54 protein-coding genes and 3 pseudogenes (1 of these 57 running past the window's edge) are annotated in these 56,687 nt (G+C 57.9%); 31 read left to right on the plus strand and 26 right to left on the minus strand.

The genetic code is table 11. From position 1 onward, the window contains the following. Positions 1-253: 253 nt before the first annotated feature. The 5 genes from ACP7BO_RS22750 to queD form a co-directional block, all read right to left on the minus strand. Complete coding sequence (locus tag ACP7BO_RS22750; RefSeq protein WP_005747123.1) at positions 254-772, minus strand: GNAT family N-acetyltransferase; 519 nt, start codon at positions 770-772, stop codon at positions 254-256. Positions 773-828: 56 nt separating this feature from the next. After that, a complete protein-coding gene (tnpC, locus tag ACP7BO_RS22755; protein WP_426212853.1) occupies positions 829-2,397 on the minus strand; it encodes an IS66 family transposase in 1,569 nt (522 codons plus the stop codon). A gap of 61 nt (positions 2,398-2,458) precedes the next feature. After that, positions 2,459-2,794: an IS66 family insertion sequence element accessory protein TnpB gene (gene tnpB / locus ACP7BO_RS22760; protein ID WP_005747121.1), complete on the minus strand. Its 336-nt coding sequence runs from the start codon at positions 2,792-2,794 to the stop codon at positions 2,459-2,461. Further along, complete coding sequence (gene tnpA, locus ACP7BO_RS22765) at positions 2,791-3,159, minus strand: IS66-like element accessory protein TnpA (protein WP_235684475.1); 369 nt, start codon at positions 3,157-3,159, stop codon at positions 2,791-2,793. Before tnpA ends, tnpB begins: the two co-directional genes overlap by 4 nt. 168 nt (positions 3,160-3,327) lie before the next feature. Continuing rightward, on the minus strand, positions 3,328-3,684 hold the full coding sequence (gene queD / locus ACP7BO_RS22770; RefSeq protein ID WP_048382918.1) for a 6-carboxytetrahydropterin synthase QueD: 357 nt from the start codon (positions 3,682-3,684) through the stop codon (positions 3,328-3,330). A gap of 208 nt (positions 3,685-3,892) precedes the next feature. Between queD and ACP7BO_RS22775 the strand changes: the two genes are divergently transcribed. From ACP7BO_RS22775 to ACP7BO_RS22785, 3 genes are read left to right on the plus strand one after another with little or no spacing between them, the layout of a single operon-like run. Further along, the gene (locus ACP7BO_RS22775; protein ID WP_060694084.1) at positions 3,893-4,207 is read left to right on the plus strand and encodes a PepSY domain-containing protein; all 315 of its coding nucleotides are present in this window, start codon (positions 3,893-3,895) and stop codon (positions 4,205-4,207) included. Further along, positions 4,207-4,875: a response regulator transcription factor gene (locus ACP7BO_RS22780; RefSeq protein WP_397454397.1), complete on the plus strand. Its 669-nt coding sequence runs from the start codon at positions 4,207-4,209 to the stop codon at positions 4,873-4,875. Before ACP7BO_RS22775 ends, ACP7BO_RS22780 begins: the two co-directional genes overlap by 1 nt. Next, positions 4,872-6,191, plus strand: coding sequence for a sensor histidine kinase (locus ACP7BO_RS22785; RefSeq protein WP_426212854.1), 1,320 nt, complete (start codon positions 4,872-4,874; stop codon positions 6,189-6,191). Before ACP7BO_RS22780 ends, ACP7BO_RS22785 begins: the two co-directional genes overlap by 4 nt. Before the next feature lie 43 nt (positions 6,192-6,234). On the opposite strand, the gene ACP7BO_RS22790 is transcribed toward ACP7BO_RS22785, so the two are convergent. Together ACP7BO_RS22790 and ACP7BO_RS22795 are read right to left on the minus strand one after the other, a co-directional pair. After that, positions 6,235-6,990, minus strand: coding sequence for a methyl-accepting chemotaxis protein (locus tag ACP7BO_RS22790; RefSeq protein ID WP_426212885.1), 756 nt, complete (start codon positions 6,988-6,990; stop codon positions 6,235-6,237). A 102-nt stretch (positions 6,991-7,092) separates the two neighbouring features. Continuing rightward, a pseudogene (locus tag ACP7BO_RS22795) lies at positions 7,093-8,382 on the minus strand (HAMP domain-containing protein); the annotation flags it as partial. A 293-nt stretch (positions 8,383-8,675) separates the two neighbouring features. Here ACP7BO_RS22795 and ACP7BO_RS22800 point away from each other — a divergent pair. Then, a complete protein-coding gene (locus ACP7BO_RS22800) occupies positions 8,676-9,995 on the plus strand; it encodes a Na+/H+ antiporter family protein (protein WP_060696954.1) in 1,320 nt (439 codons plus the stop codon). Between the two features lie 12 nt (positions 9,996-10,007). Here ACP7BO_RS22800 and ACP7BO_RS22805 read toward each other — a convergent pair whose 3' ends face one another. Both ACP7BO_RS22805 and ACP7BO_RS22810 read right to left on the minus strand, forming a co-directional pair. Next, positions 10,008-10,868 (minus strand): pirin family protein, encoded by an 861-nt coding sequence (locus tag ACP7BO_RS22805; RefSeq protein ID WP_426212855.1) that lies wholly within the window; start codon positions 10,866-10,868, stop codon positions 10,008-10,010. A 62-nt stretch (positions 10,869-10,930) separates the two neighbouring features. Further along, positions 10,931-11,347 carry an OsmC family protein gene (locus tag ACP7BO_RS22810; protein ID WP_003441577.1) on the minus strand — a complete coding sequence of 139 codons (417 nt, stop codon included), beginning with the start codon at positions 11,345-11,347 and terminating at the stop codon, positions 10,931-10,933. A gap of 158 nt (positions 11,348-11,505) precedes the next feature. On the opposite strand from ACP7BO_RS22810, the gene ACP7BO_RS22815 reads away from it, so the two are divergent. Beyond that, on the plus strand, positions 11,506-12,489 hold the full coding sequence (locus ACP7BO_RS22815; RefSeq protein WP_397457288.1) for an amidohydrolase family protein: 984 nt from the start codon (positions 11,506-11,508) through the stop codon (positions 12,487-12,489). A gap of 65 nt (positions 12,490-12,554) precedes the next feature. Here the strand turns inward: ACP7BO_RS22815 and fabB are convergent, their stop codons facing one another. The 4 genes and pseudogenes from fabB to ACP7BO_RS22835 form a co-directional block, all read right to left on the minus strand. Then, positions 12,555-13,775, minus strand: coding sequence for a beta-ketoacyl-ACP synthase I (gene fabB, locus ACP7BO_RS22820; RefSeq protein ID WP_060694074.1), 1,221 nt, complete (start codon positions 13,773-13,775; stop codon positions 12,555-12,557). An 11-nt stretch (positions 13,776-13,786) separates the two neighbouring features. After that, positions 13,787-14,302 (minus strand): 3-hydroxyacyl-[acyl-carrier-protein] dehydratase FabA, encoded by a 516-nt coding sequence (gene fabA / locus ACP7BO_RS22825; RefSeq protein ID WP_060694072.1) that lies wholly within the window; start codon positions 14,300-14,302, stop codon positions 13,787-13,789. A 379-nt stretch (positions 14,303-14,681) separates the two neighbouring features. After that, positions 14,682-16,145, minus strand: a pseudogene (locus tag ACP7BO_RS22830) (response regulator); the annotation flags it as partial. 71 nt (positions 16,146-16,216) lie between these two features. After that, positions 16,217-16,580, minus strand: a pseudogene (locus tag ACP7BO_RS22835) (hybrid sensor histidine kinase/response regulator); the annotation flags it as partial. Positions 16,581-16,843: 263 nt separating this feature from the next. Here ACP7BO_RS22835 and ACP7BO_RS22840 point away from each other — a divergent pair. The 8 genes from ACP7BO_RS22840 (at position 16,844) to ACP7BO_RS22875 (ending at position 23,102) form a co-directional block, all read left to right on the plus strand. Further along, positions 16,844-17,869, plus strand: coding sequence for an NAD(P)H-dependent glycerol-3-phosphate dehydrogenase (locus ACP7BO_RS22840; protein WP_060694069.1), 1,026 nt, complete (start codon positions 16,844-16,846; stop codon positions 17,867-17,869). An 18-nt stretch (positions 17,870-17,887) separates the two neighbouring features. After that, entirely contained in the window at positions 17,888-18,220 is a 333-nt protein-coding gene (locus ACP7BO_RS22845) for a DUF4389 domain-containing protein (RefSeq protein WP_426212856.1), read from the plus strand. Beyond that, positions 18,217-18,666 carry a phosphohistidine phosphatase SixA gene (gene sixA / locus ACP7BO_RS22850; protein ID WP_397454391.1) on the plus strand — a complete coding sequence of 150 codons (450 nt, stop codon included), beginning with the start codon at positions 18,217-18,219 and terminating at the stop codon, positions 18,664-18,666. Before ACP7BO_RS22845 ends, sixA begins: the two co-directional genes overlap by 4 nt. A gap of 76 nt (positions 18,667-18,742) precedes the next feature. Beyond that, positions 18,743-19,186 carry a hotdog fold thioesterase gene (locus ACP7BO_RS22855; RefSeq protein ID WP_426212857.1) on the plus strand — a complete coding sequence of 148 codons (444 nt, stop codon included), beginning with the start codon at positions 18,743-18,745 and terminating at the stop codon, positions 19,184-19,186. Positions 19,187-19,298: 112 nt separating this feature from the next. After that, entirely contained in the window at positions 19,299-20,102 is an 804-nt protein-coding gene (locus ACP7BO_RS22860) for an alpha/beta fold hydrolase (protein WP_426212858.1), read from the plus strand. A 57-nt stretch (positions 20,103-20,159) separates the two neighbouring features. Further along, positions 20,160-21,014 carry an alpha/beta hydrolase gene (locus ACP7BO_RS22865; RefSeq protein WP_426212859.1) on the plus strand — a complete coding sequence of 285 codons (855 nt, stop codon included), beginning with the start codon at positions 20,160-20,162 and terminating at the stop codon, positions 21,012-21,014. Positions 21,015-21,159: 145 nt separating this feature from the next. Beyond that, positions 21,160-21,978: a DUF4892 domain-containing protein gene (locus ACP7BO_RS22870; protein WP_397454388.1), complete on the plus strand. Its 819-nt coding sequence runs from the start codon at positions 21,160-21,162 to the stop codon at positions 21,976-21,978. A 74-nt stretch (positions 21,979-22,052) separates the two neighbouring features. Then, entirely contained in the window at positions 22,053-23,102 is a 1,050-nt protein-coding gene (locus tag ACP7BO_RS22875) for an AI-2E family transporter (RefSeq protein WP_060694055.1), read from the plus strand. Here ACP7BO_RS22875 and ACP7BO_RS22880 read toward each other — a convergent pair. The 3 genes from ACP7BO_RS22880 to ACP7BO_RS22890 all read right to left on the minus strand — a co-directional run bounded on the left by ACP7BO_RS22880 (position 23,099) and on the right by ACP7BO_RS22890 (position 24,849). Continuing rightward, positions 23,099-23,569 (minus strand): RNA methyltransferase, encoded by a 471-nt coding sequence (locus ACP7BO_RS22880; RefSeq protein WP_060696952.1) that lies wholly within the window; start codon positions 23,567-23,569, stop codon positions 23,099-23,101. The two genes, ACP7BO_RS22875 and ACP7BO_RS22880, sit on opposite strands and share 4 nt — an antisense overlap. Before the next feature lie 166 nt (positions 23,570-23,735). Beyond that, positions 23,736-24,110, minus strand: coding sequence for a YajD family HNH nuclease (locus ACP7BO_RS22885; RefSeq protein WP_003441620.1), 375 nt, complete (start codon positions 24,108-24,110; stop codon positions 23,736-23,738). A 52-nt stretch (positions 24,111-24,162) separates the two neighbouring features. Then, a complete protein-coding gene (locus ACP7BO_RS22890; protein WP_010656469.1) occupies positions 24,163-24,849 on the minus strand; it encodes a spermidine synthase in 687 nt (228 codons plus the stop codon). 82 nt (positions 24,850-24,931) lie between these two features. Here ACP7BO_RS22890 and ACP7BO_RS22895 point away from each other — a divergent pair, with 82 nt between their 5' ends. After that, positions 24,932-25,228 carry a hypothetical protein gene (locus ACP7BO_RS22895; RefSeq protein ID WP_397454387.1) on the plus strand — a complete coding sequence of 99 codons (297 nt, stop codon included), beginning with the start codon at positions 24,932-24,934 and terminating at the stop codon, positions 25,226-25,228. Between the two features lie 47 nt (positions 25,229-25,275). On the opposite strand, the gene ACP7BO_RS22900 is transcribed toward ACP7BO_RS22895, so the two are convergent. Continuing rightward, complete coding sequence (locus ACP7BO_RS22900) at positions 25,276-27,321, minus strand: S9 family peptidase (protein WP_426212860.1); 2,046 nt, start codon at positions 27,319-27,321, stop codon at positions 25,276-25,278. A 100-nt stretch (positions 27,322-27,421) separates the two neighbouring features. On the opposite strand from ACP7BO_RS22900, the gene ACP7BO_RS22905 reads away from it, so the two are divergent. The 6 genes from ACP7BO_RS22905 (at position 27,422) to ACP7BO_RS22930 (ending at position 31,806) form a co-directional block, all read left to right on the plus strand. After that, complete coding sequence (locus ACP7BO_RS22905; protein WP_060696951.1) at positions 27,422-27,916, plus strand: hypothetical protein; 495 nt, start codon at positions 27,422-27,424, stop codon at positions 27,914-27,916. Between the two features lie 36 nt (positions 27,917-27,952). Beyond that, positions 27,953-28,729, plus strand: coding sequence for a class II glutamine amidotransferase (locus ACP7BO_RS22910; RefSeq protein ID WP_073509285.1), 777 nt, complete (start codon positions 27,953-27,955; stop codon positions 28,727-28,729). A 12-nt stretch (positions 28,730-28,741) separates the two neighbouring features. Beyond that, the gene (locus ACP7BO_RS22915; protein WP_060694049.1) at positions 28,742-29,275 is read left to right on the plus strand and encodes a DUF2937 family protein; all 534 of its coding nucleotides are present in this window, start codon (positions 28,742-28,744) and stop codon (positions 29,273-29,275) included. A 160-nt stretch (positions 29,276-29,435) separates the two neighbouring features. Beyond that, positions 29,436-30,188 (plus strand): 5-oxoprolinase subunit PxpA, encoded by a 753-nt coding sequence (locus ACP7BO_RS22920; protein ID WP_426212861.1) that lies wholly within the window; start codon positions 29,436-29,438, stop codon positions 30,186-30,188. Beyond that, entirely contained in the window at positions 30,185-30,889 is a 705-nt protein-coding gene (gene pxpB / locus ACP7BO_RS22925; protein ID WP_426212862.1) for a 5-oxoprolinase subunit PxpB, read from the plus strand. Before ACP7BO_RS22920 ends, pxpB begins: the two co-directional genes overlap by 4 nt. Beyond that, entirely contained in the window at positions 30,886-31,806 is a 921-nt protein-coding gene (locus ACP7BO_RS22930; protein ID WP_426212863.1) for a biotin-dependent carboxyltransferase family protein, read from the plus strand. The genes pxpB and ACP7BO_RS22930 overlap by 4 nt, the downstream gene beginning before the upstream one ends. Positions 31,807-31,907: 101 nt before the next feature. Here the strand turns inward: ACP7BO_RS22930 and ACP7BO_RS22935 are convergent, their stop codons facing one another. From ACP7BO_RS22935 to ACP7BO_RS22945, 3 genes are all read right to left on the minus strand, one after another. Further along, entirely contained in the window at positions 31,908-33,086 is a 1,179-nt protein-coding gene (locus ACP7BO_RS22935; protein WP_060694040.1) for a vWA domain-containing protein, read from the minus strand. Positions 33,087-33,107: 21 nt separating this feature from the next. Continuing rightward, on the minus strand, positions 33,108-33,953 hold the full coding sequence (locus tag ACP7BO_RS22940) for an AAA family ATPase (protein WP_060694038.1): 846 nt from the start codon (positions 33,951-33,953) through the stop codon (positions 33,108-33,110). Between the two features lie 143 nt (positions 33,954-34,096). After that, positions 34,097-35,173 carry a DUF748 domain-containing protein gene (locus ACP7BO_RS22945; protein WP_426212864.1) on the minus strand — a complete coding sequence of 359 codons (1,077 nt, stop codon included), beginning with the start codon at positions 35,171-35,173 and terminating at the stop codon, positions 34,097-34,099. 121 nt (positions 35,174-35,294) lie between these two features. On the opposite strand from ACP7BO_RS22945, the gene cysK reads away from it, so the two are divergent. From cysK to ACP7BO_RS22960, 3 genes are all read left to right on the plus strand, one after another. Further along, a complete protein-coding gene (gene cysK, locus ACP7BO_RS22950) occupies positions 35,295-36,269 on the plus strand; it encodes a cysteine synthase A (protein WP_060694035.1) in 975 nt (324 codons plus the stop codon). Positions 36,270-36,536: 267 nt separating this feature from the next. Beyond that, positions 36,537-37,475, plus strand: coding sequence for an aspartyl/asparaginyl beta-hydroxylase domain-containing protein (locus tag ACP7BO_RS22955; RefSeq protein ID WP_003441646.1), 939 nt, complete (start codon positions 36,537-36,539; stop codon positions 37,473-37,475). Positions 37,476-37,808: 333 nt separating this feature from the next. After that, the gene (locus ACP7BO_RS22960) at positions 37,809-38,672 is read left to right on the plus strand and encodes a DMT family transporter (RefSeq protein ID WP_426212865.1); all 864 of its coding nucleotides are present in this window, start codon (positions 37,809-37,811) and stop codon (positions 38,670-38,672) included. A 107-nt stretch (positions 38,673-38,779) separates the two neighbouring features. On the opposite strand, the gene ACP7BO_RS22965 is transcribed toward ACP7BO_RS22960, so the two are convergent. Further along, a complete protein-coding gene (locus ACP7BO_RS22965; protein ID WP_397454379.1) occupies positions 38,780-39,682 on the minus strand; it encodes a DMT family transporter in 903 nt (300 codons plus the stop codon). Positions 39,683-40,169: 487 nt separating this feature from the next. Between ACP7BO_RS22965 and ACP7BO_RS22970 the strand changes: the two genes are divergently transcribed. The 7 genes from ACP7BO_RS22970 to ACP7BO_RS23000 all read left to right on the plus strand — a co-directional run bounded on the left by ACP7BO_RS22970 (position 40,170) and on the right by ACP7BO_RS23000 (position 49,610). Continuing rightward, complete coding sequence (locus ACP7BO_RS22970; RefSeq protein ID WP_426212866.1) at positions 40,170-40,877, plus strand: hypothetical protein; 708 nt, start codon at positions 40,170-40,172, stop codon at positions 40,875-40,877. 34 nt (positions 40,878-40,911) lie between these two features. Continuing rightward, the gene (locus ACP7BO_RS22975; RefSeq protein WP_426212867.1) at positions 40,912-42,117 is read left to right on the plus strand and encodes a cysteine desulfurase family protein; all 1,206 of its coding nucleotides are present in this window, start codon (positions 40,912-40,914) and stop codon (positions 42,115-42,117) included. Between the two features lie 3 nt (positions 42,118-42,120). After that, entirely contained in the window at positions 42,121-43,302 is a 1,182-nt protein-coding gene (locus ACP7BO_RS22980; protein ID WP_397454376.1) for an MFS transporter, read from the plus strand. A gap of 180 nt (positions 43,303-43,482) precedes the next feature. Beyond that, positions 43,483-47,397 (plus strand): ATP-dependent RNA helicase HrpA, encoded by a 3,915-nt coding sequence (gene hrpA / locus ACP7BO_RS22985; RefSeq protein ID WP_397454375.1) that lies wholly within the window; start codon positions 43,483-43,485, stop codon positions 47,395-47,397. A 176-nt stretch (positions 47,398-47,573) separates the two neighbouring features. Continuing rightward, positions 47,574-48,695 carry a beta-ketoacyl-ACP synthase III gene (locus ACP7BO_RS22990; RefSeq protein WP_397454374.1) on the plus strand — a complete coding sequence of 374 codons (1,122 nt, stop codon included), beginning with the start codon at positions 47,574-47,576 and terminating at the stop codon, positions 48,693-48,695. A gap of 79 nt (positions 48,696-48,774) precedes the next feature. After that, on the plus strand, positions 48,775-49,383 hold the full coding sequence (locus ACP7BO_RS22995; RefSeq protein ID WP_426212868.1) for an RNA polymerase sigma factor: 609 nt from the start codon (positions 48,775-48,777) through the stop codon (positions 49,381-49,383). After that, the gene (locus ACP7BO_RS23000; RefSeq protein ID WP_426212869.1) at positions 49,377-49,610 is read left to right on the plus strand and encodes a zf-HC2 domain-containing protein; all 234 of its coding nucleotides are present in this window, start codon (positions 49,377-49,379) and stop codon (positions 49,608-49,610) included. The genes ACP7BO_RS22995 and ACP7BO_RS23000 overlap by 7 nt, the downstream gene beginning before the upstream one ends. Before the next feature lie 68 nt (positions 49,611-49,678). Here ACP7BO_RS23000 and ACP7BO_RS23005 read toward each other — a convergent pair whose 3' ends face one another. Continuing rightward, positions 49,679-50,971 (minus strand): putative porin, encoded by a 1,293-nt coding sequence (locus tag ACP7BO_RS23005; RefSeq protein WP_426212870.1) that lies wholly within the window; start codon positions 50,969-50,971, stop codon positions 49,679-49,681. 348 nt (positions 50,972-51,319) lie between these two features. Between ACP7BO_RS23005 and ACP7BO_RS23010 the strand changes: the two genes are divergently transcribed. After that, entirely contained in the window at positions 51,320-52,444 is a 1,125-nt protein-coding gene (locus ACP7BO_RS23010; protein WP_426212871.1) for a GNAT family N-acetyltransferase, read from the plus strand. Between the two features lie 18 nt (positions 52,445-52,462). On the opposite strand, the gene aqpZ is transcribed toward ACP7BO_RS23010, so the two are convergent. From aqpZ to ACP7BO_RS23030, 4 genes are all read right to left on the minus strand, one after another. Next, complete coding sequence (gene aqpZ / locus ACP7BO_RS23015; protein ID WP_426212872.1) at positions 52,463-53,164, minus strand: aquaporin Z; 702 nt, start codon at positions 53,162-53,164, stop codon at positions 52,463-52,465. A 201-nt stretch (positions 53,165-53,365) separates the two neighbouring features. Then, entirely contained in the window at positions 53,366-55,198 is a 1,833-nt protein-coding gene (locus ACP7BO_RS23020; protein ID WP_397454370.1) for an ABC transporter ATP-binding protein, read from the minus strand. A 119-nt stretch (positions 55,199-55,317) separates the two neighbouring features. Next, positions 55,318-55,887: a peptidylprolyl isomerase gene (locus ACP7BO_RS23025; RefSeq protein ID WP_426212873.1), complete on the minus strand. Its 570-nt coding sequence runs from the start codon at positions 55,885-55,887 to the stop codon at positions 55,318-55,320. A 162-nt stretch (positions 55,888-56,049) separates the two neighbouring features. Next, positions 56,050-56,687, minus strand: partial view of a LysR family transcriptional regulator gene (locus ACP7BO_RS23030; protein WP_060694003.1) — the 3' portion only. The gene runs 286 nt beyond the window's last position; 638 of the gene's 924 nt are visible here — the last part of the coding sequence; its start codon lies off the right edge, out of view; its stop codon occupies positions 56,050-56,052.

Genomic DNA, 56,687 nt, shown 5'->3' on the forward strand with positions numbered 1-56,687 from the left:
GTTTCCCCATGTGAGAGTAGGTCATCGTCAAGATTAAATTCCAAACCCCCTGTCTGCTCACGCAGACAGGGGGTTTGTTTTTGTGGCGAGAAAAGTTGCAGACAGCGATACGCTGCAACAACTCTTGCGGTGCTGCAGTCGCCGTAAATCCTGAATGCGCAACTTACGCTGTGATGTATCCATCAGCTATTGCCAAAGATCGTGAGAAAGGTCACATGATCGTATCCGTCCGGGTATCCCACCTTGCGCGACCTCAGAGGATCAGGGGCAGCCGATACCTCACCTCTACCAGTGCTGCGCCTCCCCTTTCGAGATTGCGCTCACTCCCCGTTTCCTCAATACATCCTACGCTGCGATAAAATCGGATAGCTCGCTCATTTCCGGTCAAGACCCAAAGGGTTAAACGCTGATAACCCTGCTCTATCAAATGCTGCAACCCGGCCTGCCACAAAGCAAAGCCGACTCCAGTTTTCCATTGTTCGGCAAGAACGTAGAGCGCCATGACCTCAGCTAAATTTTCTGCGGCTATATCCTCATCTCGGCATACCCCGACCGATATCCAGCCGACCACCTCGTTGTTCAGCTCCGCGACGAATACGTTCGATTCGCCCGACTCAATCGAGCGAATCCAATAGGATTCCCGCTGTGGCAGCGAAGCGCCCAATGACAGCAAGTATTCCGCAGGCATCAAGTCGCGATACGCGTCTTGCCAACTGCTGATATGGACTTGCGCAATGGCTTTTGCGTCCGATGGTAATCCTTTCCGAATCATAGGTGCTCCTTTTCAGATTCTCGACGTTTTGCGTCAGGGTATCACCCCTTCCGTTACTACACCGTATGCCACTTATGCGGAAGTAGTTCCTCGATTCCACTCGCCTTCTGCGTCGGCAGGCGCGTGAGAACATCCTTCAGGTAGGCGTACGGATCATGTCCATTGAGCCGCGCCGATTGGATCAGGCTCATGATCGCCGCCGCCCGTTTTCCGCTTCGTAACGACCCTGCGAAGAGCCAATTCTTACGTCCAAGAGCCCATGGTCGGATCTGGTTCTCTGCCCAATTATTGTCAATGGGTACAGCACCGTCATCTAGGTAGCGCGACAGCGCTGCCCAGCGTTTCAGGCTGTAATCGAATGCTTTGCTGATGGCCGAACCTTCGGGCACGAGGTCACGCTGGGCGCTCATCCAGGCGTGCAGCATGGTCATCACCGGTACAGCTTTTTCTTGCCGTATTCGGCGCCTTAAATCTGGCTCCAGGTCGCGGACTTCACTTTCGATTTCGTACAGCAACTGGATATAGCGCAGAGCTTGCTCGGCGAGCGTGCTTTTATTCGTAGCGTGCAGTTCGAAGAACTTACGCCGTGCATGAGCCATGCAGCCGATCTCGGTCACGCCGAGTTCAAAGCTGGCCTTGTAGCCGCCAAAATCGTCGCAGACCAGCTTGCCCTTCCAGTCATTCAAGAAGTTGCGAGCATGTTCTCCGGCGCGGCTGGGGCTGAAGTCATAAACCACCGCCGCCAAGTCCGAGAACTGGCTGGTGGCGTAGGCCCAAACATAGGAGCGGTGGGTTTTCTTTGTTCCTGGTATGAGCATCTGCCCCGGTGTTTCATCTGCGTGGATGACTTGTTGCCCAAGCACTATTTCGCGCAGCGCATCGACCAGCGGCTGCAACTGAACGCCGGTCACGCCAACCCATTGAGCCAGGGTTGAACGTGGAATCGCCAGGCCCGCTCGACCGAAGATCGATTCCTGACGGTAAAGCGGCAGATGGTCAGCAAACTTGGCGATCATGACGTGTGCGAGCAGGCCCGAAGTCGGGATGCCCTTATCAATGACCTGCGCCGGAACCGGTGCCTGGATCAGCGTTTCGCAGTGATCGCAGACCCACTTGCCACGGACATGGCGTTCGACGGTGAAAACGCCGGGCATGTAGTCCAGCTTCTCGCTGACGTCCTCACCAATGCGCTTGAGGGCGCAGCCGCATGGACAGTTAGTATTGTCCGGTTCGTGATGGATCAGTGTGCGTGGAAACTCAGCCGGTAATGCAGTGCGCTTGGGTTTCTGCTTTTTCTCGGTCGCCGCTGGCACTATCTGCAAGGCTAGAAGCTCTGCTTCAATCGCTGCGATATCGGTATCGAACAGGTCATCGAGCAAACTGGCCTGCTCAGGATTCATCTGCTCGCTGCGCTTGGCAAACTTCAAACGCTTGAGCTGGGCGATCTCGTGGGTCAGCTTCTCGATCACTGTCTGGTCGCGGTTGATCTTCTTGCCCATCGTCTTAACCGTCTTGCCCAGCGTGTCGACCTGGTGGTCGAGCGTTTCGACACGCTGCATCAACTGCGCCGCCAAGGCGCGCAGTTGTTCAGGGGGAAGGTGATCGAGATTGGGTAGCGACGTCATGGGGCCGATTTTGCCAGAGCAGGCAATTCGCGACGATAGACCGATAGGCTAATGGCAGCCGTTAAAGCAGTGTGATCGAGCCTCCAGAACCTGCGCGTTGCCATGGCAGCCCCAGCACCAAGGCTTGAAGTTGCTCGGCATCCAGTTCCATCTCAGAACCATGACGAATGCCAGGCCAGTGGAACTTGCCTTGGTTCAACCGGCGCACCACCAGCCATATTCCGAAGCCGTCATGCACCAGCACTTTCATGCGATTGGCGCGGCGGTTGGCGAACAGATAAGCGCAGTGCGGTTGCGCCGCACCGAACACCGCGATCACCTTGGCTAGCGCCGTTTCGGTGCCTGCGCGCATGTCCATCGGTTCGGTGGCGAGCCAGATCGAGTCGATGCGAATCATCGCAAAAGGTCTCGAAGAAAAGTCGCACAGGCGGCAGCACTTTCATTTGGCCAGTTCACTTTGATGGTGCCGCGCGGGTGCTGTATTTCAACGCAGATATTCGATGATGCTGAATGGGAGTTTGCCCCGGCCAGCGGCATGGCTAACGGAATAAATGCAGGTGGGAGCGCCGGGCTTTTCTTCGCTTGCAGCCGAATCCATTTGTGGACGAGGTTTGCGTTGAGGCTATGGCCGAGCGCGACGCTGGCAATCGAAGCGCCGGGCTGTGCACACTCTTGAATGACCTGAGCCTTGAAGGACTTGGAATAGGAACGGCGTGTTGGCTGCATGAAATACCCGCTTAAAAGGCTAGAACTGGTGTCCACTTAAAATTCAAGTGCACACCATGTCTTGGCTTTGCGGGGCTGGGTAGATGACTTGGCCGGACGCATACACATGATCTTCGTGTAACGGCGTCAAGTCATTCAGGGCTATTTGCAGAATTCAAAACATAAAAAAACCACCCATACAGGTGGTTTTTTTATGCAAATAATTTAGTCGCCGTAATAAATACAGCCACTGGTGCAGGTTTCATGAATTCGAATCGCGGAGAGTTCAGGGAGCAAAGGTTTCAGCTGTTGCCAAATCCACTTGGCCAATACTTCACTGGTCGGATTTTCCAAACCAGGAATGTCATTCAAATAGTTATGATCAAGTTGCTCGTAAAGCGGCTTGAAAATCGCTTTTATTTCCGAAAAGTCGCGAATCCAGCCAGTCGCGGGGTCAATATCACCGCTCAGATGGATCGCGACCTTGAACGAGTGACCATGCAAACGGCCGCATTTATGCCCTTGCGGGACGTAAGGCAGGCGGTGCGCAGATTCGAAGGTAAACTCTTTGAAAATTTCCACAGTGTCTATAGCTCTTGAAGAGGTGGCTATCGCCTAGGCGATAAATGCAGGCCGGCAGTTTAACAGTTAACACTGCACGAGCGAGTATAGCGCTGTGCTACCTGTCGACTGAGGTCGCCAATTCAGTTTGAGTTAAGCCGGCAGCGCTATGGTTTGCGCTTTTAAAGTGGGAAAAAATCACACCCCAGGGAGGCCGTTGAGGCTAGTGATGATAGTAAATGTGCGAGTTGGTAGGGTTGTCGTGCTGATGCTGTGTACGTTTTGCTCTTTGGCCCTTGCGCGGGACTTGGGGCAAAACGAAGCATTACGCTTACGTGAGCAAGGCATAATCCTGCCCTTGGAACAACTTCTTCAAAGCGCTCTGCAGCGCCATCCAGGGGCTAAGTTGCTGGAGGTAGAGCTGGAAGAACATGATGATATTTATATTTATGAGGTTGAGTTGTTAACCCTGAGTGGCGTTGTACGTGAGATCAAGCTCAATGCCAGTAATGGCGAATTGCTCAAAGATAAGGTTGATGATTAATGCGCTTGTTGCTGGTTGAAGATCATGTTCCCTTGGCCGATGAGCTGATGGCAGGCTTAACTCGCCTGGGCTATGCAGTAGATTGGCTCGCTGACGGTCGTGATGCCCTGCATCAGGGGCAAAGCGAGCCGTATGACCTGATCATCCTTGACCTGGGGTTGCCCGGACTGCCCGGTATTGATGTACTCAAACAATGGCGGACTTCAGGCCTGACCACGCCGGTACTGATCTTGACTGCCCGCAGCTCCTGGTCGGAGCGCATTGATGGGTTGAAGGCGGGTGCCGATGACTATGTAACCAAGCCTTTTCATCCAGAGGAGTTGCAACTGCGAGTGCAGGCGCTATTACGACGCTCCCATGGCCAGTCGAATCAACCGCTATTGAAATCCGCGGGGCTGCATCTGGACGAGTCACGGCAATGTGTCATCAACGAGGGGGCAGAGGTGCAGCTCACCGCCGCAGAGTTCCGTCTTTTACGTTACTTCATGCTGCACCCTCAACAGATCCTTTCAAAAAGCCATCTGGCCGAGCATCTCTATGATGGCGAGACCGAGCGCGACTCCAATGTGCTGGAAGTTCATGTGAACCACCTGCGACGTAAGCTCGGGCGCACAGTGATCGAAACTCGCCGTGGGCAGGGCTATATCTTTGGCACGGGTATCCAGTGAAATCCATTCAGAGGCGTTTGAGTCTGGGTTTGATCAGCGTTTTGTTGATTGCCGGTCTGGTGGTTGGCCAGGTCAGTCTCTGGCTGTTTGAAAATGGCCTTCAGCGCTATCTGGAGTCGGGGTTACAAAACGACAGCGAGAATCTTTTACTTGCCTTGAGTCGGGGGCCTCAAGGTCTGCAGCTGGATGAGCGCAGATTATCGCCCGCTTACCATCGACCTTTTTCAGGGCACTACTTCGATATCCAGTTCGGTGATATTCACTGGCGCTCGCGCTCGCTATGGGATGCTCAACTGCCGCAACCCGGCCAGCCTGGGCTGGATGCTGACTTGCAGCCAGGTCCCGAGGGGCAGATGTTGTTGGTCTTGCGCAGTGACTACCAGCGTTTCGGTCAGGCTGTTTCGATCACCGTGGCTCAGGATTACACACCGATACGCGAAAGCTTTCAGCAGGTTCGACGGATCGGCTTGGGGGTTGGTGTGTTAGCTCTTACGGTCATCTTTCTGCTTCAGCGGCTCACTGTTCGTCGGGCGTTGCGTCCGCTCGAAACTGCCCGCAAGCAAATCGCACAGTTACAGTCCGGGCAGCGCTCGAAACTTGATGCTCTGGTTCCCCTTGAGCTCGAGCCTTTGGTTACCCAGATAAACCACCTGTTGGCTCACACCGAAGACAACCTCAAGCGTTCGCGTAATGCCTTGGGCAACCTGGGGCATGCGTTAAAAACCCCGTTGGCTGTTTTATTCAGTCTGGCCAAAGATCGCCGGCTCGATGCTTACCCCCAGATACAGGAAACCCTGCGTGACCAGTTGGAGTACATGCAGCAGCGAATGAGCCGGGAGCTTAACCGTGCCCGCCTGGCAGGCGACACCTTGCCGGGTGCTCAGTTTGATGTGGATGCCGAACTGCCAGGGTTGATGGCGACCCTTGGCATGATTCATGGCGAACACCTGGAGTTAAGACTCAATACCACTCCCGGATTGCACATGCCCTGGGACCGTGAGGACATGCTCGAATTGCTCGGCAATCTATTGGATAACGCCTGTAAATGGGCAGACGACCAAGTACAACTGAGCATCCACCAGACCACGAGCGGGTTTGAGATTGAAGTCCAGGATGATGGGCCGGGTATACCCGAGGCCGAGCGCGATCAGGTATTCAGTCGTGGTACCCGACTGGACGAGCAAACCAGTGGTCATGGTTTGGGCCTGGGTATAGTGCGGGATATCGTGGATGTCTGGGGCGGGGATATGCAGCTTGAGACAGGGGCGTTGGGCGGGTTGTCGGTGGTCATCAAACTGCCCGGTCGCAGGAGCTGAAATAACGGCGGCCCCGGGCCGCCGTCGGTCATATCACGGCAGCTCAGACGCGGAACTGATCCATCAATTTTTGTTGCTGATTGGCCAGCGAGTTCAGTGACTGGCTTACCCGTGCAGATTCATTGGCTTGCCCGGACAATGATTCCGTTACATCGCGGATGCTGGCCACGTTGCTGTTGATCTCTTCAGCCACCGCACTCTGTTCTTCCGCAGCACTGGCAATCTGCAGGTTCATGTCGGTGATAACCGTCACGGCATTACCTATTTGCTGCAAGGCCGTTACCGCCTGCCCGACCTGCTCGACACTGCCCTGGGCCTGGCGATGGCTGTTGCTCATGGAGTTAACGACCTCCTGGGTGCCGATTTGCAGTTGTTCAATGACCTGCCGGGTTTCTTCGACCGATTCCTGAGTCCGCCGCGCCAGATTGCGCACTTCGTCAGCTACCACGGCAAAACCGCGACCGGCTTCGCCTGCTCGCGCTGCCTCAATTGCAGCATTCAGGGCGAGTAAATTGGTCTGTTCGGCAATCGCACGAATGACCTCCAGAACAGAGCCGATTTTTTCGCTATTGGCTGCCAACCCTTCAACTTGTGTCATGGCTACGCTCATGTCGGCAGCCAGATGGTCGATGCTGGCAGTTGTGCGATCAATGATAGTCAGCCCCTGACGTGTCGCCTGGTCGGCATCGCGTGCGGCCTGAGCCGCCTGCGCTGCGCTGCGTGCTACATCTTGTGCCGTAGCGCTCATTTCATGGGAAGCTGTGGCCGCCTGATCGACCTGGCGGTACTGCTGTTCCATGCCGGCACTGGTCTGGGTGGCGATAGCCGCCGACTGATCGGCTGTATTGCGGGCATCCTGTACCGAATGTTTGACCTCGGCGATGATCGGCTGAAGCTTGTCCAGGAAGCGGTTGAACCAGCCCGCCAATTGCCCCAGTTCATCTTTTTTGTCATAGGCCAGGCGCCGGGTCAGATCGCCTTCACCGCTGGCGATGTCCTCAAGCATGCGCGCCACGCCGAGAATCGGTCGTGTCACACTGCGGGCCATCAACCAGACCAGCAGCAGGCCGATGATCGCTGCGAGTGACCCCAGGCCCAGTTCAATCAGGGCTCCTGCGTTATTACGCTCGTCCAGTTCTGCTTGCAGTGCCTGGGCCGGTCCGATCAATACCTTTTCAGGTACGTCGAGCAATACCCCCCATGGCTTGCTGCCGGGAATCGGCATGAAGGGTGTCAGAACCTTTAACCGCTGGTGACCATGAATGCTTTGTGGCTGGCCGCCGCTGGTCATTAATTGGCTCAGTTGAGTGCCATCGTCAACGTCGACCTGATCCAGGCGTTGGCCAAGTTTCCCTGCGTCGGCGCTGAAGCCGGCCAGTATGCCGGCAGAGCTGACAATGCTGACACTGGTCTGTCCGTCATAAAGCTTCTGGCTGGCTTGCAAGCTCATGCTTTGCAAACTGTTGAGGTTGATATCAACGGAGAGCGAGGCGATGACCTTGCCATTGACCATCAGTGGGAAAACGATGCTGGTCAGCAATACGTCTTGCCCATCGATCTTGTAAAAGTAAGGTTCAATAATGCACGGCTGGAGCGTCGTGCGAGGGCAGGTAAACCACGAGTTATTAGCCTGGCCCCTGGGTCCGGTACTGGTGTCGGCAATGTCGGTTTCGGGCAGAGCCATCGATGTCAGCTTGCCCGGAGTCGGTTGCGACCAGTAAAGGGCGAAGCGGCCCTTGTCATTACTGCCAAGCTCTTGTTGATGGTCGAACAGTTGGTCCTTGCCATCCAGCGCGTTGGCTTCAAACACCAGGGATAGCCCGAGCAGATCAGGATTGGCCTGCAGAGCCGCTTTAACCTGGCGAGTCAGATCTTCACGCAGGTCGAAGGCATCCAGAAAACGTTTTTCCGATTGCTCACGTAAAAACAGGACTTGTCGTGCGAACCCGTTGCCGTATTGATAGGCATCCATAAACTGACGACTGATGGCCAGCGCCTGGGCTTCACCCTGAGCCTCGATCCGGGCCTGGGCAGATTCATTAAGCATTTTCGTACTTGAGGCCTCTACCAGGTCGGCGGTGTGGTCCATGCGGTAGAGGGAAAGCCCCACCAGAAGAACTACGACTCCCAGCAGGCAAAGCCCGGCGAGGAGGGTGATTTTCCATTGGATGGAAAGCTGTCTGAGCGACATGGAGACATCCTGAGTAGAGGCTTTGTCTGTTAGCGGCCAGCAGGTAGTTTTCTTGATGGGTAAATCAGAATTTTCAGGGTTCGTTCTCAAACGCGTACAACGATTGAACCCTGGCGGACGATGGCATCCGCGGGCCTTTGCCACGTGCTTTGACAAGCCGTCGATGCTGCTGCAAAGTGTGCGCCCCCAAATAAGTACTCCCTTTCAGATCCGGCGACTGGAACAGCAGTCTTTTGCCCGAAATTTTCCGCTTTACGGTGTTTTATCGTGCAGCGCGCTATGAGGTTGTAATGATGAATGCAGTAATTGCCGCGGTCGGCATCATGCTGGTGCTCAGTCTGTCCCGTGTGCATGTGGTGATCGCCCTGATAACGGGGGCCGTCGTCGGCGGCCTGGTGGGCGGGCTGGGTATCGAAGCAACGCTCGATGCGTTTAACAGCGGGTTGGGTGGTGGCGCTCAGGTCGCCTTGTCCTACGCAATGCTGGGTGCCTTCGCGGTCGCCATCGCCAAGTCCGGGCTGGCCCATGCACTGGCCGACAAAGCCCTGCTCATGGTCAATAAACAGCAGGCTGTCGGGGGTAATCGGCTCAAGTGGTTACTGATTGGCTTGTTGCTGGTGGTCGCGATCTCCTCGCAGAACATCCTGCCGATTCATATCGCCTTCATCCCTCTGCTGGTTCCGCCCCTGTTGTACGTGCTGACCAAGCTGAAAATTGACCGGCGCTTGATTGCTTGTGTCATGACCTTTGGCTTGATCACGCCGTATATGTTTTTGCCGGTGGGTTTCGGAAATATCTTCCTCAATCAGATTCTGCTCGCCAACGTGAGCAAGAGCGGTGTGGATGTCAGTCAGGTCAATGTTACTCATGCGATGGCCATACCCGCACTGGGAATGCTGGTCGGTCTGTTGGTGGCGGTGTTTATCAGCTACCGCAAAAAGCGTGAGTATGATCTGGCCAGGATCGAGCAGATCGAGCAGGTTGCCATCAGCTACAACCCGCGGACATTGCTGGTAGCCGGAGTTGCGATCGCGGCCGCATTTATCATTCAGTTGTGGCTGGGCTCCATGATCATTGGTGCGCTGGCCGGCTTTCTGATTTTTTCGGCGTCGGGGATTGTGCGCTGGCGTGAGACCGATGACCTGTTCACCGAAGGCATGAAGATGATGGCCATGATTGGCTTCATCCTGATTGCCGCTTCGGGTTTTGCTGAAGTGATGAAAGCCACCGGCGAAGTGAAATCACTGGTTGAAGCCTCAGCCAGCTGGATCAATCACAGCAAGGGGGTCGGGGCGCTGCTGATGCTGCTGGTCGGGTTGCTGGTGACCATGGGCATTGGTTCATCGTTTTCGACAGTGCCGATTTTGGCGGCGATTTTCGTGCCGCTGTGTGTACAGCTTGGTTTCAGTCCGATGGCCATCGTATGTATCGTCGGCACCGCCGGGGCCCTGGGTGATGCGGGTTCGCCTGCGTCGGATTCCACCCTTGGTCCGACGTCGGGGTTGAACGTTGACGGCCAGCATCACCATATCTGGGACACCGTGGTCCCCACTTTCCTGCATTACAACCTGCCACTGCTGGCCTTTGGCTGGGTCGCTGCAATGGTTCTGTAAGGGGGCTGGTCCCTAAGGCAATTCGATACGACCGGTTTCTGCGGGAACGGTCGGCCAGTCTCCGGCAGCCCAGCGGGCCCTGGCCTGCTCGATAAGCGCCGGATCACTGGCAACAAAGTTCCAGTTCATGCGCCGGGGTCCATCCAGCGGCGCGCCACCGAACAACACGGCATGGCAGTCACTGTCGGCGCATAAAGTCAGTTCTTCTGCGGGCGGCAAAAGCACCAGGCAATGGCGTTCAATTGCCTGGCCTTGCAGTTGCGCCTCGCCTTCCAGCAAATACAGCGCGCGTTCCTGGTGTTCGGCCGGGATAAGCAGGGTGGTGGCTGTCTGCATATGTACTTCAGCATATAAGGTTGGCGACAGTACTGGCACCGGGGAGGCCAAGCAAAAGCCTGTACCGGCAATCAGGCGAATCCTTACCCCCAGATTGTCGCTGACCGGCAAGCTATCGGCGCGGTGGTGGCTGTAGTGCCCCGGGCCTTGCTCATCGGCTTTGGGAGACGCCAGCCACACTTGCAGACCATGCAGGGTTGATCCCTGCGCCAGAAGCGAGGAGGGCGTACGTTCGATGTGGGCAATGGCAGCGCCCGCGGTCATCCAGCTGACTTCACCGGGGCCTACCTGTTGGTCAGAGCCCAGACTGTCTTTGTGCTGCAGCTGCCCTTCGAACAGATAGGTCAGCGTAGACAGGCCAATATGCGGATGCTGTCTGATATTCATCCCGTGGCCGGGCGGATAGTGAGTGCGCAGCATATGGTCGAAAAATACAAAGGGACCGACACTGCGGCATTTCGCTGAGGGCAGGGGGCGAAGGATGGGCTGTCCTTCGACGTCCTCGGCGCGGGGCCGAATCACGGTAAGTGTGTGCATTGTCCGGTCCCTGCTTTGGAAAGCGTTGAGCATAACCCAACGCCATATTTTCTCCCCGTGCGTTACTGGCTGAATGCGCCTTCAGACAAATGGGTCTCGATGGTGACGTCTGCGGTGGTCATCAGCTTATGGATCGGGCACTTGTCGGCTACGCGGTGCAGTTCCTGGCGCTGGGCATCGGTGAGCACACCTTTGAGCGTCAGTTTGACGTGCAGTGCATATTTGCCGAGTTGCTCTTCACTGGCGTCGTGTTTGATCTCGACCGTGACGCCTGTCAGCGGGATGTCTTTCTTTTGCGCGTAGAGCTTTAAGGTCAGCGCCTTGCAGGCCCCCAGGGCGGCATCGAAATAATCATGGGGCGAGGGGGCAGAGCTTTCACCGCCCATGGCTTTGGGCAAATCGGTGAACACTTCGTGATCGTCGATTTTAATGCTGTGACGAAAACCCTCGTGGGACTCGGTATTAACGGTAACAGTCATGGCAAACCTCTGAGTGGCAGTGATAAAGGTCCTGATATTTATAGAGCATGCCGGGCGTCAGGCGTTCCCTTTGATCGCATGCTGAACCCTTGAGCTGGCGGGCAGGTCTATTGGAGCCCCTAGAGAGGAGAATCAGGTTGCGAATCAATCGTTACGTTCTGGCCTGGGCCCTGGCGACTTCCAGCCTGTGGGTACAGGCCCGCGACTATGCCTACAGTGATGCGCACTTGCATTACGTCGACTTCTTCCAGGAAACAGCGGGAATGGACACGTTGCTTCAGGCAATGGCCAGTAACCGGATTGAGCACGTGATGATCTCCGGGATTCCCGTGGCCAAAAAATGGCATGAAGACGAGCCCAAACGTCCGCGCTACTACGCCGGTGATGATGCGGATGCCTATTGGTACAGCGCGACCGATGTGTGGGTGGCCGCGGCGGTCAACGCCCTGACTCCTGAGCAGCGGGAGCACTTTCATCCGTTTCTGTCAGGGTTTAATCCCAATGACAAGAATTCGGCGGCGCATATTCAGCGCATGCTCGATCTGAATCCTGGGTTGTGGCAGGGCATTGGCGAGGTGTTTACCCGCCACGATGATCTGACAGCGCTGATCTCCGGGGATACGCCGCGCGCCAACAATGAAGCGCTGCACAACGTTTACACCTTGGCGGGTGAGCATGACCTGCCGGTCTTGCTGCATTCCAATATCACTTCAAAGCGCGAGAAGAATCCGTTGTATCTGTCTGAGCTTGAAGAGCCGTTGGGCAAGCATCCCAAAACCCGCTTTATTTGGGCCCATGCCGGTACCAGCGCCGAAATTCATCGGCATCAGACGCAAATGCCATTTCTTTTGCCAACACTTGAGAGGCTACTGGCCACTTATCCGAACCTCTACATAGACCTGTCCTGGAGCATGCTCACGCCGTACTTGCTGGATGGGCAGGGCACGGCAAGGCCTGAATGGGTTGCGCTTGTAGAGCGCTTCCCGGACCGCTTCATGCTGGGGTCGGATGTGGTAGGGCGTTTCGACAAATTGGGTGAGGAAATGCGTAGCTTCGATCCGTTTCTGGATGCATTGCCGCAAAGTGTTGCGCACAAGGTTGCCAGGGACAATTTCTTGTCGGTGTTGCCGAAAAAGCGCTAAGCGTTATTCCGGACAAAAAAATGCCCCGAACCAGTCGGGGCATTTTTATCTCGCGAGCGGAAGGCTTATTTGCCTGTCCAGCGCTTCAGAACCAGAGTGGCGTTTGTGCCACCGAAACCGAAGCTGTTGCTCATCACATTGTTCAGCGTGACGTTCTCGCGGGTCTGGGTCAGGATCGGCATGTCGGCAACTACCGGGTCCAGTTCTTCGATGTTGGCAGAACCGGCAATGAAGTTGCCTTCCATCATCAGCAAGCAGTAGATCGCTTCGTGAACGCCTGCGGCGCCCAGAGAGTGACCCGACAGGCTTTTGGTGGAGCTGATGGCTGGCGCCTTGTCACCGAACACCGCGCGAACACCTTCCATTTCCTTGGCGTCGCCTACCGGAGTAGAGGTGCCATGGGTATTGAGGTAATCGATCGGGCCGTCAACGGTAGACATTGCCATCTGCATGCAGCGGATGGCGCCTTCGCCGCTTGGAGCAACCATGTCGTAGCCGTCGGAAGTCGCGCCGTAGCCGACGATTTCGGCGTAGATCTTGGCGCCGCGGGCCAGGGCGTGTTCCAGCTCTTCAACCACGACCATGCCGCCGCCACCTGCAATAACAAAACCGTCACGATTTTTGTCATAGGCACGGGACGCTTTCTCGGGCGTGTCGTTGTATTGAGTGGACAGGGCGCCCATGGCGTCGAACAGGAACGACTGGCTCCAATGTTCTTCTTCACCGCCGCCGGCGAATACGATGTCCTGCTTGCCCAGCTGGATTTGCTCTACTGCGGTACCGATGCAGTGGGCGCTGGTCGCGCAGGCAGAAGAGATCGAGTAGTTCACGCCCTTGATCTTGAACGGGGTGGCCAGACAGGCGGAAACGGTGCTGCCCATGGTCCGCGTAACACGGTACGGGCCAACACGCTTGACGCCTTTTTCGCGCAGGATGTCCAGCGCTTCCATCTGGTTCAAGGTCGACGCGCCGCCGGAGCCGGCAATCAGGCCGGTACGCGGGTTGGAGACTTGCTCCTCGGTCAGGCCTGAATCGGTAATGGCATCTTTCATGGCCAGGTAGGCGTAAGCCGCTGCGTGGCCGACGAAGCGATAGATCTTGCGATCGATCAGCTCTTCAAGAGGCAGGTCGATGGAGCCGGAAACCTGGCTACGCAGACCCATTTCGGCATATTCCGGGTTGAATCGGATGCCAGGGCGACTTGCACGCAGGTTAGCGGAGACGGTCTCTTTGTCATTGCCCAAGCACGAAACAATGCCCAGACCAGTGATAACGACGCGGCGCATGCGGATAACCCTTAGAAGTTTTCAGTGGAAGTAAAAACGCCGACCCGAAGGCCTTCGGCGGTGTAAATCTCGCGACCGTCAACGCTGACGGAACCATCGGCAATGGCCAGGTTCAGCTTGCCGCGCAGGACACGTTTGATCTGAATGTTGTAAGTAATCTTCTTGGCGGTCGGCAAGACCTGGCCGAAGAATTTAACTTCGCCCGAACCCAGGGCGCGGCCGCGGCCGGGCAAACCTTGCCAGCCCAGGAAAAAGCCGACCAGCTGCCACATGGCATCAAGGCCCAGGCAGCCCGGCATCACCGGGTCGCCTTCAAAGTGACAGGCAAAGAACCACAGGTCCGGATTGATATCCAGCTCGGCGACCAATTCACCTTTGCCGTACTTGCCACCCTCTTCAGTGATATGCGTGATGCGATCCACCATCAGCATATTAGGGGCGGGCAGTTGCGCGTTACCTGGGCCGAATAGCTCGCCGCGGCTACAGCGCAGCAAATCTTCCCGAGTAAAGGCGTTTTGTTTGGTCATGCGAGCTCCTCAATAATCCCATGCGGCAGGGTGGGGCAAATCTTCCCGACCAACCGAAACGTTCGAGTTCCAGTTCGCCAGCCTACACATAGACTATTGCGTTGTAGTGAAAGTCACAGCACAAAGGGCAAGAATGTACACTTGTGCACTGAAAATTTAAATCAGGCCGGTTCAGGGGCCCATTCGGGTGCCTAAGACTGCCGCACTTTTGCGTTTAACGCCAGTCGCAGGTGGTTCTACAAGGCCTGTTTACGTTTCGCAGGACCACTATGTTGTCCTGCTAACTGCAGGACAAGGCGTGAGCCGAGCGCTTTGGTCGCTCCAGACGAGCCGTCAGGCAATGTGGCCCCACTAAATCTGCACCGGCTCTGGTTGCAGGTTACTGCACCCAGCGCTGCAGAATTTGTTCCAGGTCAGCCCGTTTGAACGGTTTGGCGAGGTAATCGTTCATTCCGGCTTGCAGGCAGTTTTCCCGATCACCCTGCAGGGCGTTGGCTGTCAGGGCAATGATGGGCACTGTGGCGCACCCTGGCAGCTTGCGGATTTGCCGGGTAGCTTCATAGCCATCAATGATTGGCAGTCGACAGTCCATCAAAATAGCCGCGTAGTTCTCAGTATTGGCGTGGTGAATTGCCTGTGCACCGTCACTGACTGCGCTGACCTCATACCCCAGGTTCCTCAAAACCGCCTCAATCACCGTCTGATTGACCCGGTTATCTTCTACCAGCAGGACTTTACGGCCCTTGGCAGGCATTGGCTCAGTCGCCGACTCGGGTCTCTGTTTGTTTGCCGTGAGCTGGTGCAGCTCCAGAGGGATCTGCAGTGTAAACACCGAGCCCCGGGTTTCCTCGCTTTTGGCATGCAGCGTGCCGCCCATGCGCTCGGCCAGCGTCCGGGCAATGGGCAGGCCCAGCCCGGTGCCGCCATAACGACGTGAAATAGAGCTGTCGGCTTGCTGGAAGGCATTGAACATCGAGTCCAGTTTATCGGTGCTGATCCCGATACCGCTGTCGCTTACCGTGCAGGTGAACCAGATCAGTTCATGGTCCAGGGGCTGCCAAAGCGGCTCGATGCTGATTTGTCCCTGCTCGGTAAACTTCAGGGCATTGCCGATCAAATTGACCAGAATCTGCCGTATGCGGGTCGGATCTCCGAGCACGTGCAGGTCCTGCAGGCCCGCCGGAATTGTCAGCTGCAAGCTCAACCCGCGTTGCCCGGCACTGTGCTGGAAAGCTTGAGCGCAGTTACTCACCAGGTCGGCCAGATTGAAGGGGATGTGTTCGAGTTCAAGTATCGAGCGTTCAATTCTCGAGAAGTCGAGGATGTCGTTGATCACCTTCAGCAAGTGTTCGGTAGATTCTGAAGCCAGAGCTGCATACTCGGTCTGCTCCTCAGTCATCTCAGTGGTTTCCAGCAACTGCAGCATCCCCAGTACGCCATTCATCGGGGTGCGTAGCTCATGGCTCATCATCGCCAGGAAATCAGTTTTTGCGCGATTGGCCTGTTCCGCCTCTTCACGGGTCTGAATCAATTGCGCGATGGTTGTTTCCTGTTCGCGACTGGCCTTTTCAAGGCCGTCGGCCAAGTTGTTGATATGGCGGGCCAGGCTGCCCAGTTCGCTATCGTCGACCACTGGCAAAGGCATTTTGTAATCGCCTTGCTGAATGGCTTTGACTGCATTGCTCATATCGATGATGGGTTTGGACAAGTTGGTCGCCAGACGGCGGGCCAGCAGGTACGTAAAGCCCAGTGCAAAGAGCGCCAGAATCAATGCCTTGAGCAGGATTTCTTGCTGGCGCTTGTTGAAGGCCTCATTGGACATACCGACCACTACCCGGCCGGTATCGCTTTGTGCCGGCAGTGTTGCCTGGCGGTTACTCGTCGCCAGGTAATTACCGGAGCTGTTTCCCGGCATGCGAACCGGTGCCTGGAATACCTCGGCATGTGATTCCCGGTCCGTGCCGGTAAGCGGTTGCCCGGCATGAAACAACATCTTGTTAGCAGAATCCTGCACTTGTACAAATTGCACATGTGGCGTGTTGAGTGAGGTTTTTATCAGGGTGTCCAGCACTTCGGTGTTGCCGGATAAAATTCCGTATTCGGAAGCGGGTGCCAATTGGTTGGCAATCAATTGGCCGGTGTGATTCAGCTCCTGGCGCAAGTCCTGGATGCGAATAAATGTAAAAAAGCTGATTAACAGCAACGTCAGCAGCAATGCCGGCCCCAGACTCATCATCTGCGTGCGGGTCCGTATGTTCCAGCGGCTGCGAACGCTCATGGGGGCGGTGCTCCATCAGTCATGCCCTTGATACTTGAGGTATAGCCCATCTGTGCTGCCACTCCTGACTCAGGTCGCCATTCTTGTGCGCAGCTAATGGCGCCTTTGAGTATGCGTATCAGGCGGCATGGTAACTGAGCTGTTCCGCTTTTCCAGTCGCAGCCAGCTATTTCCATGCAATCAATCGTTCAAGGTCTCGCCTTGAAGCATGTGCTCCGTATAATGCCGGCATTGCCACTGCTATATAGATGACGGGATTGCATATGACTGAACAGCACGCTATTGCGGTCTTGGGAGGCGGAAGTTTTGGCACTGCCGTGGCCAACTTGCTGGCAGAAAACGGTCATCGTGTGCGCCAGTGGATGCGCGACCCCGAACAGGCCGAGGCGATACGCCTCAATCGAGAGAACCCGCGCTACCTTAAAGGCATCAAGATTCACCCCCTGGTGGAGCCGGTCACTGATTTGCAGGCAACGCTCGACGGCTGTGAACTGTGTTTTGTGGCATTGCCTTCCAGCGCCCTGCGCAATGTGCTCGCAGAGCATGCCGAACGACTGAGCGGTAAAATGCTGGTCAGCCTGACCAAAGGCATTGAAGCCCACAGCTTCAAGTTGATGAGTGAGATTCTTGAGGAAATCGCTCCCCAGGCCCGGATAGGCGTGTTGTCCGGCCCCAATCTGGCCCGTGAGGTCGCCGAGCATGCATTGACCGCGACGGTGGTCGCCAGTGCCGACGAAGAACTTTGCACTCGCGTACAGGCTGCTTTGCACGGGCGCACATTTCGGGTCTACGCCAGTGCCGACCGGTTTGGTGTGGAGTTGGGCGGGGCGTTGAAAAACGTATACGCCATCATTGCCGGCATGGCTGTGGCGCTGGGTATGGGCGAAAACACCAAGAGCATGCTGATTACACGTGCGCTGGCAGAAATGACCCGTTTTGCAGTTAGCCAGGGCGCCAATCCCATGACCTTTCTCGGATTGGCTGGCGTAGGCGATTTGATCGTCACCTGCTCATCGCCCAAAAGCCGTAACTATCAGGTCGGTTATGCCCTTGGGCAAGGCTTGAGCCTGGAAGAGGCCGTCACCCGTCTGGGCGAAGTAGCCGAAGGCGTGAATACGCTCAAGGTGCTCAAGGTCAAGGCGCAAGAGTTGAATGTTTACATGCCGTTGGTTGCAGGCTTGCATGCCATTCTGTTTGAAGGCCGCACCCTCAATCAGGTGATTGAGTTGCTGATGCGCGCAGAGCCCAAAACCGATGTCGACTTTATCTCCACCAGCGGTTTCAACTGAGCAAGACAGGAGCAGCACATGAGCGATAGAAAAACTTCACCCCAGTACGAATCCATTGTTTTGCGCGTGCTCTGGATGCTGGTTTTCTTTCTGGTCTGGCAAGTCGCGCAATTTGTACTTGGCGCATTGGTGTTGGTGCAACTGATCTACCGTCTGATCTACGGTGCACCCAATAGCGGGCTGATGAATTTTGGCGATAGCCTTAGCCTTTATCTCGCTCAAATCGGACGCTTTGGCACCTTTCACACGGAGCAAAAGCCCTGGCCGTTCGCCGATTGGCCAGCGCCTCGCCCGCCAGAAGGCGAAGCAGCTTATGTGGCACCGACTAACGGCGCAGAGACCAAACCATGAAAGTCTGGATCTTGCGCCATGGCGAAGCCCAGCCCCACGCAAGACGTGATGCCGAGCGCGAGCTGACTGCCCACGGTCGTGAACAGGTGCTGCACAGCGCTGCCCGGTTGATCGGCCAGCCCCTGGACAGCATTTTGGTAAGCCCGTACGTCCGGGCTCAGCAAACCGCTGAGTCAGTGCGCAAGGTTCTAGGTTTTACCCCCGAACTCGTCACCGTGCCGTGGCTGACACCCGAAAGCGACCCCAGGCATGCCCTGAGCCAACTTCCCGATGGCGGCAATGTGCTGCTGGTCACCCATCAACCTTTTGTGGGTGATCTGATCAGCTTGCTGCTGCATGGCCACATGCGCCAGCCGCAGCCAATGCAGACGGCCAGCCTGGCGGAGCTCGAAGGCGAGTGGCCGCTGGCGGGCAGCATGACGTTGTGCAATGTGTGGCATCCCTGAGTACAAAACAAAAATCTGCATGGGGCTGGGCTACTGCAAACCGGCCACCAATGCTCTCTGACCCAAGGAATGAACCATGATCTCGTGGACCACCACGCCGGACCTGGAAAAGCTCAACGCCCTGCGCAAAAACACCATTTGCGACGTGCTGGATATTACGTTCGACGCTTTCGACGACGAGTCGATCACGGCGAGCATGGTGGTGGATCATCGTACCCATCAACCCTTCGGCTTGTTGCATGGCGGCGCCTCGGTGGTGCTGGCCGAGACTCTGGGCTCAATGGCCAGTTTCCTGTGTGTCGACACTACAAAGTTTTATTGCGTCGGTCTTGAGGTCAACGCCAACCACTTGCGCGCCGTACGCAGCGGCCGGGTCACTGCCGTGGCTCGCCCGGTTCATATGGGCCGTACCACCCATGTGTGGGATATCCGCCTGACGGACGACAGCGGCAAGTCCAGCTGTATTTCCCGCCTGACCATCGCCGTTGTCCCCTTGGGTGAGTCGCCGCCTGCACGCTGATCAGGTGCCCGGACAATGGCCGTAGTGGCGTCACTCATGGCGCATACGGTCATTGATATGAGTATTTTTCCTGCTGACAATAAGACGCACTCTTCACTTATGGACGCCTTGTATGTCTCGGCAGATCTTTTTCGCCCATGCCAACGGCTTCCCTTCGGCTACCTATGGCAAGTTGTTTGATGCGCTCACCCCGGACTTCAATGTGGCGTGCCTGGCGCAGCACGGCCATGACCCGCGTTTTCCGGTGGATAACAACTGGCACAACCTGGTAGATGAGCTGATCTTCCACCTGCAGCAGCAATCCGGACCGGTGCTGGGCGTTGGCCATTCATTGGGCGGGATGTTGCACCTACAGGCGGCAATCCGTTGTCCGCACTTGTACAAAGGCGTGGTCATGCTTGATTCGCCGATGCTGACGCTCACCGACCGGTGGGTGATTCGCGCTGCCAAGCGTTTTGGCCTGATTGACCGCCTGACTCCGGCAGGCCGTACATTGGGGAGGCGTGAAGAGTTCGACGATCGCGAGGCTGCCCGTGCTTACTTTTCCGGCAAGTCGCTGTTTCGCAGTTTTGACCCTGACTGTTTCGAAGCGTATCTGCAGCACGGCTTGCAGGCTGTCGACGATCGCCTGCGCCTGAGCTTCGACCCGGCGACCGAGATCAATATCTATCGCGGCGTGCCTGACACCAGTCCCGGGCGGGCCTTTCAATTGCAAGTACCGCTGACTGTCGTGCGGGGGCGCGACAGTCGTGTAGTCATGAGCCACCATGCCAGGGCCGTGGCGCGTATGCCCAACGGTGAGTCGCTGAGCGTGCCGGGCGGGCATATGTTTCCGCTGGAGCAGCCGCAAGACACCGCCCTCTTGCTCAGACAGATTTTTGCCCGCTGGGAGTCCGGGGCTGTTGCCGTTTCATAGAGCCCCGCGACGCAGCCGTAACAACCCTTACCCTCCTGCCTTTGAAGAGCATGCCCCATGAGTCCTGTGGTTGAAGAAGTTCGTCTGAGCCTGCCGCATATTGAACTGGCAGCGCACATGTCTGGCCCGGAACACGGGCTGCCCGTGATTGCCCTGCATGGCTGGCTGGACAATGCCAACAGCTTTGCCCGGCTGGCGCCAAAACTGAAGGGCTTGCGCATTGCCGCGCTGGACTTTGCCGGGCATGGCCATTCAGATCATCGTCCGCGCGGGGCAGGGTATGCGCTGGCGGATTACGCCTTTGATGTGCTGCGGGTGGCCGAGCAGCTGGGCTGGGAGCGTTTCGCTCTGTTGGGGCACTCGCTGGGGGCGATCGTTTCGGTGATGATCGCCGGTTCATGTCCCGGGCGTGTTACGCACCTGGCGCTGATTGACGGGATCATGCCGCGCAGCGGCCCGGTAGAGGATACGGCTGAGCACATGGGGCAAGCCCTGCAAGCGCAGCTTGATCTGGAGCACAAGCGCAAGTCGGTGCATCCGACACTTGAACGGGCCATCAATGCGCGGATGAAGGGCCTGGTGGCGGTGAGTCGAGAGGCTGCAGAGTTACTCGCCCAGCGCGGTCTGATGCCCGTACCCGGTGGTTATAGCTGGCGTAGCGACAGTCGCCTGACGTTACCGTCGCCATTGCGTCTGACCGACGAGCAAGCCATGTCCTTCGTCCAGCGGGTGAATTGTCCGGCGACCCTGGTGGTGGCAGAGCAGGGCATGCTTGCCAGTCATTCCGAGTTGCTGGATCAACTACCCTTCAACCTGGAACGGTTACCGGGTGGCCATCATTTGCACCTGAATGACGAGGCGGGGGCAACCCTTGTTGCAGACTGTTTCAATCGGTTCTTCGCCGTTCCTTGACTTGCGGCGGCCAACTGCCGAGGCTTGGCGGGATGAAACGGGAGACAACCATGATGGATATCTACACCGCTGCGACCCCGAAAGGCCATCCGGTCTCTATCGCGAGGATGCTGAGCCACGCCTTGCGTCTGTGCGAACCACGCCGATGAAGCTGGCCAATCGTTTTTTCCTGGCTGTGGGCCTTGGCTGCCTGAGCCCGCTCCTGTGGGCTGGAGATGTGCCCGGCAGTCACGATCTGCAAGATGTGCCAAGGCTGGCAGACGCGCAAATTGTTGATTACACCGTGCAACCTGACATCGAGCGCATCTACCCGCTGGGTTCTATCCGAAAAATCAGTGGCCGTCTTCGCTTCGAAGGTCAGGTCAATGCCCGTGGGCAGACAACCGCCATCACCTATGAACTGCCGGCTGAACATACTGCCAATGAAGCATTCACGGCCGCCCGTGAAGCCTTGCAGGCCAAGGGCGCCGAGTTACTGTTCTGGTGTCAGGCCCGTGACTGTGGGGAAAGCAGCCTGTGGGCCAATGAGGTTTTTGGCAATTCCAAGCTGGTAGGCTCCGATGAGCAACAATCCTATCTGTTGCTGCGCCGTGCGGCTCCCGAGCAGAACCAGCTCGTCGCGCTTTACAGCATTAATCGCGGGTCGCGCAAAGCCTACCTGCATGTCGAGCAACTTGAGTCGATCGCCGATCTGGGCGAGTTGCTGCCCACTTCGGCCACCTTGCAGCGTCAGCTCAAAAGCACGGGCACGCTGGACTTCCCCAAACTCACCGCAGAACCCGATGCACCGTGGCTCACGTTGATCTCCCGGGCGCTGAATCTCGACACCACCTCCAGAGTCAGCCTGACCGGCAATCAGGCGCAAGCCTGGCGCGATGCCCTGATCAAGAACGGGGTGCGGGCGGCCCGGATTGAGCTTGGCGACAGCCAGACTCAAGGCCTGCATATCGAGTTGCTGCGTTAAATATGTGCAAGCGGCGACTACACTCCTGGTAGTCGTCGTCCCTCATCCAACCCTGAATCTTCTGCGGAACACACATGCTCAATAACGATCGCCTGCTAGTGCAGATTCTGCTTCTGGTGTTGTTCGGTGCCAGTCTGTGGGTGATGGCCCCTTTTTGGTCGGCCCTGTTCTGGGGGGCAGTGCTGGCGTTTGCCAGCTGGCCCCTGATGCGCCTGCTGACACGGGCACTCAAGGGCCGTGAATCGCTGGCCGCGGGGATCCTGACCCTGGGCTGGATGTTGCTGGTAGCGGTACCGCTGGTGTGGTTGGGGTTCAACCTGGCAGACCACGTGCGTGACGCGACGGCCCTGATCAAGGATGTTCAGCTCGAAGGCTTGCCCGAGGCCCCGGCCTGGTTAGCCGGTATTCCGCTGGTCGGTGAGCGTTTGGTGGGTATCTGGAACACCATTGATGAGCAGGGCGCCGCCATGCTGCTGGCGGTAAAACCGTATCTGGGGCAGGTGGGGAACTGGCTTCTGGCCCGAAGCGCGCAAATTGGCGGCGGCATTCTGGAGCTGACGCTGAGTATTGTATTTGTGTTCTTTTTCTACCGTGACGGCCCGCGGCTGGCGAGCTTTGTGCACCGTCTGCTGGAGCGATTGATTGGCGATCGCGCCGATTACTATCAGGAGTTGGTGGCGGGGACTGTTCAGCGGGTAGTGAACGGCGTGATAGGCACCGCGGCTGCTCAGGCGCTGCTGGCCTTGATAGGGTTTTTGATTGCCGGGGTGCCGGGTGCACTGGTATTGGGCCTGGCAACCTTCCTGCTCAGTCTTATCCCGATGGGACCGCCGCTAATCTGGATTCCAGCCACCGCCTGGCTGGCCTGGAAGGGTGACTACGGGATGGCGATCTTCCTGGGTATCTGGGGCACGCTGGTCATCAGCGGTGTCGATAACGTGCTCAAGCCTTACCTGATCAGCCGGGGTGGCAACCTGCCACTGGTGATTGTTTTGCTTGGTGTGTTTGGCGGGTTGATCGCATTTGGTTTTATCGGCCTGTTTATCGGCCCGACATTGCTCGCTATTGCCTACAGCCTGCTGGTTGACTGGAGTGCCAGCCAGCAAAGCAAGAGCAAGGCTTAACCGAACTTTGGCCCGGAGCGTGTGTTATTGCCCTTGGCCAAACGATCGTAAAGCACCACATTGACCGTGGCTGCGAGGTTCATGCAGCCATTGGTCGGGATGTAAATCACATCTTCGCACCACTCCAGCACGTCTTTACCGAGCGAGCCGTCTTCCGGGCCAAAGATATAGATCGCCCGATCCGGGTGTGTGTACTCAGGCAAAGAGCGGGCGCCCTCGACCATCTCGACAGCGACGGGAATGCAGCCCAGCGGGATGATTTTTTTCAGGTCGTCGATACCGATCAGAGGAATGTCCTGATGGACTTTCTTGGTATCGGTGATGAAGTCACGCGCGCGTTCATAGCGCTTTCCGGTATAGAACACCGACGCCACGCTATAGCAACCAGCCGCACGCATCACCGAGCCGACGTTTTCCGGTGATTTGGGGTTATACAAACCAATGCAGCTGTACCGTTTGTTTGCCACGTGCCGTTGCCCTTCAGAAAAAAGACGCGAGTATACCGGCATTGCCTGTCGATCGGGTTGTGCCGTGGCCTCTTGTGGGAGCTGGCTTGCCAGCGATGCAATCGCCCCGGTTTTGACTGTCATTCCGGGTCGAAGCCATCGCTGGCAAGCCAGCTCCACCCATGTACTACTCGTCTTTCTTCATCAACCCGGCCAGCGCGGCAAACGGGTTATGGGTTGCCTTGGCGATCTTCGGGCTGCTGGTGGAGCTTTCCGAGAAGTACTGCTGGTCGGTATAACGCGAGTGCTCGTTATCGTGGCAGTACAGGCATAGCAGCTCCCAGTTGGAGCCGTCTTGCGGATTGTTGTCGTGGTTGTGGTCACGGTGGTGGACGGTCAGTTCGCTCAGGCGCTTGCCGGCGAATTCACGGGCGCAGCGGCCACACACGTGGGGATACATTTTCAGGGCTTTGTCGCGATAGCCCATCTCGCGGTCACGCTGGGCATCGGCCAGGATGCGGTCCAGCTTGGCAGTGTGGGACGGTGGGTTGGCCGAACTCATGGGTTCACCTTTTAGGACGAATGACGGTTATGTCGTGAAGTTTAGCTGTGGATCAGCCTTTGATTTTTTCAGCAATCCAAATGGTATGCCGGGTGCCCTTGTTGCCGTGGGCGAATACCTGGACTTCTTCGGCTTTGAAACCGGCTTTGCGCAACTTGTCCGAAAACTGTTTGTCAGCGCTGGCCGACCAGACTGCCAGTACGCCTTTTGGTCGAAGGGCCTTGGCGCAGGCACTCAATCCACCTGCCGAGTACAGCCAGCTGTTGGCTTTTTGGGTCAGGCCTTCGGGGCCGTTGTCGACGTCGAGCATGATCGCATCAAAGCCGTTGGGCTCGGCTTGCAGCACCTTGGCTACGTCTTCCATACGGATGACGGTGCGAGGGTCCTGCAAAGGGTTGCCCGATTTCTCACCCAGAGGGCCGCGGTTCCATTCCACGACCCCAGGCACCAGCTCGGCCACTACCACTTCGGCGGTCTTGCCCAAATGCTTGAGGGCCGAAGCCAGGGTGAAGCCCATGCCCAGGCCACCGATCAAGACCCGCGATTGCGGGCGCCCGGCGACTTTGCGGCAAGGGATTTCGGCCAGTGCATCTTCGGAGCCGTGCATGCGGGTGTTCATCAACTGGCCGCCGTCACCGCCCTGAATTTTGATCACGAAGTCTTCGCCGTACTCGAACAGGCACAAGGCACCGCCGTTTTCAGGGATCGGGGTGGTGTCGAGCAGAACAAAACGTTTCATGGAAATCTCATAGAAGGGGACAAAAACAACTGGTTACGAGTAGCCTGAGGGCAGACAAGCCGGTCTGGCAACGGAGTGATTGATGAAACGCACTATTCTAACGGTCATTGTGTGGAGCGCGCTCTCGATAAGTGCGGCCCATGCAGCTGAAACGACCATCGTCCCGAGCGCACCTGTGACGCCTGCACCGGGTTCACCGGGTACCGCTACGCCAACCCCGTATCCTCAGATCACTCCACGCGCCGTGCCCAAGCCCGTCAGCGGCAGTGGCAGCCTGATTGCGCTGCCGCCTATCGACCTGCCGCAGCCGCCGCCCAAGGATCAGCCGCTACCGGGGCTTGAGCCTAAAGACCCGAAATCCAAACCCCCGGCAGACTGATCACCCTATTTTTGTGGGAGCTGGCAAACCAGCCCCCATGGGCTCTTTTAGATCCCCAGCACCTTGAACACAAACGCATACTCCAGTGCTACGTCGCGCAGGCCTTGATAGCGCCCGCTCATGCCGCCATGGCCAGCCTCCAGTTCGGTCTTGAGCAGCAGCAGATTGTCGTCGGTTTTGGTGGCGCGCAGTTTGGCCACCCATTTGGCGGCTTCCCAGTACTGCACGCGGCTGTCGTTGTAGCCGGCAATCACCAGCATCGCCGGGTATGCCTGTGCCGTGACGTTTTCATACGGCGCATAGGCTTTGATGCGTGCATACACCTCGGGTTCTTGCGGATTACCCCATTCGTCGTACTCGGTCACCGTCAGCGGCAGTTCGGGGTCGAGCATGGTGTTGAGCACGTCGACAAACGGTACTTCGGCAATGGCTGCCTTGAACAGATCCGGTCGCTGATTGAGCACTGCGCCAATCAACAGGCCGCCAGCGCTGCCGCCGCTGATAACCAGCTGGTCCGAGCGGGTCAGGCCCTTGTCGATCAAGTGCTCGGCACAGGCGATAAAGTCGCTGAAAGTGTTGTGCTTGTTTTCCTGTTTGCCGGCCCGATACCAGGCTTCGCCCAGTTCGCCGCCGCCGCGTACGTGGGCAATGGCAAAGGCAACCCCGCGCTCGAGCAGACTCAGGCGGGCATGGGAAAACCATGGGTCGAGACTTTCGCCATAGGCGCCATAGCCATATAGATAAAGCGGCACAGGTTTGCCCAGCGCATTACGTTTGACCACCAGGCTGATCGGCACTTGAGTGCCGTCCGGTGCCGTGGCCCACAAGCGCTGGCTTACATAGTCATCGGCATTGAACGGCCCCAGTACCGGAGTTTCCTTGAGAACGCTTTGTTCGCCCGTGGCCAGGGTGAGCTGGCGCACTTGCGCAGGGCGATTGAGTGACTCATAGCGCAGGCGGACATGCTGGCTGTCAAACTCCAGACTGTCTTGCACATACAGGCTGTAGGCCGCATCCGGCAATTGCACGCGATAAGCCGGCAAACCCCGTGGGCGAACTTCGATGATTGGCAGTCCGCCTTCGCGCAGGCTCAGGCACAGGGCGTGGGCATTGAGGCTCAAGCCTTCCAGCATCACGCCAGGGTTATGCGCGATCAGCAGTTGCCACTCATTACGCGTCGGCACATCGCCCAGCGCGTAATAGAGAGCAAAGTTGATGCCGTCCTGATTGGTACGGATAAACCAGGCCCATTGCTCTTCGTAAAGACCATGGTCAACGCTGTAGTCGTGCCCCTCAACCCGCGGCGCCAGGCAGTTGAAAGCCTGTTGCGGGTGATCGGCATCCAGTACCCAGCTTTCGCTGGTGGTTTTGCTGTTAAGCAGCAGGATCAGCTGGCGTTCGGAGCTTGAGCGATAGCAATGCAGGAAAAATCGCCCGTCCGGCTCATGAAACACTTCGTGCGCAGCGGTTTCGCCCAAGGTGTGGCGCCACAGCTTGTGCGGGCGATGGGTCTCGTCCAGCTCTGCGAAAAACAGGGTCTGGCTGTCATTGGCCCAGGTCATGCTGCCATCGCAATCGGCAAACGGCAGCTCGGTCACGGCGCCGCTGCTTAACTCCTTGATGAACAGCTGGTAGGTTTCTTCGCCGCTGGTGTCCAGGCTGTAGGCCAGACGTTGATGGTCGGGGCTGATACTGAAAGCGCCCAGGGAAATAAAGCCGCCGTCGGCGAGGGCGTTCGGGTCCAGCAACAACTGCTCGGCGCTTTCGTCGATCTGCTGGCTGCCGTCGATCGGACGCGGGCAGCGGTAGTGGCGCGCGTACTCGTCGCCGGCGATGGTGCGTGTGTAATACAGATACGGACCCCAGGGGGAGGGGAGCGACAGATCAGTCTCGCGAATTCGGCCCTTGATCTCTTGAAACAACGTCTCACGCAGTTGCGCCTGATCGGCCAATTGCGCTTCCTGATAGCTGTTTTCAGCTTTCAGGTAGTCCAAAACCTCTTTGCTATCGCGATTTTGTAACCACGAATAGGGGTCTGGACCCTGGATCTTATGTGCGATAGGGGCGCTGTTTGCGTAGGCTGATTCAGTCATTGAGTGTTCTCTGAAACCTGCAGGAAAAGAAGTGACGCTGACGGCGGTGCAGCCGCATTGCCTAAAAGCCGTTATCATAGCGCCTCATTGCCTGCCGACCATGGATACCATGACCGAGAACGACTATCTGATCGCCTGGGGCCTTTACGCCTTTGCCGCTTTGGGCTGCCTGCTCGTATGGTGGCGCCTGACCCGCTTTATGTGGCGCTGGTTGCGTGAACCTTTGCGCGTACTGATGGCAGTGCTGCTGTTGAGCCCGACCATTATTGACCCGGTGAAAGAAAAATTTGCCCCTGCAGTGGCCATCACTGCCCTGGACCTCGCGTTCAAAGTAGGCAATAACGCCTGGCGTGCCGTCTCGGACCTGTTGATGTACGCCATCTTCGCGCTCTGCCTGTATGCGGTTTTTGTGCTGATTCGCTGGCCCATCGAACGTTCGCGCAAGGCTCGCAATGCGCAAGCCGCCGCAAACGAACAAGCGCGCCACAAAGATCCTGAAGACGACCAGCCTTTCGGCCCGGCTGGCGATGATCGCTATGTGCGCCCGGCAGCGCCGCGTGCTGCGGGCCCGTCGCGGGTTGAACCACGGCTGTAATCCTTTTCCGTTGAGCTTGAATGCGAGAGTGCGAGCGTGTGTGAATTATTGGGCATGAGCGCCAACGTCCCGACCGATATTGTGTTCAGCTTCACCGGCCTGATGCAGCGGGGCGGGCGTACCGGACCGCATCGCGATGGCTGGGGCATTGCCTTCTATGAAGGCCGTGGCCTGCGTCTGTTTCAGGACCCGGCTGCCAGTTGCGACTCCGAAGTCGCCTTGCTGGTGCAGCGTTATCCAATCAAAAGCGAAGTGGTGATTGGCCATATCCGCCAGGCCAACGTCGGCAAGGTCTGCCTGTCCAATACCCATCCGTTCGTCCGTGAGCTGTGGGGGCGCAACTGGTGCTTCGCGCACAACGGCCAGTTGGCTGACTTCTCCCCGAGTACCAGCTTTTACCGTCCCGTTGGCGACACTGACAGCGAAGCCGCATTTTGTGATGTGCTTAACCGGGTTCGCCAGGCCTTCCCCGAGCCGGTTGACGTGGAAACGATCCTGCCTGTGTTGGTCGCCGCGTGCGCCGAATTTCGCAGCAAAGGGGTGTTCAACTGCCTGCTCAGCGATGGTGACTGGCTGTTCTGCTACTGCTCGACCAAGCTGGCGCAGATCACGCGCCGGGCCCCGTTTGGACCGGCACGCCTGAAGGATGTCGACGTGATCGTGGACTTTCAGTCAGAAACCACGCCCAACGATGTGGTGACGGTGATCGCCACGGAACCGCTGACTGAAAACGAAACCTGGACGCGTTACGAGCCGGGCCAATGGAGCTTGTGGCGACGCGGCGAATGCGTCAGCCAGGGCACAACCGAATAAGGATGCGCCTGCATGTTTTTGAGCTATTTGCGGTTGGTGCTGTTTACGTTGGGCTTGTTGATCGGCGTGCAAGTGCCGGGCTTTATCAATGATTACGCCAACCGCGTCGAAGCTCACCTGATCGAGGCGCAGACCGGGCTGGCGGGTTTTCAAAACACCGCCAACCAGTTTTTCAAAGGCGATCTGCAAGCGCTGGTTGCGCATTATCAGGCCAGTGACGACCCGGTATTTCGCAGCGATGCCAGCAGCCTGAGCACGTTGCTCAACCGCCAGCGCCTGCTCGACGATCAGTTCCAGGCCATGCAGGGCCCGTGGTACATGCGCGCCCTGCAAGTCGCCTACGCAGCCGACCCGGCAATTCGTCAGGAAACCATCGACACTTACACCTATCAGATACTGCTCTCGCCGACGGCCATTGGCTGGGCAATGGCGGGTGCACTGCTGTTTTCCTTCATCATCGAAGGTTTCTTGCGGCTCGTGGACTGGGTCGTTCTGGGAGGCAAGCGCCAGCGCGAACGTATTGCCCGCCGAGAGCGTAATAGCTGACCCCGACATACGCCTGTAGCACACAGGTTGGCCCGGAAGAAATTTAAGCAAACAACTTTTTCTTATCCCTGAGTCCGGCTTTTATTAGTTGGACGAACGGCATGCTGCTGTCCAAAAATGCCCTACACCTAAACTATAAGAAGACCACAGGAGCATCGCCGTGAGCCGCCTGTTATTGAATTGCGATATTGGTGAGAGTTTTGGCAGCTGGACCATGGGCCTGGATGCCGAGGTCATGCCGTTTATTGATTGCGCCAACATTGCCTGCGGTTTTCACGCAGGGGATCCGGGGATCATGCGCAAAACCGTGGGTCTGGCATTGGCCCATGACGTGAAAATCGGCGCCCACCCCGCGTATCAAGACCTCGCCGGCTTTGGTCGACGCTCCATGGCCTATTCGGCGCAAGAGCTGCAAGACCTGTTGCACTATCAGATAGGCGCTCTGGACGGCATCTGTCGCGCCCAGGGCACGCGGGTCAGCTACGTCAAACCCCACGGGGCGATGTACAACGACATGATGGCCAACCCTGCACAGTTGCGGGCGGTGGTGCAGGCCGTGGCCGCTTACGACCCGGGCTTGCCGCTGATGTTGATGGCCACCCGCGATAACAGCGCAGCGCAAGCCATCGGTGAGGAGTTTGGCGTAACCCTGTGGTTCGAGGCCTTTGCCGACCGCGCCTACGACAGCGCCGGACATCTGGTTTCGCGGCAACTGCCGGGGGCCGTGCATCACGACGCCGACGTCATCGTGCAACAGGCCCTGACCATCGCTGCAGGCCAGGCCTTGCTGGCCAGTGACGGCAGTGCCTTGCATCTGCACGCCAATACCTTGTGCGTGCATGGCGACAACGCCGGTTCGGTCGCCGCCGTACAGCGCATTCGCCAGGCCCTGAGTCAGCAGGCACAGGGATGAAGCCACGGATTGAAGTGGTGGCCATCGACTGCCTGATGCTGCGTCTGTTCGATGAAATTGCAGAAACCAATATGCCGTGGATGCTGGCTGCCAGCGAGCGTCTGCGCACCTGCTTTGCCGGCTATCTGGTCGACCTAGTGCCGTCCTACACCACCTTGATGGTGCATTACGACGGGCTGGCGTTGACTCCGTCCCATGCCCGCGAGCGGATCGCCCAGGCGTTGACGGATCTGCGCCCGGAAACCCGGAGCCTGGGCCAGTCTCACGTAGTGCCCGTGTGGTACGACCCGAGTGTGGGGCCGGAGCTCGCCTTGCTGGCCAAGCGCACCGGCTGGACGGTGAGCGAAGTCATTCGTCGCCACAGTGAGCATCAATATCAGGTGTTCGCGCTGGGTTTTGCCCCGGGTTTTGCCTTTATGGGGCTGGTCGATGAAGCCCTGGCCGCGCCGCGTCTGGATACCCCGCGCAAACGTGTCGCCACCGGCAGCGTCGGGATTGCCGAGCGCCAGACCGCGGCCTATCCCGCGCAGTCGCCCGGCGGTTGGAACCTCATCGGCCGTACCCCGAGCGCATTGTTTGATCGCGAACGTGATGGTTACAGCCTCATGCAGCCTGGCGACACGGTGCAGTTCGCTCCTGTTTCCCACGCCGAATTTATCCGTTTAGGCGGTGATGACACGCCCCAGGAGGCCTTGGCATGAGCCGTTTACTGATTGAGGCCAGCAATCCGTTTTGCCTGCTGCAGGATGCCGGTCGTTTCGGTGTGCGGCACCTGGGTGTGACCCAGGGCGGGGCCGCAGACTGGATGTCCATGGCCTGGGCCAATTGGCTGCTGGGCAATTCGCCAGACGCAGCAGTCATCGAAATCACCCTTGGCGGCTTATCCGTTCTCGCGCAGGACGATTGCACGCTGGCTCTGGCCGGCGCGGATCTGGGGGCTGCGATTGACGGTCAAGGGTTGAAGCCCTGGCGCAGTTTCTTACTGAAAAAAGGCCAGACCCTGACCTTCACTCAGCCGCTGAACGGTGCCCGCACCTATCTGGCCGCCCCGGCAGGCTTTATCGCCCCTCAAGTGCTGGGCAGTTGCTCCACCGTGGTTCGTGAGCAGCTCGGCGGCCCCGATGGCTTTGGCCGGGCGCTGGCGGCAGGCGATGAGCTGAGTTATGGCGGGGCTGCGCAGCCGTTGCGTGAACTGCCGTCCCGGTACCTGCCCGAGTTCAGTCCCAAGCCGTTGCTGGATGTGGTGCTGGGTGCCCAAATGGGTGCTTTCAGTGGTCAAAGCACCTTTGACGCCTTCAATAACCCATGGACCCTGGACACTCGCGCCGACCGCATGGGCATCCGCCTGCTGGGCCCTGCGCTGGTCTACCAGGGGGCGCCGATGATTTCCGAAGGTATCCCGCAGGGGGCGATTCAGGTTCCGCCGGATGGTCAGCCGATTGTATTGCTCAATGACCGTCAGACCATTGGCGGATACCCGCGCCTGGGCGCCTTGACCCCGCTGGCGCTGGCGCGTCTGGCCCAGTGTTTGCCGGGGGAGGTGGTGTACATGCGCCCGGCCACCCAAGATGCGGCGCAACGTCAGCACGTGGCGTTTATGCAACGGTTTACCGAATAACAACGCACTCCGCAGGAGCGAACTTGCTCACGAGTTCTTCAGCGCAATTGAAGTGCCCGCGAGCAAGCTCGCTCTTGCACCTGCACCTGCAGGGCTCATGATTATTTCGCCAGAAACCGCATCCCTTCTTCCAGCCCGTCCAGCGTCAACGGGTACATCCGGTCTTCGATAAGGTCACGTACGATTCCGGTCGAAGCGGTGTAGTTCCACGTGTCTTTGGGGTACGGATTAATCCAGATTAGTTTTTTGTATTTCTCCATGAAACGTTGCATCCACTTGTAGCCCGGCTCTTCGTTCCAGTGTTCGACACTGCCTCCGGCATGGGTGATTTCATAGGGCCCCATCGCCGCGTCGCCAATAAAGATCACTTTGTAATCGGCGCCGTATTTGTTCAGCAGATCCTGAGTGGAAATACGTTCGACCTGTCGGCGCTGGTTGTTCTTCCAGACCGACTCATAGATGAAGTTATGGAAGTAGAAATACTCCAGATGCTTGAACTCGGTTTTACAGGCCGAGAACAACTCTTCGCAGATCTTTACGTGAGAATCCATCGAGCCGCCAATATCAAACAGCAACAGCAGCTTGATGTTGTTACGCCGCTCCGGGCGCATCTGAATGTTCAGCAGGCCGGCATCGCGGGCGGTGTGATCGATGGTGCCATCGATATCCAGCTCTTCTGCCGCACCCTGACGGGCAAACTTGCGCAGGCGGCGTAGTGCAACTTTGATATTGCGCGTGCCCAGTTCAACCTGATCGTCGAGATTCTTGTACTCGCGCTGCTCCCAGACCTTGGCAGCCTTGCCCTGGCGCGCGCCGGCATCGCCCACCCGGATGCCCTCGGGGTGATAGCCGCCTGAGCCGAACGGGCTGGTACCGCCGGTACCGATCCATTTGTTGCCACCGGCATGGCGCTCCTTCTGCTCTTCAAGACGCTGCTTGAACGCTTCAATCAGCTTGTCGAGGCCGCCCAGCGACTGCAACTGTGCCCGGTCTTCGTCGCTCAGTGAGCGCTCGAATTCCTTGCGCAGCCAGTCTTCGGGAATCAAGGCCTCAAGGTGCTCATTGAGGTTTTGCAGGCCATTGAAGTAGGCGCCGAAGGCGCGGTCGAACTTGTCGAAATGGCGCTCGTCCTTCACCAGAATTGTGCGCGCCAGATAGTAAAACTCGTCCATGTCGGCGAAGGTCACGTGGTTTTTCAGCGCGTTGATCAGGTCCAGCAACTCGCGCACTGAAACCGGCACCTTGGCCGCCCGCATTTCATTGAACAGATTAAGCAGCATGCTTATCGCCTTCTGGAAAAATCAGCGATTACCGCGACGGCTCATGAACGCCAGACGCTCCAGCAATTGCACGTCCTGTTCGTTCTTCACCAGGGCGCCGGCCAGTGGCGGGATGGCTTTGGTCGGATCGCGCTCGCGCAGTACGGCTTCGCCAATGTTGTCGGCCATCAGCAGCTTCAGCCAGTCCACCAGCTCGGACGTCGAGGGTTTTTTCTTCAGGCCGGGCACTTTGCGCACGTCGAAAAATACGTCTAGCGCTTCACTGACCAGTTCTTTCTTGATGTCGGGAAAGTGCACGTCGACGATTTTTTGCAGCGTGGTGCGATCCGGGAAGCTGATGTAGTGGAAAAAGCAGCGGCGCAGGAAGGCGTCCGGCAGTTCTTTTTCGTTGTTGGAGGTAATGATGATGATCGGGCGCACTTTGGCCTTGATGGTTTCGTCGGTCTCGTAAACGTAGAACTCCATCTTGTCGAGCTCTTGCAGCAGGTCGTTCGGGAACTCGATGTCGGCCTTGTCGATTTCGTCGATCAGCAAAATAACCCGCTCTTGAGCTTCGAAGGCTTCCCACAATTTGCCCTTCTTCAGGTAATTGCGCACATCGTGGACTTTATCGACCCCCAGTTGTGAATCACGCAGGCGGCTGACCGCGTCGTATTCGTACAGGCCCTGATGGGCCTTGGTGGTGGACTTGATGTGCCAGGTGATCAGCTTGCAGCCAAAGGATTCTGCCAGTTGCTCGGCGAGCATGGTCTTGCCTGTGCCAGGTTCACCTTTGACCAGCAGCGGGCGCTCCAGGGTGATGGCCGCGTTGACCGCCAGTTTCAGGTCATCGGTGGCCACGTAGGCGCGGGTGCCTTCAAACTTCATCTGCAATTCCTCAAAGCATGACCCGGGCCCTGCAAGGGCAGGGCGGGAGAACAAAAAAGTATGTCTGACTATAACGCGAGCTTCTGCAGGCTGTGAATGTTCAGCGCCCATTCAGATAATGAACGGGCCGTCACTATCTGACTTCAGTCGGCTTCAGGTGCAGGCTGTTCGTAACGGGCGTTAAAGGCCTGAATAAAGCCATTGCGCAGAATCTGCACAAAGGCCTGAAACACACTGATGTCCTGGCGGTGGATGCTGCCTTTGAGTTCCACGCGGGTTGCAAACTGGTTTTTGTTCTGGTTCTTCAACACCGTCTCGGTCCCCCCGACAATCGCTTCCCAGATCGAACGAAAAATCCCTTTGTCCTTGTTCTCTACATCCTGTTGCCAGTTGAACACCTCAACATTGCGCAGCAGTGGCTTGATATATCCGTTGAGCTGACCTTTCTTGGCCTGGGCCTCGATCACCAGATCACCATTGCCGGCGTTGAAATCGAATTTGCCGTAGGCCGAAGCAAAACTGTTGAAGCGCTTTAATTCGATTTTGGTGGCGCGCAGACGAAACTCGAAATCCTCGAAGTTGCTCAGCGGGTCGAACGTGGCACTCACCTCCATCGGCGCCTGGCCCAGTAATAGCGCCTTGCCTTCGAGGCGTGCATCGCGTTCGCCTTTGAGGTCCACCACATTGGTCAGGTTATAGATGCTGGCATTTACCCGGGTGGCGCCAAGGTTTACCGGGGGCTTGGAGTTAAAGTTGCGAAAGGTGATTTCTCCGTCCTCAATTCGTACTTCGTTGAGGGTGATAGGCAGCAGTTTGCGTAATTGCTCGCGCCAGTCGGTTCCCTCACCGGTCTGGGAGGCTGACTTATTGGGACCGCCATCGACAAAGTTGATTTGCGGCCGGACAAACAGAGCCTCGGCCACCACCGCGTGGTCATACCAGAGCGAGTGCCAGCTGACTGAAAGGTCGAGGGCAGGCACGTTGACAAATGGTACTGGCACCTTGCCGGAGACCTTGACGATTTCCAGCCCGTTGATGCGGTACGCGCCACGCCACAAGGCCAGGTCCACATCGTGCACACTGCCCCGATAGTCGCCCATGTGGGCCAATTTATCGTTCAGGTAATTGCGCACCATGTCGGGCAGGGCAATGCGTATGCCCACCATCACCAAAACCAATACGGCCACCGCCAACAGCGACCCTCTATATCGTGCTTTCATGCTATTGCCTCCACTTGTACAAAATGGACTGCAACGCACACCAGACGTTCGCATGACTGGACGCCCGAGAACACGAGGCCTACCCTTGGGACCTTCCCAAAAGGTGAATAAGGACCCCGCCATGAGCCGCATTTTTGTAGATAACGCGCACTCCATCGGTAACACGCCTCTGGTGCAAATCAACAGCATTGCGCCCCGCGGCGTGACTATCCTGGCCAAGATTGAAGGGCGTAACCCGGGCTATTCGGTGAAGTGCCGGATCGGCGCCAACATGATCTGGGACGCCGAGAGCCGTGGCGTGCTCAAGCCGGGCATGACCATCATTGAACCGACGTCGGGCAATACCGGTATCGGTCTGGCTTTTGTGGCGGCGGCCCGGGGTTACAAATTGATGCTGACTATGCCGTCCTCCATGAGTATCGAGCGCCGCAAGGTGCTCAAGGCTCTGGGCGCCGAACTGGTCCTGACCGAGCCGGCCAAGGGCATGAAAGGGGCCATCGACAAGGCTGCCGAGATCTGTAACAGCGATCCTGAGCAGTATTTTATGCCCCAGCAGTTCGAAAACCCGGCCAACCCGGCGATCCACGAAAAAACCACCGGGCCGGAAATCTGGAACGACACCGACGGCGGTATTGACGTGCTGGTGGCAGGAGTGGGAACCGGCGGCACCATTACCGGGATTTCTCGCTACATCAAACACACCCAGGGCAAGCCGATTTTGTCGGTTGCTGTTGAACCCATCACCTCGCCGGTCATCACCCAGGCGCTGGCCGGTGAAGAGATCAAACCGTCTCCCCACAAGATCCAGGGCATCGGCGCCGGTTTTGTACCGAAAAACCTCGATTTGTCGATTCTCGATAAAGTCGAACTGGTCAGTGATGACGAATCCAAGGCTATGGCCCTGCGCTTGATGCACGAAGAAGGCATCTTGTGCGGGATCTCATGCGGCGCGGCAATGGCTGTGGCCGTACGTTTGGCCGAAACCCCGGAAATGCAGGGCAAGACTATCGTTGTGATCCTCCCCGACTCGGGTGAGCGCTACCTGTCGAGCTACCTGTTCAGCGACATGTTCAGCGAGCAGGAACTGCAGCAGTAAACCCGTTTTGGAGGGCGCTGGCTTGCCAGCGATTCAGGCACCGTGGTGCCGTCGCAGACAAGCCGGCCTCCGTCAGATGGATGCAACTGACCCAAATCAAGCACTCAGAGCTGCGACTTATGCACTATTAGCTCGTTATTACGTCTTCCTTAACGCCGAATGTTGGATCAGGCGGGTTTTGCCCGGGGCCGGGAGTGTTTATCATGGCCGGCTGCCACGTTGCATGACAGACCCGCGGCAGGTTGCCTATTTTCGAGGAGTTGTTGCATGACCTTATCCTTCGCCATCAAGGCAGGGCTGATACTGCTGTTTGTCGGCAGCATCCTTTACGTGCATTTGCGCGGCAAGGCGCGCTTGCCGGTGTTGCGCCAGTTCGTCAACCACTCCGCGTTCTTTGCGCCTTATAACGCCTTGATGTATCTGTTTTCCGGCGTCCCGTCCCGGCCCTATCTGGACCGCAGCAAGTTTCCCGAGCTGGATGTTCTTAAAGACAACTGGCAAGTGATTCGCGAAGAAGCCATGCACCTGTTCGATGAGGGCTATATCCGCGCCGCCGAAAAGAACAACGATGCCGGTTTTGGATCGTTCTTCAAAAAAGGCTGGAAGCGTTTTTACCTCAAGTGGTACGACAAAGCGCTGCCATCTGCCGAACTGCTGTGCCCTAAAACCGTTGAGCTGGTGAACAGTATCCCCAACGTCAAAGGCGCGATGTTTGCCCTGTTGCCGGGGGGCAGCCACCTCAACCCGCACCGGGACCCGTTTGCAGGTTCGTTGCGTTATCACCTGGGCCTGTCGACTCCTAACTCGGATGCTTGCCGGATCTTCGTTGATGGCGAGGAGTATTCCTGGCGCGATGGCGAGGACGTGATGTTCGACGAGACCTACGTGCACTGGGTCAAGAACGAAACCGACATCACCCGCGTCATCCTGTTTTGCGACATCGAACGGCCGCTCACCAGCCCCCTGATGACGCGTATCAACCGCTGGGTCAGCGCTCAGCTGGGCAAAGCCACTGCTCCGCAGAACACCGATGACGAGCGCGTAGGCGGTATCAACAAAGCCTATGCCTGGAGCAAGACCTTCAGCGACCGCTTCAGCGGCGTGGTCAAACAATGGAAGCGTCGCAACCCCAAACTGTACCGCGTGGCCCGCCCGATATTGGCCGTGATCGTGTTGCTGTTGCTGTGGCGCTGGTTGTTCGGTTAAGTCGTTGCTATTTGTATCGGGCGCTGGTTATAGTCAGCGCTCGCTGAGCCTGTGGCTCAACACTCTCTCTTCAAAAAAGATCAGCTCATGGCGGTTTCCACTCAACACAGCGTTGTCGTTTCAGCAGTCTCTGCTGGCGTAGTGCCGTGCGGCAACCAGCAGCCTGCGCAGATCAGTCACTATCCCCCTCCTGTCAGCAGCACTGTGGCCCCGCCACCAGGTGTTGTTGTAGCGGGCTGAACTGATGGTTCAGTTGCCCGTACCCGCCTGAAAAACCACTGAACTTCAGCCTCGGCTGAGTTGGCTTTTTTTGCCTGATGACAGGTGTTACCCATGTTTTCGATTTCTAAGGAATCCGCGCTGGCGGCTGTATCCACGAGCCTGTTCGTTCTGCTGTGGAGCAGCGGCGCAATCTTCTCCAAGTGGGGGCTGGCCCATGCATCGCCCTTTGCCTTTCTGTTGATCCGTTTTGCCATCGCCTTGCTGGCGCTGGTGCTGCTAATCCCGTTGATGAAGTTTCAGCTGCCCCGTGGCCTCAAGGGGATCGGTTATGCGCTCGCCACCGGTGCGGTGCTGTTGGGTGCCTATCAGATTTTTTACCTGCTGGCGCTGGACCTGAAAGTAACACCGGGGGTCATGGCCACAGTGATGGGGGTGCAACCTATCCTGACCGCCGTGATCTTGGAGCGGAGGCATTCCTTTAGCCGCTCTCTGGGGCTGCTGCTGGGCCTGGGCGGGTTGATTCTGGTGGTCTACCAGGGCATCGGTCTGGCCGGGTTGTCGTGGACCGGGATGCTGTATGCCTTGCTGGCTCTGGCCAGCATGACAGCGGGGACCTTGATGCAAAAGCGCATCACCCAAAACCCGCTGGGAACGCTGCCCCTGCAATACCTTGCGGGGTTGCTGATGTGTGCGGTGTTTGTGCCGTTCCAGCCATTTCACTTCGAACACAGCGCCGGATTTGTTGTGCCGGTGCTCTGGATGGGGCTGGTGGTTTCGGTGCTGGCCACTTTGCTGCTGTACCGGATGATCGCCAAAGGCAATCTGGTCAACGTCACCAGCCTGTTTTATCTGGTGCCGGCGGTGACTGCGGTGATGGACTACCTGATTTTCGGCAACAAACTGGCGGCCTTGAGCTTGCTGGGCATGGCGCTGATCATCATCGGGCTGGTGTTTGTGTTCCGTAAAACAGCCTGACACCCTGGCCTGTAGGAGCGAGCTTGCTCGCGAGCTGTACTTGTCGCGCGCAAGAGCTCGCGAGCAAGCTCGCTCCTACAGATCCACAGATCCACCGATTTACGGGTTTACGGGTTTACAGCTTTTGCCACTGCAGCAGGCTTGAGCACCAGCCATACCGCTACAGCAATCAGTACTCCGCCGTAGATATGCGCCATAGACAGCGGTTCATCCAGAAACAACGCGCCCCACAGCACGCCAAACGGCGGAATCATGAAGGTCACGGTCATGGATTTGACCGGGCCAATGCTGGTCAATAAACGGAAGTACAGAATGTAGGCAAACGCCGTACAGACCAGCCCAAGGCCCAACAGGGAAAGCCACACGCTTGCTCCGCCCCAACTGGCCGGCGGCTGGTTGATGGCGCTCAGGGCAAACAGTGGCAACAGAAACAGTGTGGCCCCGAGCATGCTGCCCAGTGCCGAAAGCCGGGGGTCAAGCCCGCCTTGCTGATCCAGCCAGCGGCGCGCCAGAAAACCGGCAAAGCCATAACAGGTGGTGGCCAGCAGGCAGGCGAGGGCGCCCATCAGCAGATCCATATCAAACGCCACTGGCCCGGCACGCGTCAGGATGCCGACACCGAACAACCCTAAAAACACCCCGGCCAGTTTGGTGGCAGTGAGTTTTTCGCTAAAAAACAACCCGCCAATCAGCACGCCCATCAGCGGTGTGGTCGCGTTAAAAATTGACGAATAACCTGCAGGTAATACCTGGGCCGCCACCGAATACAACGTGGCCGGAATGCCTGAATTGATTACACCCAGTATCAAAATCACCTTGAGCTTTCCGCCGAAATTCCAGCTCACGCGCATCAGCGCCAGAATCACGACCAGGCCGGTAGCGGCTATGGATACTCGAAAAAACGCGGTAGGAATGGTCCCGATCACCGGCGCAATAATCCGCATAAACAGAAAGCTGGCGCCCCAAATGCCAGCCAGTGACAGCATCCGTGCAATATCGACAAGTCTCACGGTGATTCCTTACAAGGTTTGAGCCGGGCAGTTTAGGGGATGCTGCGCGCAAGGCAATGGCTGCTTCGGGTTACCCTCTCCAGTTATCTGTTGCTGCCCGGGCTGCAGGATACCCCTGCACCGATAACATCTGATGTCAGGGGCCGTCTTGAAAATCAAAGCCAGAAAATACACGGCCAGATAGCCTGATGGTTCTTTATAGAGAAAGGCTTTTCGGAGTTTTCTTAAGGTTCCCGAGTGGGTGCAGTCCTACCGTTGGATGCTGTAAATAGCAGTTGGTTAATGTGGATATGGCACAAAGCCCTTCCATAAAGATCAGATCCAGTCAGCCAAATCTGCTTTTTGATTTTTCCTGTTTTCGTTATATCGAGATGTTGTTCTGCATCCGGTATGGCAAACAACGCTTCAGATATTTTCGCCCCTTCAACCATGTTCGACGTATGTGCAGGCCCCTTGCGGTCTGTGCACCAGCACGAAGAGGATAGCCATGGACCAGCAAAATACGGATATCAGCGTACTGGCGGGAAACTCCCGCGTTTATTTGAATAATGACGCAGTGATTGTTGTTCAGGCACAGTTGCACGCCTTTGATGCGGCACTGCGGTTCAGCCGGCAATGCCTTGATAACGGACGAACGCTGCCAAGACTGTCTGTGGCGTTCGATCACTTCGGCATATTTCGTCTTCAGTTTCTGGATCAAAACCTCTCCAATGCCCAAAAACGGCGTCCGCGTCTGAGCCATCTCCATCCGTCAATACGGCACATCTTCCAGCCTGTCGCTGACAGGTACCGGATAGCACTCAGTGATATACGTGCGATCCACGAAGATTCTGCCCGTCAGCACCTTGCCCACACCCTGGCCACCGCCGACATTCCCGAACGACTCACCCGCAGGATGCTAACCGCAGCCCCGGCGCTGGGCGTGCATGCCGATCACGGGGAGAAAGCACAAAAGCTCACCTGCGCCGCCATCACCAAGGAGTATTTTGCCAGGGCCGCCGGCGACCATCGGCAGCCCAATACGCTGCTGGAGGTGTTCTTTGAGGACAGCGCCTGGTCCGACAGCCTGTCCTATGTGCGCGGGCTCCAGCTCAGTCACTTGCTGGGTGTCCCGGCCGCCATTCGATTGAATCTGGTCAACGAGGCGGGCGAAGTAAGACAGGGCGAGCAGATGACCCCCCGTGGATCACCCTGAGAGTAACAGTCGTCGCCATCATGGAGTACGTGAAATGTTCAGCCAGCACGGTCCAATTTACCTGGATAACAACGCCACGACAGCATTGGATCCTGAGGTCCTTCAGGCCATGATGCCCTATCTGACCCGGGCTTACGGTAACGCTGCCAGCACCGGCCATGCCTTTGGCTGGGAAGCGAGCGCGGCCGTTGAGCAAGCCAGGGCAATGATTGCCAGCGCCATCAATGCGGCCGGTCCGGCCGATATTATCTTTACGTCCGGCGCCACAGAGTCGGCCAACCTTGCCCTCTCAGGCCTTTTGCCCCGTGAGGGGGAAGAGAAGGGGCACATCATCACCTCGATGATCGAGCACAAAGCGGTGCTGGACTCCTGTGCCCGGCTCGCCGATGCAGGAACCTGCGTGACGTATTTGCCGCCGCAGCCAGACGGTATTGTTTGCCCGAACATTTTGTCCCGCGCCATCAGGGCCGATACACGTCTGGTCTCAATCATGGCGGCCAACAATGAAACGGGCACATTGCAAAAGATCGAAGAAATCGGTGCGATCTGCCAGAAGAGGAACGTACCGTTTCACACCGATGCCACCCAGGCGTTCGGCAAAGTCGCCTTTGATGTACGGCGCATGAATATCAGTCTGGCCACCTTTTCGGCCCATAAAATCTACGGCCCCAAGGGCGTCGGCGCGCTTTATGTCAACACGGCCGATCCGCGCCTGACCCTGTCGCCACTCATTGTCGGTGGGGGGCATGAGCGGGGCTTGCGTTCCGGCACCTTGAACGTTCCGGGGATTGTCGGCTTCGGCCACGCCGCACAACTGGCAATGGAAAACCTGCCCGCGGAATCGGCCAGATTATGTGAATTGCGAAACAGGCTGCGCCAGTCCCTGATCGACACCATTCCCTGCATTCGGATCAATGGCCATCTCACGGAGTGCTTGCCGGGGGTGCTCAATGTCTCCTTTTCCGGTGTGGACGCCGGCTCGCTGCTGCTCGAACTCCCGGATGTTGCGCTGTCTTCCGGGTCGGCCTGTACCTCAGCGCAGCCAGCCCTGTCACACGTGCTCCTGGCCATGGGGGCCAGTGATCAACAGATCCGTGCCAGCGTGCGCATAGGGGTGGGCCGGTTCAATAGCGAGAGTGAAATACGTTACGTCAGCCAGCGGCTGGCAGAGGCGGTGAAAATCCTGAGGTCCATGGCCCCCGGCTCATTCAGCACGCCGGCAACCAATACGGGAAACTGAACCATGCGCCACACATCAATGCCATTTATCCTGCTTGGCACGCTGTTCACCGCCGGCGGGTACGGTGCCACTTTTCTGATCTCCGCCTGGTTTCGCGCCCAGGGTGGCAGTGATGTGGATGCCGGCACGACCCTCAGCCTTGCGCTGATCGGTACTCTGATCGGAGTTCCCCTGGTTGGATGGTTCGCCGGAACAATCGACGCCGCGCGCCTGGCGGCCCTCGGGGCGCTTGGGCTGGCCTGCGGTTACGCCCTGCTGGGCAGCCTGGGTGGCGTTGATCCCGTGTATCTGCCCCGGCTGGCCGCACTGCTGATTGGCCTCGGCTGGGGCATGTTCTATCTCGGTGCCCCGCTGGCTTTGTCCGAACGGCTCAGCGATGCCGAGCGGGGGGCCGGTTTTACCCGTTTCAGCGCTTTCCAGATGACCGGCATTTGCGCCAGCCCCATCCTGCTTGCCGTGGCGATGGAGCAGGGCGGGTTTGCCCTCGAAACAACCTTCCTGTGGGTGGCTGCCATGGGGCTGACGGCCTGTCTTTTACTGGGAACTTTTGCTGTCAGGGAGCCGCGCTTGCGCCGCGAAACTTCACTGCGACCCTGGATAGGAAAAATCACCACGCTCGCCCGGAGCAGCGTGATCCGGCCCATCGTGATGGTCGGATTGGGTGGGGCAGTATTTTCCGGGATGATGGCGTTCCAGGATTCGCTTACCGAGGGCACCCGGGCCAGTGCCAGCACCTTCTTTGCCGTGCATGCCGGCACCGCCGTGGTATCGCGGCTATTACTGGCGCGTCACCTGTCGGTATGGCCACGGACGCCGTTAATTATCTGTTTGCTGGGGTGTCTTATCGCCGGTCTGGTTTGTCTGCTGGGCATGCCGGTGCATCCGGGGTTTCAGATTGCCGCGGCTGTCCTCACGGGCGCCGGCTATGGCCTGTTGTATCCGGTGATCCAGACCTGGGCGGTCAACCTTTCGCCGCTGGAAGACCGCCATGCGGCCCTGACCTGGTTTGTGGTGGCCTACTTTGTCGGCATATTCGGGTTTCCGGCCTTCGGTGGCTGGCTATTGGTGACAGCCGGCAAGACCTGGTTCATCTGGGCGCTGGTGGCCCTGGCTGCTCTGGAACTGGCGGTGGCGGTGGCGAGAAAGCCTCAGACCGCTGGCCGGCCGCTGCCCACCCCCGAGTAACGGCTCCTTTGGCATGGATGCCATATCAAGCGTCACCATCCTTCCCCGGTTTTCCTGCCCCATGACTTCGATGCCTGCACACAGGGCTACTGTGCAACCAGGGTGTAGATCCCGTTCACGGGTTCGGGCCAAATCTGCGACAATCCGCCCCCTGCATTTACGAAGACTTTTGCGCACCTGATGACTGACGAATCGCCTGCTATCGACCAACTGTTGAAAAACCTTGATCAAGCCATGATTGCCGACCGCCACAAGTTGCGCCGGCAATTGCATGAGCTGCGCAAAAAGCCTGAGGACGTTGCCAAACTGGCCGCATGGGCCGAGCGGGTGCAGGCGTCGTGCGCGCAGGTGAAAGCGCGGGCGGCCAGCGTGCCGCTGATTCGTTATGACGAGAATCTGCCGATTGCCGCCAAACGCGATGAGATCAAGGCAGCGTTGCTCAAGCATCAGGTGCTGATTCTGGCCGGTGAGACCGGCTCGGGTAAAACCACCCAGTTGCCGAAAATCTGCCTGGAGATCGGTCGCGGTCAACACGGTTTGATCGGCCATACCCAGCCCCGTCGAATCGCGGCGCGCAGCGTAGCCAGCCGGGTGGCCGAAGAACTGGCCACGCCGCTGGGCGCGCTGGTGGGTTACCAGGTGCGGTTTGAGGATCAAAGCGATTCCAACACCCTGGTCAAGCTGATGACTGACGGTATCTTGCTGGCCGAAACCCAGCACGACCGTTATCTGGAACGCTACGACACGATCATCGTCGACGAAGCCCACGAACGCAGCCTGAACATCGATTTCTTGCTGGGCTACCTGAAAATCCTGCTGCCGCGTCGGCCGGACCTGAAAGTCATCATCACTTCGGCCACCATCGATCTGGAGCGCTTCTCCAAGCACTTTAACGATGCACCGATTGTCGAGGTGTCGGGCCGCACCTTCCCGGTCGAGACCTGGTATCGCCCGCTGACCTCGGAGCAGGATGAAGAGGGCAATAGTGTCGAGGAAGATTTGAGCGTCGACCAGGCGATCATTGCCACCCTTGATGAAATCGCCGCCTTTGAACGCAGTGAGCGCAAAAGCCCCGGCGACGTGCTGGTGTTCTTGCCCGGTGAGCGGGAAATTCGCGACGCCGCCGAGATGCTGCGCAAGGCGCAACTCAAGCACACCGAAATCCTGCCTCTGTATGCGCGGCTGTCACCTGCCGAGCAGCAGCGCATTTTCCAGTCGCACCCGGGGCGTCGCGTGGTGCTGGCAACCAACGTGGCTGAAACCTCGCTGACGGTGCCGGGCATTCGCTATGTGATCGACAGCGGCACCGCCCGTATCAGCCGCTATAGCTATCGGGCCAAGGTTCAGCGCCTGCCCATCGAAGCGATTTCCCAGGCCAGTGCCAATCAGCGTAAAGGCCGTTGCGGTCGGGTTGAGCCGGGTATCTGTGTGCGTTTGTACGCCGAAGAAGACTTCAACGGGCGCCCGGAATTTACTGATCCGGAAATTCTGCGGACCAACCTTGCCGCCGTAATCTTGCAGATGTTGCACCTGCGTCTGGGCGAGATTACTGCGTTCCCGTTTATTGAACCGCCGGATGGTAAGGCCATCACTGACGGCTTCAACCTGCTGCAAGAGCTGTCGGCAGTCAATCGCGAGAATCAGCTCACGCCGCTGGGGCGTCAACTGGCGCGCTTGCCGGTGGACCCGCGCATGGGCCGCATGCTGCTGGAAGCGGCCAGGCTTGGCAGTTTGCAGGAGGTGTTGATTGTTGCCAGTGCGATGTCGGTGCAAGACCCCCGTGAACGTCCGCCCGAACGCCAGCAGGCGGCGGATCAGGCCCACGCGCAATGGAAAGACGTGGACTCCGATTTTGCCGGGCTGATCAATGTCTGGCGTGGCTTTGAAGAGCAGCGTCAGGCCTTGACCGCGAGCCCGTTGCGCAACTGGTGCCGCAAGAACTTCCTCAATTACCTGCGGCTGCGCGAATGGCGCGATTCACACCGCCAATTGAGTTTGATCTGTCGCGACATGCAGTTGACGGTCAATAAAGAACCGGCCGATTACCCCAAGCTGCATAAAGCGGTGTTGTCCGGCTTGCTCAGCCAAATCGGGCAAAAGACTGAGGAGGGTGACTACCTGGGCGCACGTCAGCGCCGGTTCTGGATTCATCCTGCCTCCGGCCTGGGTAAAAAACGCCCGCAATGGCTGATGACTGCCGAACTGGTCGAGACCACCAAGCTCTATGCGCGGATGGTGGCCAAGATCGAGCCGGACTGGATCGAGCCGCTGGCCGGGCACCTGATCAAAAAGAACTACTTCGAGCCGCACTGGGAGAAGAAGCGCGGACAAGTGGTGGCCTTTGAGCAGATCACCTTGTTCGGCCTGATTGTGGTCGGTCGCCGTGCCGTTCATTACGGGCCGATTGACCCGGTGATGTCGCGCGAGCTGTTTATCCGCGAAGGCCTGGTGCGGGGCGAAATCCAGTCGCGGGCCAAGTGCCTGACGGCCAATGCCCAACTGCTGGAACAACTCGACGAGCTGGAGGCCAAGGCCCGGCGCCGCGATATTCTGGCCGACGAAGAAACCCTGTACGCGTTTTACGACGCGCGCCTGCCCGCTGAAATTCATCAGACCGCGACCTTCGACAGCTGGTATCGCATCAACAGCCAGAAAGACCCGCAGCTGTTGATCATGCGCGAAGAAGACGTGCTGGCCCGTGAAGCCACTGAAATCACCGCCCAGCATTTCCCGGACACCCTGCATCTGGGGGATTTGACCCTGGAGCTCAGTTATCACTTTGAGCCCAACCACCCCCGTGACGGGGTAACGGTCAAAGTGCCTGCGCCGTTGCTCTCGGTGTTGCCGCCAGAGCGTCTGGAGTGGCTGGTGCCGGGCATGATCGAGGCCAAATGCATTGCTCTGGTACGCAGCCTGCCCAAAGCGCTACGGAAAAATTTTGTTCCGGTACCGGACTTCGTCAAGGCCGCCTTGCAACGCATGGCCTTCGCCGAAGGCTCGTTGCCCCAGGCGCTGGGCCGTGAGTTGTTGCGCATGACCGGGGCACGGGTGAGCGACGAGGCGTGGACTGAAGCGGCTCAGCAGGTGGAAAACCACCTGAAGATGAACCTTGAAATTGTGGATGGCGAAGGCAAGTTCCTTGGCGAAGGCCGCGATCTGGCCGAGCTGACAGCCCGCTTTGCGCAAGCCAGCCAGGCCGCGTTGGCGGTGCCGCAAACAGCGAAAAACCAGCAGCCGGTCGAGGCCAAAGTGTTTGCCCCGGTGGCTGAAAAAACCCAGCAGAAGATTGCCGGGTTGTCGATGACGGTTTATCCGGCATTGGTAGAAGAGGGCAACACCGTCAAGGAAGGTCGTTTCTCGACGCCGGCCGAGGCTGAATATCAACATCGGCGGGCGCTTCAGCGGTTGTTGATGCAGCAACTGGCCGAACCGGCCAAATTCTTGCGCGCCAAGTTGCCGGGGCTGACCGAACTGGGACTGCTGTATCGCGAACTGGGCAGGGTCGAGAGTCTCGTGGAAGACATTCTGCTGGCCAGCCTCGATAGCTGCATCCTTGAAGGCGAAGCCGTATTGCCGCGCGATGGCGCGGGCCTGGCTGCGCTTGCCGAGCGCAAGCGCGGGGCCTGGACCGAGCATGCCGAAAAGCTGGCCAGGCTGACGCTGGATATTCTCAAGCTATGGCACGGGCTGCAAAAGCGCTTCAAGGGCAAGATCGACCTGGCTCAAGCGGTTGCCCTGAATGACATCAAACAGCAGCTCGGCAATCTGGTGTATCCGGGTTTTGTCCGGGAAACCCCGGCAGTCTGGCTCAAGGAGCTGCCGCGCTACCTCAAGGCCATTGAAATGCGCCTGGAGAAACTCCCCGCTCAGGTCCAGAAAGACCGGGTCTGGAGTGGCGAGCTGAGCGGTTTGTGGGCGCAGTATCAGGCCCGGGCCACCAAGCACGCCCAGGAAGGCAAGCGCGACCCGCAACTGGAGCTTTATCGCTGGTGGCTGGAGGAATATCGCGTATCACTGTTCGGCCAGCAGCTGGGGACCAAAGTACCAATTTCGGACAAACGCCTGAGCAAACAATGGAGCCAGGTGGACGCCTGAATACCCTGCAGGAGCGAGCTTGCTCGCGAGCTCTTTAGCGGCTTGAAAGCTCGCTCCTGCAGAGATGGACGATCGTGAAGTAACGCCAAATGTTGCCGTTTATGGCAAACTTCGCCGCTATCACTGCCTGAAATGAATTCAATACCTTCTGTTTGAACAGAATAAGAGGAACGACCGTGCATAACGTCGTCATCAGCGGCACCGGCCTGTACACCCCGGCCAACAGCATCTCCAACGAAGAGCTGGTGCAGTCTTTCAATGCCTATGTACAGCAGTTCAATGCGGATAACGCCGCCGCCATCGAAGCCGGAGAAATCGAACCTCTGGCCGAGTCCAGCGCAGCCTTTATCGAAAAGGCCTCAGGCATCAAAAGCCGCTTTGTGATGGACAAGGCCGGCATCCTGGACCCGCAACGCATGCGCCCGCATTTGCCTGAACGCTCGAACGACGAAATGTCGATTCTCTGCGAAATGGCCGTGGGCGCCGCCAAACAGGCGCTTGAACGTGCGGGTAAAACCGCTGCCGACATCGATGGCGTTATCGTTGCCTGCTCCAACCTGCAACGTCCGTATCCGGCCATTGCGATTGAAGTTCAGCATGCGCTGGGTATCCAGGGTTTTGGCTTTGACATGAACGTTGCCTGTTCTTCGGCGACCTTCGGCATTCAGACCGCCAGCAACAGCGTCCAGCTGGGGCAGGCCCGCGCGGTGCTGTTGATCAGCCCTGAGGTGTGCACCGGCCACCTGAACTTCCGCGACCGCGACAGTCATTTCATCTTCGGCGATGCGGCCACCGCGGTGGTGGTTGAACGTGCCGATCTGGCCACTTCGCAGCATCAGTTCGACATTGTCAGCAGCAAACTGCTGACCACGTTCTCGAACAACATCCGCAACAACTTCGGTTTTCTCAACCGTGCTTCTGACGAATCCCCAGACAGCCCCGACAAGCTGTTCGTCCAGGAAGGCCGCAAGGTATTCCGCGATGTGTGCCCGATGGTGGCCGAGCTGATCGCTCAGCATCTGCAAGAGAACCAGCTCGACGTGGCTGATGTGAAGCGCTTCTGGCTGCACCAGGCCAACCTGAGCATGAACCACCTGATCGTCAAGCGCCTGCTGGGCCGTGAAGCCTCGATCGAAGAAGCGCCAGTGATTCTCGACACTTACGCCAATACCAGTTCGGCGGGTTCGGTGATTGCTTTCCACACGTATCAGGACGATCTGCAAAGTGGTGCACTGGCAGTGCTCAGCTCTTTCGGTGCGGGCTATTCGATTGGCAGCGTGATTCTGCGTAAACGCTGATCCCTAACCTCTGCAGGAGCGAGCGTTTAAAGAGCTCGCGAGCAAGCTCACTCCTACAGATCAGTAAGCAGAGGCACCCATGGCGGCTGACGATACAGAACTGCTCAAGCGTCTGCTGGCCGGGGAACAGCAGGCGTTCAGGGAGCTGGTCAGTAGTTATCAGGGGGCCATGCGTGCGGTGGCCTATGCCATTGTTGGCAGTCGGCATGCTGACGAAGCCGTGCAGGATGCCTGGCTGTCGGTGGTACGCAATATTGGCGGATTTGAATCGCGCTCGAGCCTGAAAACCTGGCTGCTGACCATTACTGCCAACGCTGCCAAAAACCGTTACAAGCAAAATCGCCGGGAAGTTCTGCTCGACGATTTACCTTCGCCTCACGGCACGATCGACGATGATCGGTTTTCCTCTGATGGTCACTGGCTGCTCGCGCCCCTGGCCTGGCATCAGGATACCCCTGAAGCCTTGCTCGCTGAAAATGAACTGCGTGAGTGCCTTGAGCACACGCTGCTCAGCCTCCCACAGTTGCAAAGCAGTGTGCTGGTGTTGCGTGAGCGTCAGGGGCTGGCGCTGGAAGAGATTTGTAATCTTCTTGATATATCCCTCTCCAATGTCAGGGTGCTGGTACATCGGGCCCGGCTTAAAGTCTTCGCGACCGTGGAGCATTTCGAGGAAACCGGTGAATGTTGACCTGCAAGCAATATGTTGCCCGGTCGAGTGATTATCTGGATGGTCAACTGACATTTCGTCAGCGCTTGAGGGTGCGCCATCATTTGCTGTTTTGTCCGAACTGCAGACGTTTTACCCGGCAAATGCGTTTGATGGGGGCAGTGCTTGCAGCAATGCCTGAAGAGCCGTCGATCGATCTTGAGGTGACGGTCAAAAGGATGATGCGCGAGCGGTCAGGCGGGGAATGAAAGGTCAAGTGAAGGCGTCGTCGACGGATAAGAGGGGATCGACGCTACCTTCACTCAACGGTTTGCTCTTAGAACTTGGCTTCTACATCCAGTTGCAGGGTGTTGGCGTTGGCATCTTTCTGGGTAGTGGTTGCGTAATCGGCCTTGGTCAGGAAGTACGTAACGCCGACACCAAAGTTCTTGTCGATCTCGTAGCCCACTTTGACTTTGTGCCCGCGTGAACCGGTAGTGCCGTTGGCAAAGTCAGAGTCTGTAAAGGCACCCACCACCGCGTTACGCTGAATATCGCGGTAGTTGTAGTCCAGGCTGAAGGCGTTCAACTTGCTTTTGAAACCCACCAGCCAGGCGTTGTCCTGATCACTGTCGGTGGCTGCGTTGTGTACGTATTGACCGTACAGCGACAGTGGTACCGGCAGGTTGGCGATATCGACCTGACCGAAGCCTTCGTACAGACGGAATTCGTCGGTGCTGTTGCCGTTAACGGCCAGCGCGCATGGCGTGGTTTTGGTGCCGGTAGTAGGGCAGGCGCTCTCCTTGTCATTGTTGTAGCTGTAAACACTGCCGCCCAAAGTCACTTTCAGGCTGTCGGTCGGTGCGAAACGGGCGCCCAACTGACCGGCATACAGGCTCAGGTCGTTGCGAAACTGCACGCCTTCGCCGTCGACGTTGTCCTTGAGGGTGTAGTAACCGGCGCTACCGAACATCTCGATGCCGCTGTTACCCAGGTTGTGTTTGTAAGTGGCCGCCAGACCTTCGGGGTTGATATCGCTGTCCCAGATCACGTCGCCCATGCTGACCCAGGGTTGCGGCATCTTGCCGCCGATCAGGTGCAGGTCCTTGACGGCTGTGGGGTGATAGTCGATGTAGGCCTGATCGAGCCACAGCTGTTTCTTGTCGAAATAGTTGTCCAGGTCCTGGTTGGTGGAGCGTGCATCGTCGCCTCCACCAGTGGCAATGCGGATACCGGTGTTCACTTGCGGGTTGATTTCGGTATAGGCGCCCAGGCGGGCACGGATTCGTTGGCGATCCTTGTTTTTACCATCGGATTCACCATCGATTTTGACCGTTTCCTGACGAACCCGGACGTCGCCCTTGAGTTCGGTCTTGGCAGCCCAGGCTACTTTTTGTTCGAAGGCGCTGAGGTCAGATTTTTTCACCTGATTGGCGACTGCTTCTTGTTGGGCCTGTTTCTCACTGGTCAGTTCGGTTTGCAGTTCGGCATATTGGGCCGGCGAAATGGAGCCGTTGGCTTTAAGCATTTCAAGCAATTTGGCATCGACCCCGGCACTTGCCGGAACGCTCATGGCCAATACCAGCCCCCCACACAGTCCCGCCGCAACCCGTGTAGATACAAGACGCATATGAAACTCCCAGTGTCGAGATGGCCCAGGCCATCTCAGAAAAATTCGGCCCTTGATGGGCTCGCATTAATGAAGCTGAGCCTGTTGCAGTTACACCGCTCATAGCCCCGTGTTCTAAGAAGCGGCGCCAGTATCGCGGCTGGATATGACAGAAAAGTGGCAAAGTGATAGCAAGTCTGTGACAGCGGTTTCGGGAGCCAACGGTTGTGGGAGCTGGCTTGCCGGCGAGGCCCCCCCCCCCCCGCGGCTTATCTGACACCCCGGGTTGATGCCATCGCTGGCAAGCCAGCTCCCACCCGGCATCAGGTGCTACCATCGCCGCTCTATGCCGCACTCCGGGGACAACCAATGCCGTTACACCGTCTGGACAGCCTGGGCGCCATCTCGGCCCATGAATGGGATGCACTGGTGCCAGTGGCTCAACCGTTCCTGCGCCATGCTTTTCTGAGTGCGCTGGAAGACAGCGTCAGCCTGGGGCCTCAGTCCGGCTGGCAGCCCGAGCACTTGCTGCATTATGAAAACGGCCAGTTGCTGGCAGCGCTTCCCAGTTATCGAAAATGGCATTCCTACGGTGAATACGTGTTCGATCATGAATGGGCCAATGCTTGCGAGCGGGCGGGCATTGAGTACTACCCCAAACTGCTGACTGCGGTGCCGTTCAGTCCGGTCAGCGGTCCGCGATTGCTCGCAGCCAGTAGCGCAGACGGGCTTGAATTGCTTGGCGCCTTGCCCGGTTACCTGGAGATAGAAGGGCTCAGCAGCGCCCATATCAATTTCACCGATGAGCTGGCCGATACGGCATTGTCACAACAGCCCGGCTGGCTGCAGCGGCTGGGCTGCCAGTTTCATTGGCAGAACCGTGGGTACCGTGACTTTCAGGATTTCCTCGATGGATTGAGTTCGCGCAAACGCAAGCAAATGCGCAAGGAGCGCGAGCAAGTGGCCGGGCAGGGGTTTGAGTTTGAATGGCTAGAAGGTCATCAAGTGAGCGAAGCGCAATGGGATTTCGTTTATGCCTGCTATGCCAATACCTACGCCGTGCGTCGACAAAACCCGTACCTGACCCGTGAATTTTTCAGTTTGCTGGCCGAGCGCATGCCCGAGTCCATTCGTGTAGTGCTGGCCCGGCAGGGTTCAAACCCGGTGGCAATGGCCTTCAGCCTGATTGGCGGGGACAGCCTGTATGGACGCTATTGGGGGTGTCTGGGCGAGTTCGACCGATTGCACTTCGAAACCTGTTTCTATCAGGGCATGGACTACGCCATCGCAGGCGGTATTCAGCGCTTTGACGCCGGTGCGCAAGGTGAGCACAAGCTGATCCGCGGCTTTGAGCCGGTCATCACCCATTCCTGGCATTACTTGCGCCATCAGGGTTTGAAAGCGGCAGTGAGCGATTTTCTGGCGCGTGAGCGGGTGGGGGTGCTGGCGTATGCCGAAGAGGCGAGGTCGGCTCTGCCTTACCGGCAGGCCTGATCCTCGCCGGGTTGCCTGTCAGCTGTTTTCCTTGCCCAGCCAGCGATACGTCAAGGCACCAATGGCCGCGCCCACCAGCGGTGCGAGCCAGAACATCCATAACTGCTCAAGTGCCCAGCCGCCTACGATCAAGGCCGGGCCAGTGCTGCGTGCCGGGTTGACAGAAGTGTTGGTGACCGGGATCGAGATCAGGTGGATCAGGGTCAGCGTCAGGCCGATGGCTATCGGTGCCAGACCTGCAGGGGCGCGCTTGTCGGTGGCGCCCATGATGATCAGGATGAACATCGCCGTCATCACCACTTCGCACACCAGCCCCGAGATCATCGAATAACCGCCGGGCGAGTGGTCGCCATAACCATTGGCGGCCAGTCCGCTGGCAGCCAGGTCAAAGCCGGGTTTGCCACTGGCAATCAAATACAGCAGCGCGGCGGCGATGATGCCACCCAGAACCTGGGCCACCATGTAGGCAGGCAACTCTTTTGCAGGAAAGCGCCCGCCCACCCACAGTCCGAACGATACAGCGGGGTTAAGGTGGCAACCGGAGATATGCCCTATGGCGAATGCCATGGTGAGGACGGTAAGGCCAAAAGCGAGTGCGACTCCAAGCAATCCGATACCGACGTGGGGGAAAGCTGCGGCCAGTACTGCGCTGCCACAACCACCAAGAACCAACCAGAAAGTACCAACCAACTCCGTAGCCGAGCGTTTGAGCAAGTTCATTTCAAGGTCCTGGATAGATAAATCTATCGACCGGATGACGCCGGGATGCATCCTGCGTTAATTGCAGAGCTCTCCTGAATTCATACTTCAGTACAGCAGGCCGCCAAGGATTGGCAAGCGCCCTGAAAAAAACGCCAGAGCCCTTTAAAACCGGGCGCTGGCGCTGTGTATCAGTGGCGTTACAGGTCTGCTTTTTCTACCTCAGTCCAGCCCTACAAAACCGCCTGTTTGATGCTGCCACAGACGTGCATACAAGCCACCATGGGCGAGCAGTTCGGCATGGGTCCCGGACTCGGCGATATGGCCTTTTTCCAGAACCACCAACCGGTCCATCCGGGCGATGGTGGACAGCCGGTGAGCGATGGCAATCACGGTTTTGCCTTGCATCAGGGTTTCAAGGCTTTCCTGGATGGCCGCTTCCACTTCGGAGTCCAGCGCAGAGGTGGCCTCGTCCATGATCAGGATCGGTGCGTTCTTGAGCAGTACCCGGGCAATGGCGATGCGCTGGCGCTGGCCCCCCGACAGCTTGACCCCGCGCTCACCCACGTGGGCGTCGAAGCCGCTGCGGCCCTGGGCATCGGACAGGTTGGGGATGAACTCGTCGGCGCGGGCCTTGCGTACCGCCTCCCAGAGTTCTTCATCGGTGGCGTCCGGTTTGCCGTACAGCAGGTTGTCGCGGATCGAGCGATGCAGCAGCGAGGTGTCCTGGGTGATCATGCCGATTTGTTCGCGCAGGCTTTCTTGAGTGACTTCGGCAATATTCTGACCGTCGATCAGGATTCTTCCGCCTTGCAGGTCGTACAGGCGCAGCAGCAGGTTGACCAGCGTTGATTTGCCCGCGCCGGAAGGGCCGATCAGGCCGATCTTTTCGCCGGGTTTGATCACCAGATTGAGGTCGCTGATGATTCCGCTGCGTTTGCCGTAGTGGAAATCCACGTGTTCAAAGCGCACTTCGCCGCGGTCTACGTTCAGGCGCGGTGCCTGTTCACGGTCAGTTACGGCAACAGGCTGGGCGATGGTCTGCAAGCCGTCCTGGACCATGCCGATGTTTTCAAAGATGCCGTTGACCACCCACATGATCCAGCCGGACATGTTGACGATGCGAATCACCAGCCCGGTTGCCAGGGCAATTGCCCCCACACTGATCAGTGACTGGCTCCACAGCCACAATGCCAGGCCGCTGGTGGTCACGATCAACAGGCCGTTGAGGGTGGTGATGGTGACATCCATGCTGGTCACGACGCGGCTGGCCAGCTGGGTTTTCTCGGTTTGCTCGATGATGGCTTCGCGGGCGTACTGCTGCTCGAAGTTGGTATGGGCAAAGAGTTTGAGGGTGGTGATGTTGGTATAGCCGTCCACAATCCGGCCCATCAGTTTGGAGCGGGCGTCGGAGGACACCACCGAGCGTTCTTTGACACGGGGCACGAAGTAGTAAAGCGCGCCGATATAGCAGGCGATCCAGGTCAGCAGCGGGATCATCAGGCGCCAGTCAGCCTCGGCAAACAGCACCAGCGAGCTGATGGCATAGATCAATACATGCCACAGGGCATCGACGGCCTGCACGGCCGAGTCGCGCAGCGAGTTACCGGTTTGCATGATGCGCTGGGCAATACGCCCGGCGAAGTCATTTTGAAAGAAGTTGAGGCTTTGCTTGAGCACATAGCTGTGGTTTTGCCAGCGGATCATGCTGGTCATGCTCGGGCTCAGGGTCTGGTGCACCAGCAGGTCATGCAGGCCGAAGAAAATGGGGCGAATAATCAGTGCAACGACCGCCATCCAGATCAGCTCGTTGCTGTGGATTCTGAAGAAATCGGTATTGGGCGTGCCCTGGGTCAGGTCAATCAGTGTGCTCAGGTAGCTGAACAGAGAGACTTCGATCAAGGCGGCAATCAGCCCGACCACCAGCAGGGCGGCAAATATCGGCCACACCTGGCGCAGGTAGTAGTAATAAAACGCCCAGACAGTACTGGGTGGAGCAGGCGTGGGAGCTTCGCGGAAAATATCGATCAGCTTTTCAAAATAGCGATAAAGCATTGGCACTGACGCCCGCAGCGCGGGCTCTCCTTTAGTGTATGACCCCCCACAATCCTGCAGGAGCGAGCTCGCTCCTGCAGGTTCAGTATTCGGTCAAATTCCTTGCGTGAACCCTTCCGTCAGTCGATGCGCTTGGCGGACTTGATGAACACAGGATCGATCGGGACATTCTGCATGCCTTGTTTGGTGGTGGTCTGCGAGTTGACGATCTGGTCAACCACGTCCATGCCATTCACAACCTTGGCGAATACGGCATAACCGGCGTCACGGCCCGGGTCCAGAAACGCGTTGTCAGCCACGTTGATAAAGAACTGGCTGGTGGCGGAATTCGGGTTGGAAGTACGGGCCATCGACAGGGTGCCACGCACGTTGTGCAGGCCGTTGCTGGCTTCGTTCTTGATCGGGTCGCGGGTCGGCTTTTGGGTCATTTGCTGGGTAAAACCGCCGCCTTGCACCATAAAGCCCGGAATCACACGGTGGAAAATGGTGTTGTTGTAGAAGCCGCTGTCGACGTACTCCAGAAAGTTTTTGCTGCTGATCGGGGCCTTGACCGGGTCCAGTTCGATTTCGATCGTGCCAAAGCTGGTGACCAGCTCAACATGGGGCACTTTGGTCGGTGCGGGGGTGGCCGCCATGAGGTTGGCAGCGAAGAGCAGGGCACCGGCGGCGAGGGCAATTTTTTTCAGCATGGGTCTAGGATCCTGGACAGTGGGAGCAACTGCGCGAGAGCACTCACGCACGATGGAATAGGGTGATGGCGGGACCGGCCGGTTCAGACTGGTCGCGCACTTTGGACAGGATATTCGCGATCATTGTTCCTGCCCACCGTTGTCATGCCCGCACAGGGTTGATCAACCTTGCAGGGGGGCTGCAAAAGGTGCGTCCAGAGGCGCTGTATCAAAGGTACGCAATAGCTCGACAAGTATTTGTGTGGCCGGGCCCAGGGGTTTGTCTTTGTTGGAGTACAGGAAGAACAGCGGGTGACGGCTGCCGCCCTGATCCATAGGCAACTGTTTGAGCACGCCTTCCTTGAGTTCGCGTTCAATCATGTGCCGCGGCAACCAGGCAAACCCCAGGCCGCTGCCCACAAAGGCTGCAGCCGTAGCCAGGCTGCCGACGGTCCAGCGCTGTTCCGCTCCCAGCCAGCCCATGTCGCGCGGTTGCTGGCGTCCCGAGTCGCGGATCACCACCTGAAGCTGGCTTTCGAGATCCTGAAAATGCAATTCGCGCTGCAGACGATGCAGCGGGTGATCAGGGTGCGCAACGGCAACAAACTCCACGGCACTGAGCTCGGCGCCCAGATAGCCGGGGATGTTGAAGCTGCTGATGGCCAGGTCGGCCACGCCCTCAAGCAGTACCTCTTCAACGCCCGACAGGACTTCTTCGCGCAAGCGCACACGGCAGCCGCGGCTTTGCGGCATGAACGCGGTCAGGGCGCGTACCAGCCGTGCATTGGGGTAGGCCGCATCGACCACCAGCCGTACTTCGG

Origin of the sequence: Pseudomonas sp. TWR2-1-1 (assembly GCF_049897045.1) — a bacterium.
GTDB classification, from domain to species: Bacteria; Pseudomonadota; Gammaproteobacteria; order Pseudomonadales; family Pseudomonadaceae; genus Aquipseudomonas; species Aquipseudomonas versuta.

Coding starts and splice junctions, on each gene's coding strand:
- ACP7BO_RS22750 (WP_005747123.1), bottom strand. CDS start 772: ATGATTCGGAAAGGATTACCATCGGACGCAAAAGCCATTGCGCAAGTC.
- tnpC (WP_426212853.1), bottom strand. CDS start 2,397: ATGACGTCGCTACCCAATCTCGATCACCTTCCCCCTGAACAACTGCGC.
- tnpB (WP_005747121.1), bottom strand. CDS start 2,794: ATGATTCGCATCGACTCGATCTGGCTCGCCACCGAACCGATGGACATG.
- ACP7BO_RS22775 (WP_060694084.1), top strand. CDS start 3,893: ATGATAGTAAATGTGCGAGTTGGTAGGGTTGTCGTGCTGATGCTGTGT.
- ACP7BO_RS22780 (WP_397454397.1), top strand. CDS start 4,207: ATGCGCTTGTTGCTGGTTGAAGATCATGTTCCCTTGGCCGATGAGCTG.
- ACP7BO_RS22790 (WP_426212885.1), bottom strand. CDS start 6,990: ATGGAACAGCAGTACCGCCAGGTCGATCAGGCGGCCACAGCTTCCCAT.
- ACP7BO_RS22800 (WP_060696954.1), top strand. CDS start 8,676: ATGAATGCAGTAATTGCCGCGGTCGGCATCATGCTGGTGCTCAGTCTG.
- ACP7BO_RS22805 (WP_426212855.1), bottom strand. CDS start 10,868: ATGCACACACTTACCGTGATTCGGCCCCGCGCCGAGGACGTCGAAGGA.
- ACP7BO_RS22810 (WP_003441577.1), bottom strand. CDS start 11,347: ATGACTGTTACCGTTAATACCGAGTCCCACGAGGGTTTTCGTCACAGC.
- fabB (WP_060694074.1), bottom strand. CDS start 13,775: ATGCGCCGCGTCGTTATCACTGGTCTGGGCATTGTTTCGTGCTTGGGC.
- fabA (WP_060694072.1), bottom strand. CDS start 14,302: ATGACCAAACAAAACGCCTTTACTCGGGAAGATTTGCTGCGCTGTAGC.
- ACP7BO_RS22840 (WP_060694069.1), top strand. CDS start 16,844: ATGACTGAACAGCACGCTATTGCGGTCTTGGGAGGCGGAAGTTTTGGC.
- ACP7BO_RS22845 (WP_426212856.1), top strand. CDS start 17,888: ATGAGCGATAGAAAAACTTCACCCCAGTACGAATCCATTGTTTTGCGC.
- sixA (WP_397454391.1), top strand. CDS start 18,217: ATGAAAGTCTGGATCTTGCGCCATGGCGAAGCCCAGCCCCACGCAAGA.
- ACP7BO_RS22855 (WP_426212857.1), top strand. CDS start 18,743: ATGATCTCGTGGACCACCACGCCGGACCTGGAAAAGCTCAACGCCCTG.
- ACP7BO_RS22860 (WP_426212858.1), top strand. CDS start 19,299: ATGTCTCGGCAGATCTTTTTCGCCCATGCCAACGGCTTCCCTTCGGCT.
- ACP7BO_RS22865 (WP_426212859.1), top strand. CDS start 20,160: ATGAGTCCTGTGGTTGAAGAAGTTCGTCTGAGCCTGCCGCATATTGAA.
- ACP7BO_RS22870 (WP_397454388.1), top strand. CDS start 21,160: ATGAAGCTGGCCAATCGTTTTTTCCTGGCTGTGGGCCTTGGCTGCCTG.
- ACP7BO_RS22875 (WP_060694055.1), top strand. CDS start 22,053: ATGCTCAATAACGATCGCCTGCTAGTGCAGATTCTGCTTCTGGTGTTG.
- ACP7BO_RS22885 (WP_003441620.1), bottom strand. CDS start 24,110: ATGAGTTCGGCCAACCCACCGTCCCACACTGCCAAGCTGGACCGCATC.
- ACP7BO_RS22890 (WP_010656469.1), bottom strand. CDS start 24,849: ATGAAACGTTTTGTTCTGCTCGACACCACCCCGATCCCTGAAAACGGC.
- ACP7BO_RS22895 (WP_397454387.1), top strand. CDS start 24,932: ATGAAACGCACTATTCTAACGGTCATTGTGTGGAGCGCGCTCTCGATA.
- ACP7BO_RS22900 (WP_426212860.1), bottom strand. CDS start 27,321: ATGACTGAATCAGCCTACGCAAACAGCGCCCCTATCGCACATAAGATC.
- ACP7BO_RS22905 (WP_060696951.1), top strand. CDS start 27,422: ATGGATACCATGACCGAGAACGACTATCTGATCGCCTGGGGCCTTTAC.
- ACP7BO_RS22915 (WP_060694049.1), top strand. CDS start 28,742: ATGTTTTTGAGCTATTTGCGGTTGGTGCTGTTTACGTTGGGCTTGTTG.
- pxpB (WP_426212862.1), top strand. CDS start 30,185: ATGAAGCCACGGATTGAAGTGGTGGCCATCGACTGCCTGATGCTGCGT.
- ACP7BO_RS22930 (WP_426212863.1), top strand. CDS start 30,886: ATGAGCCGTTTACTGATTGAGGCCAGCAATCCGTTTTGCCTGCTGCAG.
- ACP7BO_RS22935 (WP_060694040.1), bottom strand. CDS start 33,086: ATGCTGCTTAATCTGTTCAATGAAATGCGGGCGGCCAAGGTGCCGGTT.
- ACP7BO_RS22940 (WP_060694038.1), bottom strand. CDS start 33,953: ATGAAGTTTGAAGGCACCCGCGCCTACGTGGCCACCGATGACCTGAAA.
- ACP7BO_RS22945 (WP_426212864.1), bottom strand. CDS start 35,173: ATGAAAGCACGATATAGAGGGTCGCTGTTGGCGGTGGCCGTATTGGTT.
- cysK (WP_060694035.1), top strand. CDS start 35,295: ATGAGCCGCATTTTTGTAGATAACGCGCACTCCATCGGTAACACGCCT.
- ACP7BO_RS22955 (WP_003441646.1), top strand. CDS start 36,537: ATGACCTTATCCTTCGCCATCAAGGCAGGGCTGATACTGCTGTTTGTC.
- ACP7BO_RS22960 (WP_426212865.1), top strand. CDS start 37,809: ATGTTTTCGATTTCTAAGGAATCCGCGCTGGCGGCTGTATCCACGAGC.
- ACP7BO_RS22970 (WP_426212866.1), top strand. CDS start 40,170: ATGGACCAGCAAAATACGGATATCAGCGTACTGGCGGGAAACTCCCGC.
- ACP7BO_RS22975 (WP_426212867.1), top strand. CDS start 40,912: ATGTTCAGCCAGCACGGTCCAATTTACCTGGATAACAACGCCACGACA.
- ACP7BO_RS22980 (WP_397454376.1), top strand. CDS start 42,121: ATGCGCCACACATCAATGCCATTTATCCTGCTTGGCACGCTGTTCACC.
- hrpA (WP_397454375.1), top strand. CDS start 43,483: ATGACTGACGAATCGCCTGCTATCGACCAACTGTTGAAAAACCTTGAT.
- ACP7BO_RS22995 (WP_426212868.1), top strand. CDS start 48,775: ATGGCGGCTGACGATACAGAACTGCTCAAGCGTCTGCTGGCCGGGGAA.
- ACP7BO_RS23000 (WP_426212869.1), top strand. CDS start 49,377: ATGTTGACCTGCAAGCAATATGTTGCCCGGTCGAGTGATTATCTGGAT.
- ACP7BO_RS23005 (WP_426212870.1), bottom strand. CDS start 50,971: ATGCGTCTTGTATCTACACGGGTTGCGGCGGGACTGTGTGGGGGGCTG.
- ACP7BO_RS23010 (WP_426212871.1), top strand. CDS start 51,320: ATGCCGTTACACCGTCTGGACAGCCTGGGCGCCATCTCGGCCCATGAA.
- aqpZ (WP_426212872.1), bottom strand. CDS start 53,164: ATGAACTTGCTCAAACGCTCGGCTACGGAGTTGGTTGGTACTTTCTGG.
- ACP7BO_RS23020 (WP_397454370.1), bottom strand. CDS start 55,198: ATGCTTTATCGCTATTTTGAAAAGCTGATCGATATTTTCCGCGAAGCT.
- ACP7BO_RS23025 (WP_426212873.1), bottom strand. CDS start 55,887: ATGCTGAAAAAAATTGCCCTCGCCGCCGGTGCCCTGCTCTTCGCTGCC.